This window comes from Agrobacterium pusense (assembly GCF_013285525.1).
GTDB lineage: Bacteria > Pseudomonadota > Alphaproteobacteria > Rhizobiales > Rhizobiaceae > Agrobacterium > Agrobacterium pusense.
Window position 1 is genome coordinate 1,281,477 of the sequence record NZ_CP053857.1, and the last position, 57,084, is coordinate 1,338,560.

The window sequence follows — 57,084 nt, forward strand, 5'->3', positions numbered from 1 at the left end:
CGCTTCCTGCGTTTCGATGCCGTGACGCGCCGCGTCCGGCTCGTAACGCTCGACATAGAGACGAAGTGTGGCACCTGCCGTACCGGTGCCGGAAAGGCGCAGCACGATGCGCGAACCGCCTTCGAACAGGATGCGGATACCCTGGTTCTTGCTGACGGACTGATCGACCGGATCGTGATAGGCAAAATCATCTGTCGCGGCGACCTTCAGATTGCCGTAGCTGGTGCCGGGAAGCGTCGCGAGCTTTTCGCGCAGGGTCGCCACCAGCGTGTTGGCGGCGTCCGAATCCACTTCCTCATAGTCGTGGCGGGAGTAATAATTGCGGCCATATTCGGCCCAGTGCTTGGTGACGATGTCCTTCACGCTTTCCTTGCGGGCGGCGACGATGTTCAGCCAGAAGAGCACGGCCCAGAGACCATCCTTCTCACGTACATGATTGGAGCCTGTGCCGAAGCTTTCTTCGCCGCAGATCGTCACCCTGCCGGCATCCATGAGGTTGCCGAAGAACTTCCAGCCGGTTGGAGTCTCGTACATGCCAAGGCCGAGCTTTTCGGCGACACGGTCAGCTGCCGCACTTGTCGGCATGGAACGAGCGATGCCGGAAATGCCTGCCGCGTAACCGGGCGCCAGTCTGGCATTGGCGGCGATGATCGCCAGGCTGTCTGATGGCGTGACGAACATGCCCTTGCCGACGACCATGTTGCGGTCGCCGTCGCCATCGGAAGCAGCGCCGAAATCGGGGCCTTCCGGGCTCATGACATCGTCATAAAGCTCCTTGGCGTGGACAAGGTTAGGGTCGGGGTGATGGCCGCCGAAGTCCGGCAGCGGTGTAGCATTGCGGACCGAGCCCTTTGGAGCGCCAAGCCGCTTTTCGATGATCTCAACGGCATAAGGGCCTGTGACGGCGCTCATGGAATCGACCACGACCTTGAAGCCGCCGGCGATGAGGGCACGGATGGCATCGAAATCGAACAGCTCTTCCATCAGGGCGGCATAATCGGCGACCGGATCGATCACCTCGACCGTCAGCTCATCCACCTTGAAGCTGCCCACCTTGTCGAGGTCGATATCGGCGGCGTCTGAAATTTTGTAGCTGTCAATGACCTTGGAACGGGCGTAGATCGCGTCGGTGATCTTTTCCGGGGCGGGACCGCCATTGCCGATATTGTATTTGATGCCGAAATCTTCGGTGGGGCCGCCGGGATTGTGGCTGGCGGAGAGCACGATACCGCCGAAGGCCTTGTATTTGCGGATGATGTTGGATGCGGCCGGCGTGGAGAGAATGCCGCCCTGACCGACCAGAACCTTGCCGAAGCCGGCGGCGGCGGCCATCTTGATTGCCTTCTGGATGACTTCGCGGTTGTAGTAACGGCCATCGCCGCCGATCACCAGCGTCTGGCCTTCAAAGCCCTCAAGTGCGTCGAAAATCGACTGGATGAAGTTCTCGGCGTAATTTTCCTGGGCGAAGACGGGCACCTTCTTGCGCAGGCCTGAAGTGCCCGGCTTCTGGTCCTGATAGGGCTTCGTCTGAACAGTCTTGATCATTGGTTCAATGGCCTTTCGAAATAAGCTGGCTGTAAAGCGCGGCGTAAAGGCCGGCGCTCTTTTCCCAGGAAACATCGGATTTCATCCCGAGTTTCTGCATTTGTGTCCATAGTTTCGGGTCGTGATAATAACGGATGGTCCGGCGGATCGCCTGTTTGAGACCATCAAGCGTGACGGGGGAAAATTGCACACCAGTCGCCGACTTGTTGGCGATGGCGGCATGGTTGGCGTCGATCACCGTGTCTGCAAGGCCGCCGGTGCGGGCGACGACCGGAACGCAGCCGTAACGCAACGCATAAAGCTGGGTGAGGCCGCAGGGTTCGAAGCGCGAGGGGATGATGATCGCATCGCAACCTGCCTGCATCAGATGCGACAGCGGCTCATTATAACCGATGGCGACACCGACGCGCCCATGGTGGCGGGACGCCGCCGCCAGTAGCGCGCCTTCCAGCGCCACATCGCCCGCGCCAAGCACCACCAGACGGCCGCCGAGGGAAACGATCTCGTCCACGGCTTCGGCCATGAGGTCGATGCCCTTCTGCCAGGTGAGGCGGGAGATGACACAAAACAGCGGGCTGTCATCGTCATCGATGCGAAAATGTTCGGCGACAGACTTCTTGTTCAGGGCCCGGTTTCTGAGATTGGCGGCGGAATAATTGTCATGGATCAGATGATCCGTTGCCGGGTTCCAGACGTCCGCGTCGATGCCGTTGACGATGCCGTGCAGCACATGGGCGCGGCTGCCGATAACGCCGTGCAGGCCCATGCCGAATTGCGGGGTGAGGATTTCCTCGGCATAGGAGGGACTGACGGTGCTGAGCGCCGTCGCCGTCTGCAGTCCGCCCTTGAGGAAACTCACATCGTTATAATATTCCACGCCCTCCATGCCGAAAGCATGGGCTGGTAGCCCAAGCTTGCTGAAGATGTTGGCGCCGAACTGCCCCTGGAAGGCAATGTTGTGAATGGTGAGCAGGCTCGGAATTTCAGGCGTTTCGGCATAACGCATGTAGACTGGCGCCATGGCAGCCTGCCAGTCATGAGCGTGCAGAAGATCCGGCCGCCAGTCGGGAAATTCGCCGGCTGCAATGCGGGCCGCCGCCAGCGAAAGCGCCGCAAAGCGCTTCCAGTTGTCGGGATAATCCTTGCCCGTCTGGTCCAGATAGGGCCCGCCGGAGCGCTCGTAATAAGCGGGCGAATCGAGGATGAGGAGATCCAGTCCCTCGTGCCGGCCTTCGAGCAGATCGGCCTTTTCGCCCAGCAGGTCGGTGAATTCGTAACATTTCACCGCGTTCGTCACGGCAGCTTTCACCGCCGGATACCCGGGTATCAGCGTGCGCGTCTTGACGCCATAGGCTTCGAGCGCGATGGGGAGCGCGCCGGCAACATCGGCGAGCCCTCCGGTCTTGATCAGGGGGTAGATTTCGGATGAAACCGAAAGGACATTCATCGGCGCTACAGGTCCAGCTTGTCGATCATCGATTGGGTGATAAGGCAGATGCCGTTTTCGGTACGGCGGAAACGTTTGGCATCCAGTTCTGGGTCTTCTCCTACAATCAGTCCTTCCGGAATGACCACGCCATGGTCGATGACGACATTGCTGAGCTGGGCATGACGCCCGATCTTCACACTCGGCAGTACTACGGCATTCTCAAGGCGGGAGTATGAATTGGCGCGCACGCCTGTGAACAGAAGGCTGCGGTTGAGCGACGCACCCGAAATGATGCAGTCACCGGAAACGACCGAAGACACGGCGGAACCACGGCGGTTCTCGTCGTCATGGACGAATTTTGCCGGCGGGGTGATTTCCGCATAGGTCCAGATCGGCCAGGATTTGTCGTATATATCGAGGTCAGGCACCACATCCGTCAGGTCGATATTGGCCTGCCAGTAGGCGTCGATGGTGCCGACGTCCCGCCAGTAGGGGCCATGCTCGAAATCCGAACGCACGCAGGAGTCTGCGAAGCGGTGGGCGACGGCTTTGCCGTGTTTCACGATATAGGGAATGATGTCCTTGCCGAAATCGCGGCTGGAAGTGGGGTCTGCGGCGTCGCGGCGCAGCGCTTCCATCAGAAATTTCGTGTGGAAGACGTAGATGCCCATGGAGGCGAGCGCAAAACCCTCATTGCCGGGAATGCCGGGCGGATCGGCGGGCTTTTCAATGAAATCGATGATCTCGTCTTTTTCATTCACATGCATGACGCCGAAGCCCGTTGCTTCCATACGCGGCACTTCAAGGCAGCCGATCGTCACATCCGCACCGGAATCGACATGCTGCTGGAGCATGTATTCGTAGTCCATTTTATAGATATGGTCGCCGGCGAGGATGACCATATATTCCGGCCCATAGGGCTCGATAATGTCGATGTTCTGGTAAACCGCGTCTGCCGTACCTTCATACCATTGCGTTTCGGAAACGCGCTGGGAGGCGGGCAGGATGTCGAAGCTCTCATTACGTTCAGGGCGGAAGAAGTCCCATCCACGCTGCAGGTGCCGAATGAGGGAATGCGCCTTGTATTGCGTGGCGACGCCGATGCGGCGAATGCCGGAATTAAGCGCGTTGGAGAGCGCAAAATCGATGATGCGCGCCTTGCCGCCAAAATAAACGGCGGGTTTTGCCCGGCGATCCGTCAGTTCCTTCAGGCGGCTGCCTCTGCCGCCCGCGAGGACATAGGCCATTGCATCACGCGCCAAAGGCTGAACTCTTTTTTCCGACATGGTGTCCTCCCTCTCTGTCTGTCAGTTTTCCGGCTCGAGCATAATCGTGGCGAGCGGCGGCAGGACGAGCATCGCCCCGATATCGCCGCCGGCATCGACCGCCTGAACGCGTCCGCCATTTCCCTTGCCGCTGCCGCCATAAATTTCGGCATCGGTGTTGAGAATCTCCCTCCACCGCCCCGCCTGGGGCAGCGGCACATAATAGTTTTCCCGATAGACCGGGGTGAGGTTGCAGATGACCGCGACCGGCTTTTCGCCGGGCGCCGTGCGCAGCCAGGCGAAGACGGAATTCTCGTGATCATCGACCACAAGCCAGCGGAAGCCGTCGGGTTCGCAGTCCCGGGCATGCAGGGCGGCTTTGGATCGGTAGGTGAGGTTGAGATCACGCACGAGGCGGCGCATGCCCTCATGCATCGGATATTGGCGCAGGTTCCAGTCGAGCGCGCCCTTTTCGCTCCATTCGCTCCACTGCGCAAATTCCTGACCCATGAACAGCAGCTTCTTGCCGGGATAACCCCACATGAAGCCGTAATAGGAGCGGAGATTGGCGAATTTCTGCCAGTCATCGCCGGACATTTTGGCGATCAGCGACCCCTTGCCATGCACGACCTCGTCGTGGGACAGCGGCAGCACGAAATTTTCGGTGAAGGCGTAAAGCAGGCCGAAGGTCAGTTCCTGATGATGGAACTTGCGATGCACAGGCTCCCGCGAGAAATAACTCAGCGTGTCGTGCATGAAGCCCATATTCCACTTGAAACCGAAACCGAGACCGCCCTCATGAACGGGCTGCGACACTTTCGGCCAGGAGGTGGATTCCTCGGCAATCGTCATGACGCCCGGATGGGTGCCATAAACGAGGGAATTCATCTTCTGCAGGAAGCGCACGGATTCGAGATTTTCGCGCCCGCCATATTCGTTCGGGATCCACTCACCTTCCTTGCGGGAATAATCGAGATAGAGCATCGAGGCGACTGCATCGACGCGCAGGCCGTCGAGATGGAATTTTTCAGCCCAGTAAAGCGCGTTGTTGATGAGGTAGGACATGACCTCGACGCGGCCGAAATTATAGATCGCCGTGTTCCAGTCGGGATGGAAACCCTGACGCGGATCGGCGTGCTCATAGAGCGCCGTGCCATCGAACCAGCGAAGTCCATGTTCGTCGGTGGGAAAATGGGCGGGAACCCAGTCCAGCAAAACGCCGATGCCAACCTTGTGGGCGCCATTGACGAAGCGGGCAAACCCTTCGGGATCGCCAAAACGTGCGCTTGGGGCGTAGAGACCCGTCGTCTGGTAACCCCAGGAAGGGTCATAGGGATGTTCCGTAATCGGCAGGAACTCGATATGGGTGAAGCCCATATCCGTACAATAGGGAATGAGCTGGGCGGCGAGCTCGTCCCAACTTAGGAAGGTGCCGTCCTCACGACGCTGCCAGGAGCCGGCATGGACCTCATAGATGCTGATCGGCTGGCGACGCTGGTCCACCTGCGCCCAATGCTCCCTATGGGCCTGATCTTCCCATTTTTGTGTCAGTTCAGACGTAGTGACGGAAGCGTTCTTCGGCCGCAACTCGGCGCGGCGGGCATAGGGGTCGGCCTTCAGCGGCAGCAGCTCGCCGTTTGCACCGAGAATCTCGAATTTGTAGGCGCAGCCGGCATAGACGTCGGGCGCGAAGATTTCCCAGATGCCCGTATCCTTGCGGAAACGCATCACATGCCGGCGGCCGTCCCAATTGTTGAAATCGCCAACGACGGAAACGCGCCGCGCATTCGGCGCCCAGACGGCGAAGTGAAAACCTTCAACGCCTTCGAGCTTCAGCGGGTGCGCGCCCATCTTGTCGAACAGCCGCAGATGCGATCCTTCCCGGACGAAATAATCATCCATGGGGCCGAGAACCGGGCCGAAGCTGTAGGGGTCTGTCACAGCCCACTCGGCATCATCGCGGCAGGCGCGGTAACGCACCGGCTGGCGTTTGGAAATATCGATCGGGCCTTCAAAAAAGCCGTCCGGGTCCAGCTGTTTCAATTCGCCCACGAAATTTCCGTCCAGCGTCAGGACGGAAACCTCCTCGGCACCCGGAATGAAACAGCGGGCAGAAAACCCTTCCGGCGTTTCGTGAACGCCGAGAAGGGCAAAGGGATTGGAATGCAAACCGCTCTTGATCGCCTCGATTTCAGCCTTCGTGATGTCGCCAGTCTTTTTCTCGTCGGCCGAATTGAGCGGTTTTTTCATCAGGCTCTCCAGATCTCGGTGGCATATTGGCGGATAGTCCTGTCGGACGAGAACCAGCCCATGCGCGCCGTATTGCGCACTGTTTTGGCGTACCAGCTATCCGGATTACTCCAGATCGCATCTACTTCTCGCTGCGCACCGGCATAGGCGTCGAAATCGGCGGCAACCATGAACCAGTCGCTGTTGTAAATACCGTCGATCAGGCCGGCGAATCGTGAGCGGTCATCCGGCGAGAAGACGCCTGATGCTATGGACGAAAGGGCCTGCGACAGTTCCGACGATCCTTCGATGATCGCGCGGGGATTGTGACCCTCTGCACGGGCTCTGGCCACCTCATCGGCCGTCATGCCAAAAATGACGATGTTTTCTTCACCGACATGATCGCGCATTTCAACGTTGGCGCCATCGAGCGTGCCGATGGTGAGTGCGCCGTTGAGGGCGAATTTCATGTTGCCGGTGCCGGAGGCTTCCATGCCAGCCGTCGAGATCTGTTCGGAGAGATCGGCGGCGGGTACCATGATTTCCGCGAGCGAGACGTTATAGTTCGGAACAAATACCACTTTCAGAAGCCCGCGCACGGCCGGATCGTTGTTGATGACCCGGGCAATATCGTTGGCAAGCTTAATGATCAGCTTCGCGTTGTGGTAACTCGGCGCCGCTTTGCCTGCAAAGAACTTAACGCGCGGAACCCAATCCAGTTCCGGGTGAGAACGAATCTGGTCGTAAAGCGCGACGGTTTCCACGAGGTTCAGAAGCTGGCGCTTATATTCATGGATACGTTTGATCTGGATGTCGAACATGGCCGACGGATCGACGCGAATGCCCATGCGCTGCGCCACCGTATTGGCAAGGCGCACCTTGTTCAGACGCTTCACCTCGGCGAATTTCTCGCGGAACGCGGCATCGTCGGCGAAACGGTCGAGCGCTGTCAGCTTTTCCGCATCATCGAGGAAATCGTCGCCGATCGTTTCGCGAAGCAGGCTGGTGAGGCCGGGATTGCACTGCATCAGCCAGCGGCGCGGTGTGATGCCGTTGGTCTTGTTGTTGATACGGTCAGGATAGAGGCCGTGGAGATCGGCAAAGACCGTCTCCTTCATCAGCTCGGTATGGAGGGCAGAAACGCCGTTGATCGAATGAGAGCCGATGAAAGCGAGATTGCCCATGCGCACGCGGCGCTCGCCGCCTTCATCGATGAGCGAGATGGAGCGGATCTGCTGATCCGCCATCTTCTTTTCCTTGCGGGCAAAGAGCAGCGTATTTGCGTTGATGGCGTAGACGATCTGCATGTGCCGGGGCAGAAGACGTTCGAGCAGCGGCACGGGCCAGCTTTCCAGCGCCTCCGGCAGCAGCGTGTGATTGGTGTAGGAGAAGGTACCCTGGGTGATCTTCCAGGCCTCATCAAATTCCAGCCCGTGCACATCGCATAGAAGACGCATCATCTCCGCAATGGATATGGCCGGATGTGTATCGTTTAGCTGGATCGAGACCTTTTCCGGCAGCGAAGTAAAATCCGGATATTGCTGCAGATGGCGGCGCAGAATGTCCTGCAAGGAGGCGGAGGAGAAGAAGAATTCCTGCCGCAGGCGCAGTTCCTGACCGGCAGGCGTCGCGTCAGCAGGATAAAGAACCCGCGTCAGGCTCTCCGCCTTGTTGCTTTCACGCAGCGCGCCGATGTGGTCGCCAGCGTTGAAGGCAGCCAGCAGAATGGGATCGATCGGCTGTGCCGACCAGAGGCGGAGCGTATTGACGCGCGTGCCGCGCCAGCCGACGACCGGCGTGTCATAGGCCATGGCGATGACGCGTTCGGCCGGTTTCCAGACGAAACGCTGCGGATCTTCATAACCGCCGATTGTCTCCACCGATCCGCCGAAGCCGATTTCATAGGAGCTTTCGCGGCGTTCGAATTCCCAGGGGTTACCGTGGGCAAGCCATGTTTCCGGCAGTTCCACCTGCCAGCCATCTGCCATCTGCTGGCGGAAGAGGCCGTGCACGTAACGGATGCCGTAACCATAGGCGGGGATATCAACGGTCGCCATGGATTCCATGAAACAGGCGGCGAGACGGCCAAGGCCGCCATTGCCGAGCGCGGCATCCGGCTCCAGCCCGGCGATGACGTCAAGATCGACGCCGAGGGAGGACAGCGCGTCGCGGATTTCATGCATCAGGCCGATATTGGAGATGGCGTCGCGCATCAGGCGGCCGATCAGGAATTCGAGCGACAGGTAATAAACGCGCTTGGAATTGTTGGCATAGGCCTTGCGGGTGGATTCCATCCACTTGTCGATGATGCGGTCGCGTACGACGAGAATGGTTGCGGTCAGCCAGTCATGCGGCTTGGCAACCTTGACGTCCTTGCCGATACGGTAGGTGAGGCGTTCGATGATTTCCGACGCCATGATTTCCGGGTTGGAACTGCGCGGCGCGGGACGGGGGAGATCGGCGGCGTTGAGATTATTGATCATTGGTCGGTCAGCACCTTGGTGGGAGGAGAGGGTCTGATGAGGTCGATCCGTGTTGCCTTTGCTGATGCCAGTTTATGCATCGATATGGAGGTGTGGCAACAGCAATTTTTTCGGAAAGTTGAACGGCTTAGGGTGATGAAAAATAAGAATTTTTACTCTGCGTTCCGAGGATCGCCGAAGGGATTGCCGGCCCATTATGGGTCGGTCCTGAACGGGTTTGCACGGTCGTCGCGATGGCGGGCAACGTGCAAGAAAGGGAGAGGCTGCAACACTTCTAAATGGTTCACCGGTCCTGAAATCTGTTTCGCTCTAATATTCCGTTTTGCGCGTCGAGCCGAAAATCGTGCTTATTCCGATCCGACGCCGTGGACCACACACTAGCCTTCGCGGCTGCAAAAATTCAATGAAAATAAACGAGGCATCGCGGCAGCCGCACCGGTCGACGGAAGCGACGCCGCGAAACCGGGAAAATGCGGCCAGCAAAGCCGGGATTACGGAAGGAAAAAAGCCTGTGTCGTCATTTTTCCGGCGCGGATCGTCACGCTGGTATTTGGTGGAACGGCGCACCAGGGAGCACAATCGAAGGAAAAGGGTTCCGAACTCAACGCAATGCCTTCGTCCAGACCGCGCCAGTAAAGTGTCGGCGGCTTGTCATCGCTTGACCAGCGGAAGGCGTGAACGCAATCACCATCCATCAGAACGGCGCTGAATCTCAATGCGGAAGAGACACTTGCCGCCATCATCTTTTCCTGGCAAAGCCGCAGCGCGGTAGAGATGGCATTGACCGGGTCCACCTGAAGGCCATGGCCGGCGGCAATCAAGAAGATCGCTTCGCTATCGCCCGTGCCGCGTCGGGATGCATAGATGTCATCGGGGATAAGGGAATCGATATCGCGCCTGATCTGCTCATAGCCACCGATCTGGCCGTTATGCATGAAAAGGTATTTCCCATGCGCAAAGGGGTGGCAATTGGCGCGCGAGACTTCGCCCGACGTGGCGGATCGCACATGCGCCATGAACATGCCCGACCGAAGCTGGTGGCAAAGTGCCGCGAGGTTGGCGTCTGACCAGGCCGGCCGCGTGTCGCGAAAGACGCCGGGCGTTCCGCGTTCGCCATACCAGCCAAGGCCGCAACCATCACCATTGACGACGGTCTTGGCTTCCCTTGCTGCCATGGACTGGCTGACCAGCGAGGCTTCCGGCTCGATCAGCAGGCTGTCGAGCCAGACCGGTTTACCGGAATAGGCAAAGAGGCGGCACATTCATGCGGCTCTGTCGAAAGCCTTGTCTCCGAGCGCAAAGCCGACGGCGGCCTTCGCGTGAATGGCGGTCGAATCGTAACCCGGCAGCGGCAGGGCGTCGGGATCGATCAGCAGGGAAATTTCGGTGCAACCGAGAATGACGGAATCAACGCCGAGTGCGCGGGCCTTCTCGATGACCGCAAGATAGCGGTCACGCGAGCAGGACTTGATCTCGCCCTGGCACAATTCACCGAAGATGATGTCGTGGATCGCGGCCCTGTCTTCGGCATCCGGCACGACCACGTCGACGCCGTGGCGGCGCATCCGGTCGGTGTAGAAACCGTGTTCCATCGTGTAGCGGGTGGCGAGCAGCAGCGGCTTGCGGCGTCCATCCGTTTTCAGGGCGGCTGCGGTCTCGTCGATGATGTCAATCAGCGCCACGCCGGACATTTTCGCAACGGTGTCGGCAACGAGATGCATGGTATTGGTGCAGATCAGTACACAATCGGCGCCGGCATTGGCAAGGCGCGCGCCTGCTGCGCCCAGCAGCGCGCCGGCCTCATCCCAGCGGTCTGCCTTCTGAAGGGCGACGACCTCGGAAAAATCGAGCGAATGCATGACGATATCGGCCGAGACCAGACCGCCGCGGCTGTCGCGAACCGCCTCGTTGATCATGCGGTAATAGGTTGCGGTGGATTCCCAGCTCATGCCGCCGATCAGGCCGATCCGTTTCATAAGAGTTCCCTTTTCAACTTTGATTGAAAGTAAGAATGCCATCGTCGCAACGAAAACGGCATGCGTTTTTGCGCAGTTTTCGCGGCCTGGATGCAAACTCGGCGCGCTTTCTGTCCCGATGTCGCAAATTTCTTGCGCGCTTGCGTTAACCTGTGCATTGTTCACTGATGATTGATGACCGCGACCGCCGAATTCTTGCGATTCTCCAGGAAAATGCCGAAACCCCGCTCGCCGATATCGCAGAGGAAGTTTCCCTGTCGCTATCGGCCTGTTCGCGCCGCATCACGCGGCTACGAACGGAAGGTTATGTGACAGGCACCATGGCGCTGCTCGACCGGCGGAAGATCAATCTTCCGACCACGGTTTTCCTGCTGGTAAGAACGGGCCTTCATGCGGAGGATTGGCTGGACCGGTTCCATGCCGCAGTCAGCACCATCCCTGAAATCGTCGAGGTTCACCGGCTCACCGGCAATTTCGATTATATTCTGAAGCTCGTCCTGCCGAATGTCGAATATTACGACACGGTCTACAAACAGATTCTGCGCCGCGTGCAGCTTTACGACATGTCCGCCTATATCTCCATGGAGACGGTGAAACTGTCGTCTTCGCTGCCGACGACGCATATCTGAGGGCTATCGAACCTTGATCAGCGTGCTGCCTTGAAACGGACGCCAAAGCGGAAGCTTCGCGTCTCGCCCGGTTGCAGCGTAATTGCATCCGCGAGTTCCGCCTGGTTGAAGGCGTTGGTCGGCGTTTCCACGGGTTCGAGCGCGATGGAGCGCCGCCTGTCGCGTGCGAGCGTATCCCCGGTAAAGACATGCATGTGCCCACGCTCCTGCCAGACCGTCAGGCTTGAACCGTCATGCGGGTTTTCGAGCCTCGTCTCGTAAAGCCCGTTTGCGGAAGCAATCAGATCGGTGAAACAGGCATCGACCACATGCCCGGCCAGCGGGGTATGGAGAAAAAGGGTGTCGTTCCGTTTGACTAACCCGCCCTGTGGGTTTCGCAGGGGGATGAGATACTCGTTTGTTTCAATTACTGTTCGCGAAGGCAGAGTGAGGAGAAGGTCGTCGATAGACCTGGTGCCGGGCAGGCGGAAATAGGGATGCCAGCCGGCCGCGAAGGGCAGGGGCCGGTCGTCGCGGTTGATGCCGCGTATATCTATGGTAACGTCATGGCCGACGAAGCGATATTCCACTTCGATGGCGAGACGGTAAGGGTAACCGCTGAAATCCGCAGGCGATATTTCGGCACGGAAGATGAGAGTATGAGTGCCGTTTTCCTCCGATGACTGGGCGAGGACGAAGGGCAGGGCTCTGGCAAATCCGTGGAAGACGAGGGCTTCATGGGCAAGCACCGGCTCAATGCGGTGCGTCTGCCCGGCAAAACTAAACCGACCATCCAGGATGCGGTTGGAGAAGGGCGCGAGAATGCCGTTCCTCACGCCATTTTGGGACTGCATTTCGGCGGGCGTCGAATATCCGTCGACGAGATTTTCGCCTCCGCTGCCATCGGCAGAGACCGGCCGCCAGCTCAGAAGCGTCGCCCCTTGATAAGCGATTTCGGCAATGAAACCGGTTCCGGAAACGGTCAGACTGGCAATTCCCGTGCCTGTCGCGGAGGTGGTCATCGGGAAATTGTCCTTTGCATACATGCGTCTGCTGTCATCGGGGCCAATGCCGTGCCGATTCGCCTGATCATCTTCCCTGAAAGACAATTTCGCAATGGCTCGCAGGGACTGTATCAACAGGCTCCGGCCATCCCCTGTCTGCCGGTCAATCAGTCCGGAAAGCTTCGCTTTGCGCCGCTGAAAAACTCCATAAGCGCTGCCTGGTCCTCTCCACCGAGCCCTGCTGCCGTGAGCATCCGGTGCACCTCGGCGCAAACAGCCGTCAGCGGCATGGCCGTGTTGGTGCGTCGGGCGAGATCCTGCGCGCCGTTCAGGTCCTTCACCATATTGTCGATCCGGCCGGTGCGGCGGTAATCCCTTGCCACGTAACGCGGCATGTACTCCTGCAGGATGGCGCTGTCGGCGCGGCCACCCTTCAGTGCCTGCGGAATTTTTGCGGCATCGACGCCGGCGTCCAGCGCCAGTTGCGTCGCTTCCGCTACAGCAAGGAAGTTCAGACCGCACAGAACCTGGTTGATGAGTTTCGTGGTCTGCCCTGTGCCGCAGGGTCCCATATGGGTGTAATTGCTGGCCACATGTCGCAGCACGCGATGCGCATCGGCCACATCCTTTTCGCTGCCCCCCGCCATAAGCGTCAGTTGGCCGACAAGCGCCTTGGGCGCGCCGCCCGAAAGCGGGCTGTCCACCCAGCGCAGGCCCTTTTCGGCGGCATCGGCTGCCAGTTCCTTTGTGGCTTCCGGATCGATGGAAGACATGTCGATGATGAGCGTGCCGGGCTTGGCCTCCGCCGCGACGCCATCCTTGCCGAAGACGGCAATGCGAACGATTTTCGGCGAATTGAGGCTGAGAATGACCACATCGGAAATCGACGCTGCTTCCGCCGCTGTGCTCGCGCTCTGCGCGCCGAGGCTCGTCAGTGCCGCCACCTTTTCCGCATCCAGATCGAAAACCGTCAGCTGATTGCCGGTCTCTATGAGCCGTGTCCCGATCGCCCCGCCCATGGCGCCTGCGCCGATCAGTGCAACTTTGTTCTTCTCGGTCATGGTGGTCACGGCCTCCTCCCAAAGCGTCGTGGTGTCGTCGTTCAAGCCCGGATGGCGGTGCAGCCGGCCATCGGGGCCCGATGTGTCAAAGCGAGGCGGTAATGCCGCCGTCGACGTAGAGAATGTGGCCGTTCACGAAGGATGATGCATCGGACGACAGGAAAATGCAGGCGCCGACGAGCTCTTCGACCTTGCCCCAGCGACCGGCCGGCGTGCGCTTTTCAAGCCATGCCGAAAAGGTCTCGTCCGCAACAAGGGCGGCGTTGAGCGGGGTGTCGAAATAACCGGGCGCAATGGCGTTACACTGCAGTCCATATTTGGCCCAGTCCGTCGCCATGCCTTTTGTCAGGTTGCCAACGGCACCCTTGGTGGCGGTGTAGGGCGCGATGCCGGGGCGGGCAAGGGCGGTCTGCACGCTGGCAATGTTGATGATCTTGCCACGGCCGCGGCCGATCATGTGACGCGCGGCAGCCTGCCCGGCGTGAAACACCGAGGCGACGTTGGTTTGCAGCAGGCGCTCGAAGGCATCCGCCGGAAAATCCTCCAGCGGCGTTCGGTGTTGCATACCGGCATTGTTGACGAGGATATCGATGGGGCCGACCTCCGCTTCGAAACGGTCGATCGCCTCGCGCACCGCGCCGTGATCGGTAGCATCGAAGGCAAGCGTTCTGGCACCCTTGATGCCCGCTGCCGCCGCCTTCAGCTTCACCTCATCGCGCCCGTTCAGTACCACTTCCGCCCCTGCTTCCGCCAGCCCTTGAGCCAGCGCCAACCCGATGCCCTGGGACGAACCCGTGATCAGGGCGCGGCGGCCGGAAAGATCGAACAAATTAAGGCCCACTGTTTCCTCCAGTCTCTCGACATTGCGTTCTTGAAAGTATATGTTACCGATAACATTCATCCGTTTGAGGGCGGATGTCAAGGCTGATGCGCCCGCTTTCGGTACGTATCGGGCGGGTGGCGAACTGACAAGGTGCGTCGAGGCGCATCTTGCGGCAGCAATGGGATGAAGAATTTTATGCGCCATAATGGCGCGCGCTTGAACGGGAGTTGTCATGAAAGCGATTGTCGCCCACGGGGCAAAGGATGTGCGCATCGAAGACCGGCCGGAGGAAAAGCCGGGACCGGGTGAGGTGCGGCTCCGTCTGGCCAGGGGCGGAATCTGCGGCAGTGATCTGCACTATTACAATCATGGCGGTTTCGGCGCCGTGCGGTTGCGTGAACCGATGGTGCTGGGCCATGAGGTCTCCGCCGTCATTGAGGAACTGGGCGAAGGCGTCGATGGGCTGAAGATCGGCGGTTTGGTTGCGGTTTCGCCATCCCGCCCGTGCCGAACCTGCCGCTTCTGCCAGGAAGGCCTGCACAACCAGTGCCTGAACATGCGGTTTTATGGCAGCGCCATGCCTTTCCCGCATATTCAGGGCGCCTTCCGCGAGGTCCTGGTGGCCGATGCCCTGCAATGCGTGCCGGCCGATGGCCTGAGCGCCGGTGAGGCCGCCATGGCGGAACCGCTGGCGGTAACGCTGCACGCCACCCGCCGCGCCGGTGATATGCTGGGAAAACGTGTGCTGGTCACGGGCTGCGGCCCGATCGGTATCCTCTCCATTCTGGCCGCGCGCCGCGCCGGTGCAGCTGAGATCGTCGCCACCGATCTTTCCGATTTCACGCTTGGCAAGGCGCGTGAGGCGGGTGCGGATCGCGTCATCAATAGCAAGGACGAGCCCGACGCGCTTGCCGCCTACGGTGCGAACAAGGGAACCTTCGATATTCTCTATGAATGCTCAGGCGCCGCCGTGGCGCTTGCCGGCGGCATCGCGGCGCTTCGCCCGCGCGGCATCATCGTCCAGCTTGGCCTTGGCGGCGATATGAGCTTGCCGATGATGGCGATCACCGCCAAGGAACTCGATCTGCGCGGTTCCTTCCGCTTCCATGAGGAATTCGCAACCGGCGTTGAATTGATGCAAAAGGGCCTGATCGATGTCAAACCTTTCATCACCCAGACCGTTGATCTCGCCGATGCCATCTCGGCCTTCGAATTCGCTTCCGACCGCAGCCGCGCCATGAAGGTTCAGATCGCTTTTTCGTAAGCAAGGTTTCTACGCGCGAATACGCCGACGTTTCGATTGGCGGCGGGTCATCCCGCCGCCCATTTCTTTGGGCTGATTCTTGGTCGTGGCGACTCGCGTAGATGTTATCGATATCATCGACTGCTTTGGGGACGTCATTCCGGCTCAAGACCGGAATGACGGAGGGAAAGTGACGGACGCCAGCAAACGCTCCAGCCTGTCATACCCCTCAACACGACTGCCGCATATTTTGCCCGGACTGCACCCACGACCGTCCATACAAGCATCGTCTCTGCCCATTTGCACATTTTGACGCAGGTCAAAAAGGTGATTTGCCGCCAGTCGTTTTTTGCGTTATCGAAATTTCAGAAATTACTGAAAATTCAGAAAGAAGAGAAATGTCTTCCAATCTCTCCCCGCTCGTTCAGTCCTTCGTGCTGCATTTCGGTGAGATGGGCAGCCGCTGGGGCATCAACCGCACTGTCGGCCAAGTCTATGCTCTGCTTTACATATCGCCACAGCCGCTCTGCGCGGACGATATTGTGGAGGCGCTCGGCATTTCGCGGTCCAACGTGTCGATGAGCCTCAAGGAACTGCAAGCCTGGAACCTGGCAATCCTCAAGCACTTCCCCGGAGACAGGCGTGATTTTTTTACGACGCCTGAGGATGTCTGGCACATCCTGCGAACGCTTGCTGAGGAGCGCAAGAAACGCGAAATCGATCCGACCCTCAGCGTGCTTCGGGAAATCCTGATGGAAACGCCGGAAAACGAAGATGAGCGTCATGCGCAGAGGCGTATCGATGAGATGAAGACGCTGATCGAGCAGCTGACGGGTTGGTATGACGATGTGAAAAGGCTGGAGACGGAACGGCTGGCTTCTCTTCTGGCGCTCGGCTCCAAAGTCACCAAGCTTCTGGAGGCCAAGGACAAGATCGTTTCCCTTGGTCGGCCCCGCGTCGCGAAAAAGGACGGCTGAGGCGATCATGACCATGTCAGCCCAGACCCCTCCCTTGGCCGACAGCCGCGATGACGGCTGTTCCGCGCCGGTTGCACTGTCGCTCGGTACGCGGCGGGTCTTTTCCATTCCTGGCCGCAAGCCCCGCGCCGATAAAGCGCCCACCCCGCAAAAAATGCACGCACCGGCGGCGGCAAGATCGGCTTCCCTGCTGCATGTTCTCGTTTCGCTGTTCTGGTTGCCACAGGCGGGTCTGCTTGCCTTTTCCGTCGGAAAAATTGCTGATGGTGCGCCAATGATGGCGCTCATGCCGCCGGCTGCCGCCATTTTTCTTCTCGGTATCCTCAAGGCCCTTCTGGAAAAAACCGCAGCGCGCATGTCGTTCCGTATGGCGCGGGCGGCTCTTTCGCAGCGGCGGCTGGAAGCGCTCCACGCCCTCGCCAGGGTCTCCCCGCTCGACCTCTCGCGAACGGCTTCCGGTGAGGTGGCAGCTGTCGTCGTCGAAACGTCGGAAGCACTGGTGCCCTATCTTTCCCGTTTTCAGCCGGCAAGGATGAAGGCAACGATCGTTCCCGTGGCATATGCCCTCGTCATCCTTCCTTTCAGCTGGATCGCGGCGCTGGTGCTTTTGCTTGCCATGCCGACCATTCCGCTGTTCATGGCTTTGATTGGCTGGCAGGCCAAGGCCGCCAGTGAAAAGCAGCTTGTTGAGGCCGGCAATATGAACGCTTTCCTGCTCGACCGGCTGCGCGGGTTGGAAACGATTCGCGCGCTGGAAGCGGTCGATCTAACGGCCACACGCCTGAGCGCCGATGCGCAAAATCTCAAGAAGAGAACGATGGCGGTGCTCAGGATCGCCTTTCTCTCATCGGCAGTGCTTGAGCTTTTCGCGGCGCTCGGCGTCGCCATGACGGCCGTTTACATCGGTTTCCATCTGCTCGGCTTTCTCGATTTCGGCGCGTGGGGTCAGAAACTGACGCTTGCCGAAGGTCTTTTCATCTTGCTTCTCGCGCCGGCATTTTTCGAGCCTCTGCGGGAATTGTCCGCCGTCTGGCACGACCGGGCGGCCGGCGAGGCTGCGCTCGGCGCGCTCGACAATCTGGCGAAGGGTGGGTCGGCTATTGCAGGCACGGGCAAGGACGCGCCGGACGTGACAGTTGCGACGCCGGCAACCGTGGATATGCATGACCTGACCTTCGCCTATCCCGGTGCATCGCCCGTGCTTCGAAATTTCGATTTCAATGTCCGGGCGGGTGAAACAGTGGCACTTCTCGGACCCTCCGGTTGCGGCAAATCCACGGTGCTCTCCCTTATTGCCGGGCTCGCCAAGGCACAGGGCGGCACGATAAAAATCGGCGGCACCGTACTCGACGATGAGACGGCGGACATACTGCGCAAATCCATCGGCTGGATTGGCCAGAAGCCGTTTTTCACAGCCGGCTCGCTTGAGGCGAACATTCGCTTCGGCCGGGCCGGCGTCACGCGGAGCATGGTTGACATGGCGCTTGAAAGCACCGGCCTCGATCAATTGTCGTCTTCCCGCGGGCATCTGCCGGTGGGAGATGGCGGCCATGGCATTTCCGGCGGTGAAGCGGTGCGGCTCGCCATTGCCCGTGCCTTCGCCGACCCCGCCGCACGGCTCATTCTGGCCGATGAGCCGACAGCGCATCTCGACCGCGAGACGGCCGAACTCGTTACGGAAAACCTGCTGCAACTGGCAAAGGGAAGGACGTTGATCGTCGCGACCCATGATCCGGTGCTGGCCGCGCGCATGGACAGGGTCGTGGATATGGCGGCGGTGAGATCGGGAGATCCCTCATGATGTCGCGCTTCGCCATATTGAAACCCGTTATCGCCCTCTTCTGGTCGGCACGGAGCGGCATGTTGCTGGCCGGTGCGGTTCTGGCGGCGACCACAGTGCTGGCAGGCATCGGTCTGCTTGGCATATCCGGCTGGTTTATCACGGCCACCGCCATTGCCGGCCTGCTTCCGGCGACAGCTTATGCTTTCGACGTTTTTGCACCTTCAGCCGCCATTCGCCTTCTTGCGCTGGCCCGCACCGCCGCGCGGTATGGTGAGCGCATGACGACCCACGAGGCCACGCTTTCCATCCTCGCGGCACTTCGGGAAAAGCTGTTTCGCGGTTTTGCCGCGCCGCAGGCGGCGAAAAATCTCCAGGCAAGGCCGGCGCGCCTTTTGAACCGGCTGACAGCGGATATCGATGCGCTGGATTCACTCTACCTGCGTGTGCTGCTTCCCGCGGCCGTCGCGGCCCTTGCGGCGATCGCAACGGGCATCGGGCTTGCTTTCATTGATCCGCTTGCCGGTCTTCTGGCTGCATTGTTTCTTGTCGCTTCCGGCCTCGGTATTGCGGTGCGCGCAGCTTTGCGGGCGGAGAAATTCTCGCGCCGCAGGGCGGTCGGTCTGGAGGCGCTACGCGCTCGCGCGGCGGATCTTGTCGGCGGGCAGGCGGAACTGCTCGTGGCCGGCCGGCTTGCCTCGCAGGTCGAGGCGGTGAAACGGGCCGATGATTATCTGCTCGATTGCGATGAAGCTTTGAACCGCATTGAGACGAATGCCGGGTTTTCCTTCGGCGTTGCAACGGCGGTACTTTTGAGCGCGATGCTTCTCGGCGTGGCCTGGCTGGCGGAGCAGGAAAAGCTCGGTGCGCCCGCCGCGGCGCTTGGCCTGCTGGTCTGTCTAGCGGCGCTGGAGCCGTTCACGGCGCTGCGCCGTGGTGCGATGGAACTGGGACGAACGCTTTTTTCCGCACGCCGCATTGCACCACGGCTCGCGCCTGCAGCTGCGTTGCACTGTCCGCCCCTGCCGGCTGGCGGCATTGCGGCCAAGCTTCAGGGCGTGCGCCTCGAACGTGAAGGCAACGTAGTGCTGACGGGTATCGAGCTTGAGATCTGCGCCGGAGAAAGGCTTGCGATCGTCGGTCCAAGCGGCGCGGGCAAGACAAGCCTCATCCAGCTGCTGGCGGGCGAATTGCAGCCGTCGGCAGGCACGGTCAGCGCGCTGCAGTCCAGCCCTATGACACAGAGAAGCCAGCTCTTCCGCGACAGCATCGCCGACAATCTAAGGCTGGCAAATCCTGCCGCGACCGAGAGCCAGTTGTGGGAGGTCCTCACGGCGGCGGGCCTCGCCGAACATGTCAAGGCCATGCCGGGCCGACTGGAGGCGAGGCTTGGCGAAGCGGGACAGGGGCTTTCCGGCGGCCAGTCGCGCCGGCTTGCGCTGGCCCGCTTCCTGCTCACCGACAAGCCCCTCTGGCTTCTCGACGAGGTGACGGAAGGGCTGGACGGCGAGACCGCCCGCGACGTGCTTGCCCGCCTGTTTGCCTCGGCAGAGGGCAGGACCGTCGTGGTCATCACCCATAATCGCCGCGAGGCGGAATTCGCAGACCGCATCGTCGTGCTGAAAGAGGGGTGTCAATTTGATGAATGTCAAAGCGGCACTCCGGAATACGGCGTAGTGCTGAACACATTGCGCCCGGACTGAGATTTTTTTGAGAGCCGGCGTCGTCTTACAAATGGAAGGCCGGCCTTCCGGAAAAGGTGGATAAGACCATGGAACTCGACATAGTGGCGCTGTCGCGCCTGCAATTTGCGGTGACGGCTCTCTATCACTTTCTGTTCGTTCCCCTGACGATCGGACTGTCGGTGGTGATCGCCATCATGGAAACGGTCTATGTCATGACCGGCCGCACAATCTGGCGGCAGATGACGAAATTCTGGGGCACCCTGTTCGGTATCAATTTCGTGCTGGGCGTCTCCACGGGCATCGTCATGGAATTCCAGTTCGGTATGAACTGGAGTTACTACAGCCATTATGTCGGCGATATCTTCGGTGCGCCGTTGGCGATCGAGGGCATGATGGCCTTCTTCCTGGAAGCCACCTTCGTCGGTCTGTTCTTTTTCGGCTGGGATAAACTGTCGAAGCTCGGCCATCTCGTCGCGACATGGTGTGTGGCGCTCGGCTCCAATTTCTCAGCGCTTTGGATATTGATCGCCAATGGCTGGATGCAGAACCCCACGGGCTCCGCCTTCAATCCCCAGACCATGCGCATGGAAGTAACTGACTTCTTTGAAGTCCTGTTCAACCCGGTGGCGCAGGCGAAGTTCGTTCACACGGTTTCCGCCGGTTATGTCACGGCATCCATCTTCGTGCTCGGCGTTTCCGCCTGGTATGTGCTGAAAGGCCGCCATGTCGATCTTGCCAAACGCTCGATGACGGTTGCTGCCTCATTCGGCCTGGCGTCCGCGCTGTCCGTCGTCGTGCTGGGTGATGAAAGCGGTTATCTTTCGACCGAACACCAGAAGATGAAGCTCGCCTCCATCGAAGCCATGTGGGAGACGGAGCCTGCGCCGGCCCCGTTCACCGCCATCGGCTTTCCGGACCAGGAATCGCGCGAGACACATTTTGCCGTGAAGATCCCGTGGGTCATGGGCCTCATCGGCACACGCTCGCTCGATACGGAAATTCCTGGCATCAACGATCTCGTGGAGCAGGCCAAAACCCGCATCCGCGACGGCATCAAGGCCTATGATGCCCTGATGCAGATTCGCGCCACCGGCAAGGGCGCCGAATTGCCGGAAGAGGTGCGCGGCACCTTCGCGGAACTCGGCCATGAACTCGGTTACGCCCTGCTGCTGAAACGCTACGTGGACGATCCTCGTCAGGCGAGCGAAGAGCAGATCGCCAAGGCGGCGGCGGATACCATCCCGCATGTGCCGACGCTCTTCTGGTCGTTCCGCATCATGGTTGGTCTCGGCATGTTCTTCATCCTTCTGACCGCGACCTTCTTCTATCTTTCGGCCCGCCGCCGGCTGGATCATTACCCGTTGCTGCTGAAGGTGGCGGTATTCGCCATTCCGCTGCCCTGGATCGCGGCGGAAATGGGCTGGGTCGTGGCCGAGTTCGGCCGCCAGCCATGGATCATCGAGGGCGTGTTGCCGACCGCAGCCGCGGTCTCCAGTCTCAGCGCGTCCACGGTCCTCATCACGCTCCTGTGCTTCATCGCCATCTACACGGTGCTGTTCATCGTCGAGATGGGCCTGATGTTGAAAGCGATCCGCAAGGGCCCCGATCCGGACCATCAGCCGGAAGCGCCGCTCGTTCCTGAAAAACTCGTCGCTGCGGAGTAAACGATCATGATATTGCACCAACTCATCGACTACGAAATCCTCCGCATCATCTGGTGGCTGCTGCTTGGCGTGGTGCTGATCGGTTTTGCCGTGACCGGCGGTTTCGATCTCGGCACCGGCGCGCTGTTGCCCTTCGTGGCGAAAACGGATGTGGAGCGGCGTGTCGTCATCAATTCCATCGGCCCGGTCTGGGAGGGTAATCAGGTCTGGCTCATCCTTGGTGGCGGAGCGATCTTCGCGGCCTGGCCGCCGCTTTATGCGGTGTCATTCTCGGGGTTCTATCTGGCGATGTTCGCCACCCTGTTTGCACTGATCCTGCGGCCGGTCGGTTTCAAATATCGGTCCAAGCGCGAGAGCACCGCATGGCGCACCGGCTGGGACTGGGCGCTCTTCATCGGCGGCTTCGTTCCTTCGCTTATCTTCGGCGTAGCGATCGGCAACGTACTGCAGGGTGTTCCCTTTCACCTCAATGACGATCTCAGGATTTTCTATGACGGGACGACGCTGTTTGAACTTCTGAACCCCTACGCCATTCTCTGCGGGCTTGTATCCGTCGCCATGCTGGTCATGCATGGCGCCGCATGGCTGGTACTGAAAACGGATGGTCCGGTGGCGGCCCGCGCCCGCAGTTTCGGCTCCGTCGCCGCACTTGCCACCACCGTTCTCTTCGCGCTTGGCGGCGTTCTTCTGTGGCTTGGTATCGATGGTTATCGCTTCACCTCGGAAGTCGTGACCGATGGACCGTCCAATCCCTTGTCAAAGACGGTGGAGATTGCAACCGGGGTCTGGTTTTCCAATTATGCAGCGCATCCATGGATGATGCTGGCGCCGGCCCTCGGCCTTGTTTTTCCGCTCGTCGCATTGCTGTTGTTGACGCTGCGCCGGGAGGTGATGGCGCTGCTTGCCAGTTCGCTCGCAATCTTCGGCATCATCTCGACAGTGGGCCTCACGATGTTTCCTTTTATCCTTCCGTCTTCGGTCGATCCGAAATCGAGCCTGACGGTGTGGGACGCGTCTTCCAGCCATATGACGCTGTTCATCATGCTGGTCGTCGCCCTCATCTTCATCCCGATCATCGTCGCTTACACCTCGTGGGTCTATCGGGTGCTGTGGGGCAAGGTGGATGAAAAGGCGATCCGCGATGACAGCGGTCATGCTTATTGATCAAGAAAGAAGGAGATCGAACATGTGGTACTTCGCCTGGCTGCTCGGCCTGCCTCTCGCCGCCATCTTCGCCGTCATGAATGCGATGTGGTATGAGTTGATGGAAGAAAACGCGAAAAAGGCCGAAGCCAAGCTGGATAGATAGCGGCTTGATGTGCGCGACACGAAAGGGGCGGCATCCAAACCGGATGCCGCCCTTTTTTAATGCCGGTGCCTGCTAGGCGCTGCTTCAGTGGATAGCAATACCGCGCTTGTCCGCTTCTTCCTTGATAATGTCTTCGACGATGGTTCGCTTCAGACCCGGATCTCCCAAAAGGTAATCGTCGGCGATTTCGAAGATCGACTTCGGGTTCTCCGTTCCCTGCAGGGTGTCGAGATCGCGACCGATCTGCTCCCTCAAGCTGGAATAGTCGTCCATGGCGGCCTCCGTTTATCGGTTCAGTCCAGAAGTTCGGCCGGAACCTTGCCGCCGTTTTCGGAAAGTTTCTTGATGACGGCCTTGTGCAGCCAGATGTTCATGGTGGCCGAATCCGAGGTATCGCCGGTGTAACCGAGTTCGCTGGCGAGTTCCTTTCGGGCGGTCAGGCTGCTGTCGAGGTCGAGGGCCTTCAGAAGGTCGACGATGGAGTGCTTCCAGTCCAGCTTCTGGCCGTTTTTCTTGACCGCCGCATCCAGGATGGACGCTACATCGACGTTGCCGGTAGAAGCCGGTGCCGCCGTTGTCGGTGCAGGTGACGCCGGTGCGGCAGGGGCTGCTGCAGTTGTGCTGGCAGTGCCCGTCGGCGTGCCGGCCGGAGCCGAAGTCTGTGGGGCGGCTTCTGCCTTGCCGAAAATCGCGTTCTTGATCTTGTCGAAAAAGCTCATTCTGTCCTCCCCTTAGCGGCGAAATGCACGTCCGACGGCAATAAGAATGCAGGCGCCGATGAAACCGGCAATGAGATAACCAATCCAGCCGCCGAGCGAAACGCCCACCAATCCCAGAAGGAAATTGGCGACGATGGCACCGACGATGCCAAGGATAATGTTCATGAAAACACCCATATTGCTTTTCATGAACTGTTCGGCGAGCCAACCAGCTACGCCGCCAATGATGATTGCTGCAATCCAGCCAACTTGTGCGTCTTCCATAACAGGCCTTTCCTTTCTAAGAGAGGTCAAAAGGCATATGGACCCGCTTTGTGCGCACGTCCCCCCGCCTTGAATCGACCCCAGGCGGGATAATAACGATGGCGCGGAAAATTTGTTCCGTGCAGCGTGCAGGCTTCAATTTTTGCTCTCGAAATCCAGTCCGATATCCAGAACCGGCGCGCTGTGGGTCAGCCAGCCGATGGAGACGAGGTCGACGCCCGTGGCGGCGATGGCTGCAGCCGTCTGTGGAGTGATGCGCCCGGACGCTTCGGTAATGGCACGACCGGCGACGATTTTCACCGCTTCGCGCAGCTGTTCAGGCGTCATATTGTCGAGAAGAACCGCATCGACACCTTCATCCATCGCCTCGCGCAACTGTGAAAGCGTGTCCACCTCGACTTCTATCTTGACGAGATGGCCGACACCCTTTTTTGCACGGCGGATAGCGTCACGCACGCTGCCCGCCACGGCGATGTGGTTGTCCTTGATGAGAACAGCGTCATAGAGTGCAAAACGGTGGTTCATGCCGCCGCCGGCGCGCACGGCGTATTTTTCCAGTGCCCGGAGGCCTGGTGTGGTCTTGCGGGTGCAGGCGACCGAGGCATTGGTCCCTGCGATGGCCGCGACGATCTTAGCCGTGACGGAGGCGATGCCCGACAGGTGGCCGAGGAAATTCAAAGCCGTGCGCTCTGCCGTCAAAAGCCCGCGGGAAGGCCCCCTGATCGTTGCGACGGTGTCGCCCGGTGCGACGGAAGCTCCATCCTGCACGTTCCGCTCTATCGTGATGGCCGGGTCCACGAGCTGGAAGGCCAGTTCCGCAGCATCAAGCCCGGCGACGACACCCTCTTCGCGTGCCGCCACGACGACGACCGACCGGTGATCGGCGGGAATGACGGCGGTAGAAGTGACGTCGCCAGCAAGGCCCAGGTCTTCCAGAAGGGCGTTACGGACCAGCGGTTCGATGATGAGGCGGGGCAGGGGGGCAAGGGTCATGTCAGGCGGTCCGTGCGAAGCTGGAAGAGGAGGGGCTGGTCGAGGAAAGGGCATGGGCAAGGTCAATCACCTCTGCCATGCTCAGGCGACGCCTCGTCGCCGTCGCATCCTTCCCAGGAAAATCATCGCGGAAATGCGCTCCGCGCGATTCCGTCCGCAAGGCGGCAAAAACGGCGATCGCCAGACCCACGAGGGCGGGATCGGATGCCGGGTCCTTTCCCTCCACGAGCGGCAGTAAATCCCGGATCGCCTCGGTTAGACCCGTCGCATGTCTGACGATACCGAGATGTCGGGATATGATGGCGCGGACGGTGGCGGGATCGGCGGCAGGATGGTCCACCGTGCGGGTTGCAGAAGCGGTGGTACTCGGCCGTGCGAACGAGGGCTGGGTGGCGATATCCTGTGCCGCACGCATTCCCATTGCGGCAGCTTCCAGCAGGGAATTGCTGGCCAGCCGGTTGGCGCCGTGAAGCCCCGTGCAGGCGGCCTCGCCGGCGACCCACAGGCCCGGCACCGAACTTCGGCCTCTGCCGTCCGTGGCAATGCCGCCCATATGATAGTGCACGGCAGGGCGGACGGGGACCAGTTCACGGGCCGGATCTATTCCAGCCTCCCGGCAGAGCAGGTCGATTGCAGGAAACCGGGCGGAAAAGCCGGAGCCAAGGGCCTTGCGGGCGTCAAGAAACACCCTGCCGCCGCGCAGGATTTCACGATCTATCGCGCGTGCGACGACGTCGCGGGAGGCGAGTTCCGCGCCGGGAACAGGGGCCATGAACCTTTCACCGCTTTCGTTGAGGAGAAGTGCGCCTTCGCCCCGCACCGCCTCGCTGACCAGCGCCAGCGGCCGCCGCGCTGAAGAAAGCGCCGTCGGATGGAACTGTACGAATTCCATGTCGGCAAGGATTGCGCCGGCGCGGGCGGCCAGCATGATGCCCTGTCCGAAATTGCCGGAAGGATTGGTCGTGGCCTCGTAGAGGCCGCCGAGGCCGCCGGTGGCGAGAACCACCCGCGTTGCCGGCAGAACGAAGCCGCCTTTCGGTCCGGCGCAGGCGAGGCCAGCGATCGCGCCGTCCTGTGTCAGCAGCCGGCGCACTTCGGTGCCTTCAAGAACCGTGATCGACGGTGTGCGCAGAACGGCGGCGGCGAGAGCCCTGACGATGGCCGCGCCCGAACCGTCGCCCTCGGCGTGCAGGATGCGCCTTCGGCTGTGGGCGGCCTCCAGCCCGAAGATGGGCCTGCCATCGGCGTCCCGGTCGAAGCGCACCCCGGCCTGCTCCAGCGCCTCGATGACAGCAGGGGCGGCGGAAACGATATCGGCGGCCATTTCCGCATCGCAGAGACCGTCTCCAGCGGCGAGCGTATCGGCAAGATGCAGCGCGACGCTGTCATCGGGACCGAGGCTTGCGGCAATGCCGCCCTGTGCCCAGGCGCTGGACGTTTCGCCGCCAAGCGCACCACGTGTCAGAAGCAGCACGGGCTGCGGCGCAAGTGTCAGCGCCGCCATCAGGCCGGCAATGCCGCTGCCGACGATGGCCGTCCAGTCCTGCTGCGGCAAGCGCTCGCTCATACTTCCAGCATCCTTTCCACCGCGCGACGGGCGGCGGCGGCGATGGCCTGATCGACAGTCACTTCGTGGCGGTTTTCCTCAAGGGCTGTGCGAATATTGCCGAGCGTGATGCGTTTCATGTGCGGGCAGAGATTGCACGGGCGGATAAATTCGACGTCCGGGTGATGCACGGCGACATTGTCGCTCATCGAGCACTCCGTCAGAAGCACCACGCGGGCGGGGCGCTCACGACCGACATAGTCGGACATGACGGCGGTAGAGCCGGAAAAATCCGCGGCCTCGACAACCTCAGGCGGACATTCGGGATGCGCCAGTACGATCACGCCGGGATGGCTTTCCCGCAGCTCCCTGATGTCATCGGCGGTGAAAAGCTCGTGCACTTCGCAATGGCCGCGCCAGGCGATCAGTTCGACATTGGTTTCCATGGCCACGTTCTTCGCCAGATATTCATCCGGCAGCATCAAGACGCGCGGCACGCCGAGCGATTCCACCACCTGGCGGGCATTACCCGACGTGCAGCAGATATCGGACGCCGCCTTCACTGCGGCGGACGTGTTCACATAGGTCACAACAGGCACGCCGGGATAGGCCTTTCGCAGGAGGGCGATATCCTCCGGCGTGATGGAATCGGCAAGCGAACAGCCGGCAGCCATATCCGGAATGAGCACGGTCTTTTCCGGATTGAGCAGCTTCGCCGTCTCGGCCATGAAATGCACGCCGGCGAGAACGATGACATCCGCCTCCACCTCCATCGCCTTGCGGGCAAGGGCAAGGCTGTCGCCGACGATATCGGCGACACCGTGGAATATTTCAGGTGTCTGGTAATTATGGGCGAGGATGACGGCATTACGCTTGCGCTTCAACTCAAGGATCGCCTCCACATCGTCCTGGAAAGCCATCCATTCGGCCTTGGGAATGACGCGGGCGACGCGGTCGTAAAGGCTTGCGGCGGAAATCTGCTCGTTCACGATGCTCTCCCATTTATGCTCGTTTTGAGTATATCTAGAACGAAGAGATATTCTCATTATGAGCATATGTCAATTGCGGGAGAGCGGCAGTTTCGTTCCGGAAAGGGCGCGTTCATCGAGGACGGTCTGGCGGAAGCGGAAAAGCTTTGCCGGTCGTCCGCCGGTTTCCGTAGCCATGTCGCCGGTTTCTTCCACCAGTTGCTGCTGTTCGATCAGCCGGCGAAAATTCTGCTTGTGCAGCGTCAGCCCAGCCAACGCCTCGACGGCACGCTGCAATTGCAGCAGCGTGAAGGTATCGGCCATCAGTTCGAATACCACCGGCCGGTATTTGATTTTGGCCCTCAACCGGGCAATTCCGGTGGCGAGGATGCGGCGGTGATCGGCGAACATCGGCCTTCCGAAATTGATCCGGGGTTCGGCCTGCGCTTCCTCAACCAGCCCCGCCTCATACAGCAGCTCATAGCGCTGAAGGGTGAGTTCCTCGTTCCAGCCGCCGCCGTCGAGGCCGAAGGTAAAATCGGCCCGCAAGTGGCGCTGGTTTTTACAAGATGGGTCGGAATCCGCCCATGCCCGCAGCTTCTCGATGATGCTGGCGAGAACCGCGGGGCGTCCTTGGCGATGGTCTTCCCACGGGAAATAATCGTACCACCCGTGCCAGAAAGGACGTTTGCCGTCCGTGGCCTCCTGTTCGCGGACAAGTCCCAGATAGCCGATGGAGATGGTTCTGCCGCCCGGAATATCGTTGTTTCGGTCGCGATCGGCGAAGGTGTAGAGCTGCTCGAGATAACCGACGGGATGATGCGTCTGCTCGTGAATCCATTCCCGCAAGCCGCTTTGAAGCGTCCTGTGACCGAATTCGAAGGGTCCCGAAGGAAGCGCCGCCCCCGCCCGAACGGTCATCACGCGCGGTTCATCTCCAGTAATGGCGGTGACGACGGCAATGAGTTCGGCATGGGCAAGCCCGATGGTCACGGCGGCTCCTGTGATCTGTGGCGGCAAGGTCAACCTTCTTTGGCACAGGAAGATCGCTTCGCCAACATGTCGGCCGAAATGGCCTGGCGATAAGCGACCGGCCAAAAAAGATACTATATCAGACAAAAGAATGAATTCTTGTGGTTAGCCGTTCATCGTCCATTATGGTAGAGACCCGCCACAAGCATCTCAGACTGTTGAAGGCCGATGTTGAAGAACATATCTCTCGAAGAGACACTTGTGGGTTACTACACCTGGAATATCGGGCAAAATCTGGTTTATCTGGATGCCGTGGCCGCGCGCCTGCGGGAGGTTCGTCCGGAAAAGGCCGCCCGCGGTATCCCGGTAGAGGATTTCATTGCGCAAATCGAAAGCGGCTCCCGGGCGCGTGTGGCTGAAGCGGTCTATAATTCGCTGACGAACGGCGTGTTTTACGATCAGGAATATCGTATCCAGCTCACCTCTGGTGGTTTTCGCTGGCTGCGGACAACAGGACGGGTGATCCTCGACAGCGATCGGCTTCCGATTATGGCCATGGGCACGGTCAGGGATATCAGCGCAGGCAAGCTTCTATTGATGTGATGGGCGGCCGTGGCCTCTCGCAAGGGGACGTCAGGCCGATTTTATTTTGTTCATTGTTTTTGATGTTTCGGTGACATGGTCCGGCAGGTCGCAATTTTGCTGTTTCAGATCGCCCTGGTCATAGGCGTCGCCATAGCCGGCATGCGTATTGCCTCGCTCGTCAATGGCGAGACTGCCTCCGCCCCGGCAGGACTTGCGGCCAACACCGAACAGCTGTGGACCACCTCGCCCGTACGGGTTGACCCCATCCGGCAGGAATACGAGCGCGTTCCGACCCCGCCGGATCCCTTCCCGCTGAAGATGCATGCCGACCAGCGCCTTCGCGTTATCTCCAGCAGCCGCTTCACCTTCAAAAACGAGGAGTTCCGCCTCGCAGGCGTGGAGGAGGTGGAGAGAAACCGTGTCTGCACCACCCCGGACGGCCGCCGTTATGCCTGCGGCCTCAATGCCTTCAAAGCGCTGGAGAACCTTTTGCGCGGCAGATATATCGAATGTCGCGTGGTGGGGGAGAGCGGCGCGCTCCGTTCTCTGGAATGCCGTATCAACGGACAGGATGTGCGGGCGTTATTACGATAGATGGCCGCGTGAGGTGGGACTGAAGGTCGCAAGATCCAGATTTTGCTGAAGTGATGAATTTTGTCTTGGGAAATTTGGTGGAGCTAAGCGGGATCGAACCGCTGACCTCTTGCATGCCATGCAAGCGCTCTCCCAGCTGAGCTATAGCCCCATAAGGGTTCCGGCATTTCTTCCGGTTCCGGGAACCGAAGCGGTAGTTGTTCCGTTCGGTGGCGGCTTACTACTGCGGCTTTCCGACGAGTGCAAGCATAAAAAACGGCCCGGCGTCATTTTTTTGTCGTCGGGCCGAATTGTCGAATAAAATCAAGCTTCTTCGTCGTCGCCCGATACGCCGATGATACCGGACATGTCGTCGTCGTCATCTTCGTCGTCGGTTTCCAGGAAGGTGTCGTCGTCGTCGTCGATTTCGACGTCATCGTCGTCGCCGAGATCAGGGATATCGTCGCCGCTGTTGTCGCCGTCGGCATCTTCCAGCGACACGAGTTCGACTTCCGTGTTTTCGGTATCGACTTCCGCTACATCCTCTTCTTCAGCCTGCTCGAGCTTTGCCTGAGCTGTGCTTTCCTCGAAGAAGGAGAGCGGCCAGGACTTGCCGGTGTAAGGAGAAACGACCGGATCGCGGTTCAGATCGTAGAACTTCTTGCCGGTATCGGGGTCTGTGCGCTTGGTACCAAGTTCCGCTTTTGCCACTGTCTAAGCCTCAAATTGTCGAATGAGTTTCGGGGTGTACGCCGTAAAACCGGCATAGACGGTAAAATTTATAGCCGGTCCCCTTAATCGTTGCGCTCTTTCGTGTCAAAGACAAACTTCGGGTGCCTCCTGCCTTGGCGCAACCCCTGTGCGGGAATGCTGATATAAATCTTAAGGCGTGTCGCACTCTATTATATGAATAACAGATGCACAGGCGGAAAGCTTAATGACCTTCACGATCGCCATAGACGGGCCGGCTGCGGCGGGCAAGGGAACCCTGTCGCGAAAGATCGCGGAAGCCTACGGTTTTCATCATCTCGATACCGGGCTGACCTACAGGGCGACAGCGAAGGCGCTTCTGGACGCGGGCCTGCCGCTGGATGACGAGGCCGTGGCGGAGAAGGTCGCCCTGGAGGTCGATCTTGCGGGGCTCGACCGCTCCGTCCTGTCCCGGCACGATATTGGCGAAGCCGCGTCGAGGATTGCGGTGATGACACCGGTGAGGCGCGCGCTCGTGATGGCGCAGCAGCGTTTTGCCTTGAGGGAGCCGGGTACGGTTCTCGATGGCCGCGATATCGGCACGGTAGTATGCCCGGATGCGCCAGTGAAGCTATATGTCACCGCCTCTGCCGACGTGCGGGCGCGCCGGCGCTACGATGAGATTCTGGCCAATGGCGGCACCGCGGTCTATGATGCCATTTTCGCCGAGGTGAAAAAACGCGACGAGCGCGACATGGGCCGCGCCGACAGCCCGTTGAAACCCGCTGAAGACGCGCACTTGCTAGATACGTCGGAAATGAGTATAGAGGCGGCGTTTCAGGCCGCGCGCACTATCATCGACGCCGCTCTGAAGAGATAGGTTTTTCGCGGAACGGCTTCCTGTCGTCTGCGTTTAGTCAGGAATTGCCCGAAGACATGTCCTTGCGCCGGAAAGCCTTTTGAAAAGGCGGGCATGGGGTCGGGTATCAACAACACTAGCCCACCGGCGCTTTTGTATTCGCCATCGCGCGGATGCAATCAGGAGATTTCATGTCAGTATCTACCCCCACGCGCGAAGATTTCGCAGCGCTTCTCGAAGAATCCTTTGCCTCCAACGATCTTGCCGAAGGCTATGTTGCCAAGGGTATCGTAACGGCAATCGAGAAGGACGTTGCCATCGTCGACGTCGGCCTCAAGGTTGAAGGCCGCGTACCGTTGAAGGAATTCGGCGCGAAGTCCAAGGACGGCACGCTGAAGGTCGGCGACGAAGTCGAAGTTTACGTCGAGCGCATTGAAAACGCTCTCGGCGAAGCCGTTCTGTCGCGCGAGAAGGCTCGCCGCGAAGAAAGCTGGGTCAAGCTCGAAGCCAAGTTCGAAGCTGGCGAGCGCGTCGAAGGCGTCATCTTCAACCAGGTCAAGGGTGGTTTCACCGTCGATCTGGATGGCGCTGTTGCGTTCCTGCCGCGTTCGCAGGTCGACATTCGTCCGATCCGCGACGTTACCCCGCTGATGCACAACCCGCAGCCCTTCGAAATCCTCAAGATGGACAAGCGTCGCGGCAACATCGTTGTTTCGCGTCGTACGGTTCTCGAAGAGTCGCGTGCCGAGCAGCGTTCTGAAATCGTTCAGAACCTCGAAGAAGGCCAGGTTGTTGACGGCGTCGTCAAGAACATCACCGATTACGGTGCGTTCGTTGACCTCGGCGGCATCGACGGTCTGCTGCACGTCACCGACATGGCATGGCGCCGCGTCAACCATCCTTCGGAAATCCTCAACATTGGCCAGCAGGTCAAGGTTCAGATCATCCGCATCAACCAGGAAACCCACCGTATCTCGCTCGGCATGAAGCAGCTCGAGTCGGATCCGTGGGATGGCATCTCCGCCAAGTACCCGGTTGGCAAGAAGATCTCCGGTACGGTCACGAACATCACCGACTACGGTGCATTCGTTGAACTGGAGCCGGGCATCGAAGGCCTGATCCACATTTCCGAAATGTCCTGGACCAAGAAGAACGTACACCCCGGCAAGATCCTGTCCACGAGCCAGGAAGTTGACGTTGTCGTTCTCGAAGTCGATCCGTCCAAGCGCCGTATCTCGCTCGGTCTCAAGCAGACGCTTGAAAACCCGTGGCAGGCATTCGCTTACAGCCATCCGGCTGGTACCGAAGTCGAAGGCGAAGTCAAGAACAAGACCGAATTCGGCCTGTTCATTGGCCTCGAAGGCGATGTCGACGGCATGGTTCACCTGTCGGACCTCGACTGGAACCGTCCGGGCGAGCAGGTCATCGAAGAGTACAACAAGGGTGACGTCGTTAAGGCTGTCGTTCTCGACGTTGACGTTGAGAAGGAACGCATCTCGCTCGGCATCAAGCAGCTCGGCAAGGACGCTGTCGGCGAAGCCGCTTCTTCCGGCGACCTGCGCAAGAACGCAGTCGTTTCCGCTGAAGTCACCGCGGTCAACGATGGCGGTATCGAAGTGAAGCTCGTCAACCACGAAGACCTCACCTCGTTCATCCGTCGCGCTGATCTTTCCCGTGACCGTGACGAGCAGCGCCCTGAGCGCTTCTCCGTTGGCCAGGTTGTCGACGCCCGCGTCGTCAACTTCTCGAAGAAGGACCGCAAGGTCATGCTTTCGATCAAGGCTCTGGAAATCGCTGAAGAGAAGGAAGCCGTCGCACAGTTCGGTTCGTCCGACTCGGGCGCTTCGCTCGGCGACATCCTCGGCGCGGCTCTGAAGAACCGCGGCGAATAATCGTCCAGATCGTTGAAATGAAGAACCCGCCGGAATTTTCCGGCGGGTTTTTTCTTGGGCGATCCGCCGGCAGGCAATTTGGCGTTCAGAGGACGCCGCTCATCTTGAGGTAATAATTCTCCGCACTGTCGTCGGCGGCCGTCGCCGTCGGACGTTCCTGCGTGTCGATCCCGTCATTGGCGGCAACGCGCTCTTCCAGGCCGTCGTCATCGCCGGAATTTTCAGACTCCGCTCCGCTTTCGCTTTCCGCCTCATCGTCGGAAAAAGGCCCGCCGCCCCGGGGTGGCGCTTCTGATTCGTAATCATCATCGGCAGGGGGATAAGCGACGAGCGGCAGCGGCGTACCGTCTTTTGCCAGAGCGGCGGCGATCAGCGATTGCGAAGCGGATTGCTCCATCATCGCCATTCTCGCTTCCGGGTCCAGCGGGAGTCGCGAAGAGTAGGGAGCTTCAGGCCGATGAGCCACCGTTTCCGCTTCTTCCCCTGTTAGGTGGGCAGCGGACGTCATCAGCCCCGACTTTTCGGTTGGCTGATCCTCCGGCGATGGCGGCTCGATGCCCTGCGGCATGGCGGGGGGCTGCTGCGTCGTGCTTGCTCTCGCCGGCAGTTTGCCGGCCGTGGCGGCCAGCACAAGACTGGCCACGTTCTCTGCATCAGTTGCAGTCGGGCCGAAGATTGATGGTGAGGCGGTGCGGACGTCTTTCTGCTCGGTCTTCATCATCTCCCGAGGCGGAAGGGCAGGGCGTGTTTCGCCGGTTTGCGCGCGAGGCGAATTGCCTGGACGGGTCTCTGCCGGCGCTTCTTTTGTCATGCTGCCCGTCTGGGGCGGAAGCGGACGCGTCGTGTTTTCCGTCCTGCCTTCCGGTTTTGCCGACTGGTCTGGCAGGTCAGGCGCATTTGCGGGCGCGGCGGAATGCCGGACGGCTCCTTCCGGTTGCGCGGTCAGCGCCGTGACCGTTGCCTTCATTGCTGCACCGCTGAGAGCGAGTGGGCCAGTGAGCAGCGGCAACAGACGGCCGGTTGTCGTGGAGCCCTGCAATTGCGCTGCCGCGGGCGGATTGGAACGGAACTCCGCATTGGGGTTCGCGGCGGTCGGCTGCTGCCCGGGCTGGGCGGGCGCCGGACTGGCGGAATTATTCTGCTGATAGGAGGAGACCACCGCCCTCGCAGCCAGATCGGCCCCCCTGTAACGCGAAAGCTCGATCAGCAGCGCAAGCCGCGCCGCATCCGGTCCCGTCGGCTGTTTCAGGATTTCCGCGAGCATCGAAAGGCTGAGACCCTGCAGTGCTTTGCCAATCTGCTGTTCCAGCGCAAGACGCTGCGCGGGCGGCAGGGCGCGTAAGGCTTCCGTCAGACGCCCGACATAGGTTTCGACGGCTTCGCCGTCCCGTCGCGGCAGGTTCATCAGCTTGCCGAGTGTTTCCGCCAAGACTGCGGTGCTCCGGGCCAGCTGGAACTCGCCGGCGAGGGAGGCCACTGCAGCCCGTGAAAAAAGGCTGGCGCTCTGTTCGGGAAGGGCAGCGCTTGGTTGCGGCTGCACGACGCCTTTCGGCTGCGCGCGCTGTGCCGGCGCGAGCGAGGCTCCATAGGTGGCATCGGCTGCGGAAACTTTGGATACAGGCGGTAACATGCTGCGCTCCGTTTCTATCGGTGGCCGGCGCCGGCTGCGAAAGCGCCAATCCCCATTGGCTCTGTGATCCGCATCTGCCTCGAATGTTGAAAATCGCCACGCCGCTGGCATACAGGTGTCATCTCGCCCGCTCATGCGGGAGCGCCATGTGCACCATAGGCTCGAAGGCCCGCTCTTTTCAGCGCACACAGAATCATCAAGCCGAATCCTCGCCTGCAGATATTAAGATTTGGCTAACCAAGTGATTGCGACCGGCCGGACCGGCTCAGGGCGAAACGCCGATGAACATGCGATAAAGCCCGTTATCGTCCGAATTGACGGAGGAGATACGATCGGGTTCGCTCACCGTGACTTCCAGCGCCTCCGGCGGCATGGCATCCAGCCAGCTCGCTTTCGGAAAGCTCCGCTCCGGCTGGATTTCTGCGGGCGCGATAGTCGCTTCTTCGCCAGCCAGTGAAATGATGGCGGCATCCTCCGGCGCGAGGGGCGGAGCCGCCATGGAGAGAAGGGCCTGGGCCGCGTTCGGTTCGGCATCGTGAATGGCGCCGCCTGATACGCCTGAGATATCGACCATGTCTGAACTCACATCATGTTTCGCTCACGTGACAGTTCAAGACGGCAATCATGCCGCCTTTTTCTTCAGCAATGCATAGAGGCCGTTTTCATCGACCGAAATCGGCAAGATGTCGGTTCCGGCAGCTTCGACAGCTGCCTGTGCATCAAGCAGCTTTTCTGCCTCGTTTTCCGCATCGGCCGGCGTGGTGGCCGCATCCGCTCCCTCAGGCTCGTTATCGCCTTCAGCAGGTGGGTCCTCTTCCGCCGGCGTTGCCGCGAGCACGGAAATCAGGGCGATTTCTGATGAGATGTCGGCGGGGACCTGGCCGGCTGCGCCATCCGTCTTCTCATCGGCGGAGGCGTCAATGTGCTCCTTCACGACGTCCTGAAGTTCCTGCACGTCCTCAAGCTTGCCCTGTGCGTCACGGGTCTGGATATCTTCTTCCCGTTCGGCTGCCACTTCCGCATCGTTGATTTCTCCAATGCGCTTTTCGCCACGTTCGGCCTGCAATTCTTCCTTGGACTTGGGATCCGCCACGTCTTCCAGACGCTGGATGACCTTCAGGGTCTCCCTTGTCATGAAGAGAGTGCCTTGCGCCTTGTCATTGAGCGCATCTTTTACCGCTCGCGCCTGATCTCCGTAAGGATTGGCGATGGCGGCGATCATCGCGCTGGCTGAGATGCCGAGCTCCTCGAGACCGGTCGATTCCTCCAGTTCACTGACGTTCCTGGGCAAGGTCGCCCGCGCGGCCATGATGGCCTCCGACATCTGCGCGCCAAAATCCTCCTCCGTTCCGGTGAGGCCGGCACGCTCGGCGATGCGGGCGGCAAGGGCCGCCATGGGATCGGTTTTGGCGTTGACGCCGTTGCTCAGTACATCGACGACCTGCAACTGCGAAACACCGAAGGAGTTGAGGGAAATTGTGGTGGCTTTTCCCTGCGCATCGGTTTTTTCGAAACCCTGGGTCAGGGTCAGCGCATCCTGAAGCCTTTGTGCGAAGGAAAAATTGGATTCGTCCACGTCCTGCGTGATGCCGAGGGCGGCGGAAAAGCGGGAAACAAGCGAGGCGAAGGCATCCGGGTCCGGCTTCATGGCACCGAAGAGATAAGCGCTTATCTTCTCATTGGCGACGCGCTGGCTTTCATCCGGCTGCGGGTTCGTTCTGACCGCATCATCCTTCTTGGTGCCGTTGGCCTTTTCCTGCTCCTCGCGCTGGCGTTCCTCGATGGTTTCGACCATCGAGCGCATGAGGTCGCTCACTGCAATGCCCGCTGTCTGTTGTAGCGGAGTAATCATCTGGAAAGTCCCCGGCCGCCCAAAGTTACGGCCGAGAATAGGCAAGTCTGGTAAATCAGTGTTTAAACGAAGGCGAAAACGCTCAGCTATGGGCGAAAATGTCGGTTTCGTCCCAGCCGAGCAGGTCTAGCTTCGCACGGGTCGGTAAAAACGCGAAACAGGCATCGGCATGATCAAGGCGGCCGTCGCGGATGAGACGCGCCGTCAGCTTGTCGCGCAGCGCATGCAGATAAAGAACGTCGGAAGCGGCATATTCGAGCTGCGCCGGGGAAAGCGTTTGCGCTGCCCAGTCCGAAGATTGCTGCGCCTTGGAAATATCGACCTCCAGCATTTCCTTGAGGTTGTCCTTCAGCCCGTGCCGGTCCGTATAGGTGCGGGTCAGCCGTGAGGCGATCTTGGTGCAGAAGACAGGCGTGGTCGTCACACCGAACGTATGGAAAAGCACGGCGATATCGAAACGGCCATAGTGAAAGATCTTCTGGTGGGCAGGATCGGCAAGCATGCGCACGAGGTTCGGCGCTTCTTTCTGCCCAGCGGCGATGCGGATGATGTCTGCCGTGCCGTCGCCCGGCGAAAGCTGGACGACGCAGAGGCGGTCGCGACGCGGCACCAGCCCCAGCGTTTCCGTATCGATGGCGATGGCGCCGGTATAGCGCGCGGCATCTTCCGCGGAAATATCGCCTTCGTGATAACGGATGGGTGCTGCCATGTCCTGCTCCAGAAATTCCAGTCTACTGCTCCGGCTATAACGGAAAGACTAGCGGGACGATACCGTTTTATCGGTCGGTCCGCCGCGCCACGCCGCACGCCCTTGGCACTTGCCTTTGCGAAAGTCCCCGGGTTAGGGTCGGAAATCTTTTCCTGACAAATCGCATGAATTCCCGATGACAAAGAAAATCTATCTCGCCGGACCGGAAGTGTTCCTCCCGAATGCGCGCGAAATGCTCGACCTCAAGGCAGCACTGGCGCGGGAGGCCGGCTTCATCCCGCTTTCGCCGGGCGATCTGCAGATCCCGCCGGCGGATACCAGGATCGGTCATGGCTGCAACATCAATGAAGTCGACGAACGGATGATGCTTGAAGCGGATGCTGTGATTGCCAATCTCACACCGTTTCGCGGCATCGCCGCCGACACGGGAACGAGCTACGAGCTGGGCTTCATGTGCGCGCTGGGCAAGCCGGTGTTCGCCTACACCAATGTCGCGGCCAATCACTTCAGCCGCATCAAGGCGCATTACGGCAATGTTGTCACCGTGGATGAAACGGGCCGGTATCGCGGACCGGACGGGTTGTCGATCGAGAATTTCGACATGGTCGACAATCTCATGCTGCACGGCGGGATTTTGCGGCGGGGCGGCAACGTTATTGTCGGCGACGTTTCCGATGAGGACTTATATACGGATCTCGCCGCCTACCGGCGTTGCCTTGCAGCGGCGGCGGAAAAACTACTGATACCGATTGACCCTGAAAAAACGAATAGAGTGGAGGCATCATCATGAGCGGAACCATCCTCATCACCGGCGCGACGTCGGGCTTCGGACAGGCTACGGCCCGACGCTTCATCAGGGAAGGCTGGAAGGTCATCGGCACGGGCCGTCGGGCGGAACGACTGGAGGCACTGGCGGACGAACTCGGATCGGCTTTCTACGGCGCCGCCTTCGACATCACCGATGAGGACGCGGCCGAAAAAGCGCTTGCCGCCTTGCCGGAGGGCTTCCGAGATATCGATGTCCTCGTCAACAATGCCGGTCTTGCACTGGGCACGGCCCCCGCGCCGCAGGTGCCGCTAAAGGACTGGCAGACCATGGTGAACACCAACATCACCGGTCTGCTGAACATCACCCACCATCTTCTGCCGACACTGATCGACCGTAAAGGTATCGTCGTCAACCTTTCGTCTGTTGCCGCGCATTATCCCTATACGGGCGGCAATGTATACGGCGGCACCAAAGCCTTCCTGCGGCAGTTTTCGCTCGGTCTGCGCTCCGATCTGCACGGCAAGGGCGTCAGGGTAACCTCGATCGAACCGGGCATGTGCGAAACGGAATTTACGCTGGTGCGCACCGGGGGCAATCAGGAAGCTTCGGACAATCTCTACAAGGGCGTCAATCCGATCACGGCCGATGATATCGCCAACACCATCTATTGGGTCGCCTCGCAGCCCAAACATATCAACATCAACAGTCTTGAACTCATGCCAGTCAACCAGTCCTTCGCCGGTTTTCAGGTCTACCGGGAGAGCTGATTCCCCGCGGTAGGGTAGGTTGTGCCGAAAAACCGGGCAGTCATTCCGGAGCTATGCAGAAATGCAATGCTGCATTGCGAGACTTGCTCTGTTAAAAATCACAGATACCGCTATATTCAAATCATCGAGCGACGCACTCCTCCTCCCAGCGTCGCTCGATGTGGATCGGTGGTACTCCTCCTCCCAATCGCCGATCAAGTTTGAAGCCTGCCGCACCTCCTCCCGCGGCAGGCTTTTTCCTTTTCTGGGCTCTTTTTTGTGGTGGATTGGCGTCCGTTTCCCGGCTGCACGCGATGCGTGGACAAGGGGCTGGTTTCTCCCTTGGATTTCCGGGGGATTTTCGATTTCCGCGTCAAGGCAACGACTGCTGAAATCAGGCTCGCATCGATCACGATTTCGTTATGTCTAGATAAATATGCACAGTTTTGTGGCGGTGCGTCCTCCCGCCCCATTGCTTAGCCTTCCCCCTGTGGTTAAGCATGGGCAAAAGAACGCTTGGGAGGTGCCGGCACGCCAGTGTCCGTGCGCCCGAAGGCGGCGGGGAGAGAATGGCAGACTTTCAAGAGGCGCTGAAGCAGTTTCAGCCGATCGCGGTTTCATCGATCGCTGAAGACGAGCTCAGGTTGCGGTTGCGTGGCCTGCAGGCGCGAATGACCCAGCAGAACATCAAGGCGGTCTGGCTCGACGCTTCGTCGTCGCTGACTTATTATACCGGTCTGTCGCTTGGCCTTTCCGAGCGTATTCACGGTGCTCTGGTGCCGGCCGAGGGCGAGCCGATCTATATAAGCCCGACCTTCGAGGAACCGAAACTCCAGACCCTGATCCGTATCCCCGGCGCAGTCGCCACCTGGGAAGAGGATGAAAGCCCGTTCGACCTGATGGCAAGGCGTATCGGTGCGCTGGCCTGTGCCGGCCACTTCGTCGCCATCGATCCTGCCACGCCCTTTGTTTTTGCATCCGCGCTCATGCAGCGTCTGGAAGGCCGCATCATTTCCGCTCAGCCCTTGATCGTCGCCCAGCGGCAGGTCAAGTCTGCAGCGGAGATCGCCCTCATTCAGACCGCGATGGACGCGAGCTATAATGTGCAGAAGGCCGTGTTCGAAGGCCTGCGTCTTGGCATCTCCACCACGGAAGTCGCGGATTTCGTCAATGCCGCCCATATTGCCCTTGGCATGAAGCCGCTTTTTGTGGCGGTGCAGTTCGGCGAGGCGACCGCCTATCCGCATGGCGTGCCCCATGCGCAGACGCTGAACCAGGGCGACATGGTGCTGGTCGACCTCGGTGGTATTCTTCATGGCTATCGTTCCGATATCACCCGTACCTATGTCTTTGGCAAGCCAACGGAACGGCAGCGTTTTCTCTGGAATGCCGAACGTGACGCACAGGCCGCGGCCTTCGCTGCCGCCCGCGTTGGCGCCGCCTGTTTCGAGGTGGACAAGGCCGCCCGGGACAGTCTGAAGGCGGCCGGATTTGGTCCGGATTATCAGCTTCCCGGTCTGCCGCACCGCACGGGTCACGGGCTTGGGCTGGATATTCACGAAGAACCCTATATCGTTGCAGGAAATGCCACGGCGCTTGAGCCCGGCATGTGTTTTTCCGTCGAGCCGATGCTGTGCGTTTATGGGGAATGCGGCGTTCGTCTCGAAGATATCGCTTACATGACGGAGGCAGGGCCGCGCTGGTTCTGCCCACCGGAAACGAACCTCGACCGGTTGTTTCAGCCGGTCGCCGGGTAATTGGTCGGGAGGCAAAGACCGAACGGCGAGACGGGCATCCCTGTGCCGCCGCTGACCAGAAGAGGTAGGCCCCTGGAGGGGGCCGCAGGAACTTAGAAAAAGAGGGAAAGGACCATCAGATGAAAATGCTGACCCGCAGTTTGCTTATCGCTTCTGCACTTGCGATGACTTCCGCCATGCCAGCCATGGCGAAGACCTTCGTTTACTGCTCCGAGGCATCGCCGGAAGGCTTTGATCCGTCGCCTTACACCGCCGGCGGCACCTTCGACGCTTCCGCGCATCCGGTCTACAACCGTCTGACGGAGTTCAAGAAGGGCACGACAGAAGTAGAGCCGGGCCTTGCGGAAAAGTGGGACGTTTCCAAGGATGGTCTCGAGTACACTTTCCACCTGCGCAAGGGCGTCAAGTGGCACTCCAACGACAAGTTCACGCCGAGCCGCGAATTCAACGCTGACGACGTGATCTTCAGCTACAACCGCCAGGGCGACGCGAAGAACCCGTGGAACCAGTATATCGCAGGCATCACCTATGAATATTACAACTCCATGGAAATGCCGTCCCTGATCAAGGAAATCGTCAAGGTCGACGATTACACGGTCAAGTTCGTGCTGACCCGCCCGGAAGCGCCGTTCCTCGCCAACATCGCCATGCCTTTCGCCTCCATCGTGTCGAAGGAATATGCCGATACGCTTGAGAAGGCCGGCACCAAGGAAGACTTCAACAATCTGCCGATCGGCACCGGTCCGTTCAAGTTCGTCGCCTATCAGAAGGACGCGGTCATCCGCTTCCAGAAGAACGCCGACTACTGGGGTGAAGCCCCGAAGATCGACGACCTGATCTTCGCGATCACGCCTGACGCCGCGGTTCGCCTGCAGAAGCTGAAGGCTGGCGAATGCCACCTGATGCCATACCCTGCTCCGGCTGATCTCGCGACCATCCGCGCCGACAAGAACCTCAAGCTCGATGAACAGCCGGGCCTGAACGTCGCTTACTTCGCCTACAACACGACCGTTGCACCTTTCGACAAGCCGGAAGTCCGCAAGGCGCTGAACATGGCGATGAACAAGCAGGCGATCATCGACGCCGTGTTCCAGGGTGCAGGCCAGGTTGCCAAGAACCCGATCCCGCCGACAATGTGGTCCTACAACGACAGCATCAAGGACGATGCTTACGATCCGGAAGCTGCCAAGAAGGCTCTCGAAGCCGCTGGCGTCAAGGATCTGTCGATGAAGATCTGGGCGATGCCGGTGCAGCGTCCTTACATGCCGAACGCCCGTCGTACCGCCGAGCTGATCCAGTCGGATTTTGCGAAGGTCGGCGTCAAGGCCGAGATCGTCTCCTTCGAGTGGGGTGAATATCTCAAGAAGTCCACCGAAACGAAGCGCGACGGCGCCGTCATCCTCGGCTGGACCGGCGACAACGGCGACCCGGACAACTTCCTTAGCGTTCTCCTGTCCTGCGCCGCAACCGGTGAAGGCGGTGCGAACCGTGCACAGTGGTGCAACAAGGAGTTCTCGGACCTCTTGGCCAAGGCAAAGCAGACCACCGACGTTGCCGAGCGCACCAAGCTTTATGAGCAGGCACAGGTGATCTTCAAGGAACAGGCTCCGTGGGCGACGCTTGCGCACTCCACGCAGTTCGTTCCCATGTCTGCCAAGGTTTCCGGCTTCACCATGAGCCCGCTTGGCGACTTCACCTTCGAAAACGTCGACATCGCGGAGTAATCCCCGAACAACCGGACGCGCGGAAGAACCCTGTTCTTCCGCGCGTCTTTTCAGGAAAAAGCCATGATCCGGTTCATTCTCGGCAAACTTCTCTATCTCGTTCCGACCTTCCTCGGGATCACCATCGTTGCCTTCGCCTTCGTGCGCGTCCTGCCGGGCGATCCCGTGCTGCTGATGGCGGGCGAGCGTGGCATTTCGCCCGAACGGCATGCGCAGCTTGCCGAACAGCTCGGCTTTGCCCAGCCCGTGTGGCAGCAATATCTTCATTTCCTGGGACGGCTGCTTCAGGGCGATCTCGGTAATTCGCTGGTCACCAAGAAGCCGGTTCTCACCGAGTTCCTGTCGCTCTTTCCCGCGACGGTCGAGCTTGGTCTCGTCGCCATCATCATCGCAACGCTCATCGGCGTGCCGGTCGGTGTCATCGCCGCCATCAGACGTGGTTCCTGGTTCGACCAGATTTCCATGACGACGGCTCTGGTCGGTTTTTCCATGCCGATCTTCTGGTGGGGGCTGCTGCTCATCATCATGTTCTCCGGTATCCTGCAATGGACGCCGGTTTCGGGCCGCATCTCGCTGATGTATTTCTTCCCCTCCGTCACCGGTTTCATGCTGATCGACAGCCTGATTTCGGGACAGAAGGGCGCCTTCGCCTCGGCCTTTTCGCATCTCATCCTGCCCTCGGTGGTGCTTGCCACCATTCCGCTTGCCGTCATTGCGCGCCAGACGCGCTCGGCCATGCTGGAGGTTCTGGGCGAGGATTATGTGCGCACGGCCCGCGCCAAGGGCATGTCGCCTTCCCGTGTCGTCGGCATTCATGCGCTGCGCAACGCCATGATCCCCGTCATCACCACCATCGGTCTGCAGATCGGCGTGCTGATGGCTGGCGCCATCCTGACCGAAACCATCTTTTCCTGGCCGGGTATCGGCAAGTGGATGATCGATTCCATCTCGCGTCGCGACTATCCGGTCGTGCAGAGCGGCCTGCTGTTGATCGCGGGTCTGGTGATGATCGTCAACCTGCTCGTCGACCTGACCTACGGCCTCATCAATCCAAGGATCCGTCACAAATGAGCGATGTGACCACTGCTCCGGTCGTCAGGCTTTCTGACGCCGCCATCCGCCGCCGGATGATCGCCGATTTCTGGTTCTATTTCCGTCAGAACCGTGGTGCCGTCATCGGCCTTGCCGTGTTTATTCTCCTCGTGCTGGTCGCGGTTTTTGCGCCGCTGATCGCACCGCATGATCCAACCCAGCAATATCGCGATGCGCTGCTGGTGCCGCCGGTCTGGCAGGAAGGCGGCCGTGCCGGCTTCTTCTTCGGCACCGACGCCGTCGGGCGTGACATGTTGTCCCGTCTGATCTACGGCGCGCAATATTCGCTGTTCATCGGTATCGTTGTCGTTTCCATCGCGCTCGTTGGCGGCATTGTCATCGGTCTCATTGCCGGCTTCTTCGGCGGCTGGGTCGATACCGTCATCATGCGTGTGATGGACGTCATCCTGGCGTTTCCGTCGTTGCTGCTCGCGCTGGTGCTGGTCGCGATCCTTGGGCCGGGGCTCACCAACGCGATGATCGCCATTGCCATCGTCTATCAGCCGCATTTTGCGCGTCTGACGCGTGCGGCGGTGATGAGCGAGCTTCGGCGTGAATATGTAACGGCCGCGCGCGTGGCCGGTGCCGGCAATCTCCGGCTGATGTTCAAGACCATCCTGCCGAACTGCCTTGCACCACTGATCGTACAGGCAACGCTTTCGTTCTCGTCTGCGGTTCTCGATGCGGCCGCACTCGGCTTCCTCGGCATGGGCGCTCAGCCGCCTGCCTCCGAATGGGGCACGATGCTGGCGGAAGCGCGTGAGTTCATTCTGCGCGCCTGGTGGGTTGTTACCCTTCCCGGCCTGACGATCCTGATCTCGGTGCTTGCCATCAACCTGATGGGTGACGGGCTGCGTGATGCGCTCGATCCCAAACTGAAGCGGAGCTGAGATATGAGCCTGCTGAAAATCAAGAACCTGACGGTGAAATTCGCCACCGCCACCGGTGCCTTCACCGCCGTCGACGGCATTGATGTGTCCGTGGACAAACACGAAGTGCTGGCCATCGTCGGTGAATCCGGTTCGGGCAAATCGGTATCGATGCTCGCCGTCATGGGCCTGCTGCCCGATACGGCGACGATTACCGCCGATGAGATGGTCTTTGACGGCATCAATCTGCTGGCCATGTCGCCGCAGGAGCGCCGCAAGCTGATCGGTCGCGAGATCACCATGATCTTCCAGGAGCCGGTCGCCTCGCTTAATCCGTCCTTCACGGTCGGTTTCCAGATCGAGGAAGTGCTTCGCCTCAATCTCGGCATGAGCGGCGCTGCCGCACGCGCCCGCGCGCTGGAGCTATTCCGTGCTGTCGGTATTCCCGATCCGGAATCCAAGCTCAAGGCCTATCCGCACCAGATGTCGGGCGGGCAGTGCCAGCGCGTGATGATCGCCATTGCGATTGCCTCCAAGCCGCGTCTCCTGATCGCCGACGAGCCGACGACTGCGCTCGACGTGACGATACAGAAGCAGATTCTCGACCTGCTGATGAAGCTGCAGGAAGAATATGGCATGGCGCTGATCCTCATCACCCACGATATGGGCGTGGTTGCCGAGACCGCCGATCGTGTCGTCGTGCAATATAAGGGCCGCAAGATGGAGGAGGCGGATGTGCTGAGCCTCTTCGAAGCCCCGCAGCATCCCTACACCAAGGCATTGCTTTCGGCCCTGCCGGAAAATGCCACCGGCGACCGTCTGCCCACCGTCTCCGATTTCTTCGGCAAGGAGGGCGTTCAATGAGTATCGTGGTTGAAGGCAAGGGCATTACCCGCGACTATCACGTCCCCGGCGGCCTGTTCGGCGGTGCGAGGATGGTGCAGGCCCTAAAGGGCATCGATTTCGCCGTCGAGCGCGGCAAGACGCTCGCTATTGTCGGTGAATCCGGCTCGGGCAAGTCGACGCTGGCTCGCATCATTGCCCTCATCGATCCGGCTTCCGGCGGTGAATTGAAGATCGATGGCCAGCCGGTCGATATCGCCAGGCGCCGTCCCGGCACGGAAATGCGCTCCAAGGTGCAGATGGTGTTCCAGAACCCCTATGGCAGCCTCAATCCGCGCCAGAAGGTGGGTGACGTGCTGATGGAACCACTCATCATCAACACGAAGATTCCTGCTTCCGAGCGCCGCGAGCGGGCTGAAGCCATGCTCGTCAAGGTCGGCCTTGGTCCTGAGCATTTCAACCGTTATCCGCACATGTTCTCCGGCGGCCAGCGCCAGCGCATCGCCATTGCGCGTGCACTGATGCTGAACCCGGCGCTGCTGGTGCTGGACGAGCCGGTCTCGGCACTCGATCTTTCGGTGCAGGCACAGGTCTTGAACCTGCTGCGCGATCTGCAGGAGGAATTCGAACTGACCTATGTCTTCGTCAGCCACGATCTTTCCGTGGTGCGTTACATTGCTGATGACGTGATGGTCATCTCCAAGGGCGAGGCGGTGGAGCAGGGCACGCGCGAGGAACTTTTCGCCGATCCGAAGCACCCCTATACCCGTCAGCTCTTCGCCGCGACCCCGATCACGGACGTCGATGCCATTCGCGCCCGCGTGGAGCGCCGCAAGGCGGCGAGACAGGCGGCGACAGCCTGACGGTTGACGAAAGAGGTTGGGAGCAGGCCGGATTTCCGGCCTGTTCTTTTTTCAGGACTTCAGGAAACGCCTAATTGTCGCCAGGGCGCCCTGCTCGCGAATGTTGCGATAGGCGGCTTTCAGGGCGAGGACAAAGGTTTCGTTGGCGGGCAGGTCGCTGCCAAAGGTGCGTTCGAAACTGAGGAAGCGGTCGACCACCGCATCCGGAGCCATCGCCAGTTGATCCGGCGAATCCCACTCTCTGAAGGCGGGGTCGAGAATGGTGATCGGCTGCCCCTTTTCATCCTCCTCTGCGCAGGACCTGATCCACAGCGCGACGGCAAAAATGACCGCTCCGCACTCAGCCTTTTCCGCCAGCAATTCTCGTAGTGGTGAAAGTATCCGCAGCGGCACTTTCTGCGACGCATCGGAGGCGATCTGCATGGTCTTGTGCTGCAATGAAGGATTGGCGAAACGCTGCCGCAGGCCGGCTGCGAATTCAGAACCATCGACGACAGGGTCCAGCGTCCGTCCAACCTCACGCCAATAGACGTCGATGAAGTCGCGCACGGTCTTTTCAGCCCAGGCATCGGCCACCGTCGCAAGGCCGGCAATCTGGCCGATGGCGGCGATAGCGCTGTGGGAGCCGTTCAGCATCCTCAGCTTCATATGCTCGTAAGGTTCGACATCATCGACGAATTCCACGCCCGATTTCTCAAGAGCCGGCCTGCCATGGGGAAAACGGTCTTCGATGACGAAACGGAAATAAGGTTCCGCGACGACCGGCCATGCATCGCTGAGGCCGAGTGCGGCCGAAATCGCATCCCGGTCCGCATCCGTGGTGGCGGGAACGATACGGTCCACCATCGAGCAGGGGCAGGCAATATTGGCTTCGATGAAGGAGGCCAGTTCCTGATCCGCAAGGCTCGCGAATTCCAGCAGCAGCTTTCGCAGCATGTGGCCGTTGGCGGGCAGGTTGTCGCAGGACAGCAGCGTCAGCGGCAGGGAGCCTTCGGCACGTCTGCGCCGGGTCGCTGCAAGGATGAAGCCGAAGATCGAGCGCGGCCGCTCCGGGTTTTCGAGATCGTGGACGATATCGGGATGGTCGCGCAGCAGGCTGCGGGAGGCGAGATTGGTCAGGTAACCCTTCTCCGTCACGGTCAGAGTCACGATGAGAACGCGCGGGTCGGCCATCCGCTCCACCAGTCGCTCCGGGTTTTCCGGGGCGACGACGGTCTCAAGAATCGAGCCGACGATGCGCAGGCGCTCGCTTTGGCCATCGCGAAGGCAGAAGGTGTAGAGATTATCCTGCGGTTCGATGGCGTCGCGGGTGTCCGGGCTGCGCAGCGATGCGGCGACGATGCCCCATCCTGTTTCGCCGCGATTGAGGCAATCGTCGATGAAAACCGCCTGATGCGCCCGGTGAAAGGCGCCGACGCCGAGATGCACGATGCCGGGCGCGATTTTCTCGCGCTCATAGGCAGGGGTCGTGACCGTGTGCGGCAGGCGGGGCAGGGTTCTAGCGGAAAGCCGGTCCATCATCAGCACAAAATCCCCCTGTGGAATGAGATGGTTTCGGCTCGCGCTGATGGAATTGCGACCCCGGGGTTTTCGTCCATGCAGTCCTCCACTTGTCTTTTAAATGATCAGGCGCCGGCCTCTTTGAGCAATCGGACCTGACGCAGCGTGTTTTGGCGGCTGCGCTCCAGGTGCCGCCACAGCGCATCGATGATCTGGGCCTTGCTGCCGGCGGCGATGGCATCGGCAATATTCTGGTGCTCCTCGACCGAGCGGACGTAATCACCGAGGATCGAGACGAAGACCGTGTGGGTCTGGTCTAGAATGCGCTCATGCGAACCGGAAATGACCGGAATGCGTGCCGCTGCGACCAGGGTCGCGTGGAAACTGCGGTCGTAGAAAAGCGCTTTCGACAATTCATCCAGCGTCGAGCCTTTGGCGAAGGCGCGGTGTTTGCCGAGGCTTTCCAGCAGTGCCGCGTGCAGCGTTTCGTCCAGCTGGCCAGCAGCGAAGGCCACTTCCACCGCACCTTTTTCAAGCAGCATCCTGGCCGCGTATAGTTCCTCCACATCCTCGACCGTGAAGTCGCGCACCACCATCCCGCGCCGGGACGAATTGACCACCAGCCCATCCGCCTCGAGTTTCAGGCAGGCTTCCTTGACCGGCGTCGGGCTGATGCCGAGATCGGCGGCGAGTTCATTTGGCAGCAGACGTTCGCCGCCGCGCAATTTGCCGCTGACGATGCGTGCGCGCAGTTCCCTGTGCGCCTGTTCGGCGAGCGTGACTTTGACGAGTGTGTTCATGCCCACATCATCGCCCAGCTTTGCGAAGCAGGCAATGAGCGAATATTAAAAATAAAAAATTTTTTATTTTACAAAATCCGTTTTTCCGTTAGCTCTATCTGCCATCGGAAGCCGGCTGCCGGAGGAGGGCGGTCCGGCAATCCCCTGACGGTTTGACTCCTGCAACCATTGGACGCGGGAGATGACGCGATTTCACCCGCCCAGCCGGCAAAGCGTGTCTCAGAAAGGGACTTCCGCCTTTCCTCCCCAGAAGCGTTCAAGCATCGAGGAATGACCGATCATGAAAATTACCGCCGTCGAACCCTTCATCCTGCACCTGCCGCTGACATCGGACTCCATTTCCGATTCCACCCACAGCATCACCCATTGGGGTGTTGTCGGCGCAAAGATCACCACCTGTGACGGCCTCGAGGGCTATGGTTTCACCGGTACCCATGCGCATCTGGCGTCGGACAGGCTGATCACATCCTGCATCAGCGATTGTTACGCGCCCTTGCTCGTCGGCGAGGATGCGTCGGAGCATTCACGGCTTTGGATGAAGCTCGCCCGTTATCCCTCGCTCCAATGGGTCGGCAGGGCCGGCATCACCCATCTGGCGTTAGCTGCGATCGATGTGGCTCTCTGGGACCTGAAAGCGAAAAAGGCAGGCGTGCCGCTGTGGCACTATCTCGGCGGCGCACGCACGGAGGCAGTGGAAGCTTATAATACCGATATCGGCTGGCTTTCCTTCTCGCTGGACGATTTGCTTGCAGGCAGCTCAAGGGCGGTGGAGGAAGACGGTTTCACCCGGCTGAAGATCAAGGTCGGGCATGACGACCCGAATATCGATATCGCCCGGCTTGCTGCCGCCCGCAAACGCGTCGGCTCATCCATCCGCATCGCCATCGATGGCAACGGCAAATGGGATTTGCCCACATGCCAGCGCTTCTGTGCGGCAGCGAGGGATCTGGACATCTACTGGTTCGAGGAGCCGCTGTGGTATGACGATGTGACAAGCCATGCCCGACTGGCGCGCAATACCACTATCCCGATTGCGCTCGGCGAGCAGCTTTATACGGTGGATGCGTTCCGTTCCTTCATCGATGCCGGCGCCGTCGCTTATGTCCAGCCGGATGTAACACGGCTTGGCGGCGTCACCGAATATATCCAAGTTGCCGATCTGGCACTCGCCCATCGCCTGCCTGTCGTGCCGCATGCCGGCGAGATGAGCCAGGTGCATGTGCATCTGAGCTACTGGCATCCGGCGTCGACAATTCTCGAATATATTCCGTGGATCAAGGATCATTTCGAAGAACCGATCCAGGTGCGGGATGGTGTCTACAAACGGCCTGAGCAGCCGGGTGCGAGCACCACGCCGCTGGCGGAGAGCTTCGCGCGTTACGGCAAGGCGCTGAACTAGAGCAGCGGTATACAGCCCGGATTTTAACGGAGGGAAGCACGTCCTCCGTCATGCCGGACTAGATCCGGCATACAGCCACGGCGCGTCTACGCCGTGACAAGACTCTTTCGCGATCAAAGACTTGATCGCGCTGGACCCCGGATCAAATCCGGGGTGACGGCGTGTGGGTGATACGATTTTTCCAGATTTAGCGCCAGCCAAGTGCCGGCGCTACCTGCTTCAGGATGGTTTCGATCACATGGGCGTTGTAATCGACGCCCAACTGGTTCGGCACGGTCAGCAGCAGCGTGTCAGCTTCGGCGATGGCTTCGTCGGCCTTCAGCTGTTCGATCAGCTTTTCCGGTTCGGCGGCATAGCTGCGTCCGAAGATCGCACGCGTCTTATCGTCGATATAGCCGATCTTGTCGTCGCCTTCGTTACCGTAACCGAAATAGGCGCGGTCGCGATCATTGACGAGGGCGAAGATGCTGCGGCTGACGGAGACGCGTGGCTCACGGGCATGTCCGGCCTCCTTCCAGGCTTCCCGGAACGTGCGGATCTGCTGTGCCTGCTGGACGTGGAAAGGCTCACCGGTTTCGTCCGTCTTCAGCGTGGAGCTTTGCAGGTTCATGCCAAGCTTTGCCGCCCACACTGCCGTTGCATTGGAGCTCGAGCCCCACCAGATGCGCTCGCGCAAGCCTTCGGAATGCGGCTCCAGCCGCAGAAGACCCGGCGGGTTGGGGAACATCGGCCGCGGGTTCGGCTCGGCAAAGCCTTCGCCCTTCAAAAGCTCGAGGAAGACCTCGGTGTGCTGACGCGCCATATCTTCTTCGCTCTGGCCCTCGGCCGGGCGATAACCGAAATAACGCCAGCCATCGATGACCTGCTCCGGCGAGCCGCGGCTGATGCCGAGCTGCAGGCGTCCACCGGCGATGAGGTCGGCCGAACCGGCGTCCTCCACCATGTAGAACGGGTTTTCGTAACGCATATCGATGACGCCGGTGCCGATCTCTATCTTTTTCGTGCGGGCGCCGACGGCGGCCAGAAGCGGGAAGGGCGAGGCCAGCTGACGGGCGAAATGGTGCACACGGAAATAGGCGCCGTCAGCCCCCAGTTCTTCTGCGGCCACGGCGAGGTCTATCGACTGCAGCAGCGTATCGGCCGCCGAGCGGGTCTGCGACTGGGGGGAGGGCGTCCAGTGGCCGAAGGATAGGAATCCGATCTTTTTCATAATGACCTTCCAGATTTGGAGGATGTCCGCTAGTGCAGCGGCATCGTTGTTGTCCCTCATATAAGCAACGGCGCAGATCCTCCAACCTGCGAGACGAAGACAGGGTGTCGCCGAAATGTGAACGATCGCGACTTCAGACCATGAGGCCGCGCTTGAGAATAAAGAGCTTTTCGTGGGCGCGTGCGGTGGTGAGGATGAAATCCATCAAGGAGCGCACCCGTGGCACATTGGCAAAGTCCTGATGGCTGGTGAGCCAGTAACCTCGCCGCAGCTCGACCTCACCCGGAAGCACCATCTGCAAATCCGGAAAGCGCGCGGCGATGAAATTCGGCAGGATGCAAAGCCCTCGGCCACCAAGCGTGGCGGTCAGTTGCGCAAAAATGCTCGAAGACTGGAAATTTGGCCGCAGGCCTGGAAGCACATCGCGCATGTAATCGAGGCCGGGTGAAAAGATCAGATCCTGCACGTAGCCGATGAAGAAGTGGTCGAGCAGGTCTTCCCGCTTCGTGATTTTCGGCTGTCCGGCGAGATAGGACCGTGAGGCGTAAATATGCAGAGTGTAATCGATGATCTGTTCATTGATATAGGGACCGGCCTTCGGCGGATCGAGCGTGACAGCCACATCCGCCTCCTTTCGGGAAAGCGCCATGATCTGCTGGATCGTCACCATTTCCACCATGATGTGGGGATGGGTGGCGGCGAAGTCCTTCAGCCTCTCGACGAAGAAAAAATTGGAAAAACCTTCGGGAGCGCTCAGGCGCACAACGCCGCGCAGCAGGCTGCCGCTTTCGGAAATATCCGATTGCAGCCGTTCAGCCTCTGCCTCTATCCGCTCGACGGTATCGACCAGTCGCCGCCCCACCGTCGTCAGCTCATAACCGCGCGGGTTCCGCTCGAAGAGCTTGGTTTTAAGCGAAAATTCCAGCCGGTCGATATGGCGGGAGACGGTGGCGTGGCTGGTGCGCAGGCTTCTGGCGGCGGATGAGAGCTGTCCGGTGCGGGCCACGGCCAGGAAATATTGAAGGTCGTCCCAGGTGAAAGGGGTCGCCATAATTGTCTCCCATCAAGAGTTCTGTTCAAAAATGAACAGTTCCTGTTCGCAATTTGATGATGACACGCTCTTGTGTCAACGGCCGAATTCGAGAAGTCTACGCTCAGGATGCACCGCTTTGAGGAGGGCGGTGCGGCCATTCATGTGCAGGGTTTCGGTTCACCGCTGCACAGACAATCTGAGGCTCGCAATCATCTCTGGGAGGAGAAGTCATGCGCAAGAGTATCGTTTTATCCACGGCCATGGCACTGGCCGCCGGCACCGCCGCTTATGCCGCCGAGATTTCGGACGGCAAGGTCAAGATCGGTATCCTGAACGACCAGTCCGGCGTTTACGCCAACTTCGGCGGCAAATACTCCTATGAAGCCGCGAAGATGGCGGTTGAGGATTTTGGCGGCAAGGTGCTTGGCGCGCCCGTGGAAGTGGTAACGGCTGACCACCAGAACAAGGCGGATGTCGCCTCCAACATTGCCCGCCAATGGTACGACACCGAACAGGTCGATTCGATCATGGAACTGACCTCGTCGTCTGTCGGCCTTGCCGTGCAGGCACTCTCGAAGGACAAAAAGAAGATCACCGTCAACACCGGTGCTGCCACCACCGAGCTGACCGGCAAGCAGTGCAGCCCCTATGGTTTTCATTGGGCCTATGACACCTATTCGCTGGCTGTCGGCACCGGTGGCGCACTCGTCAAGCAGGGCGGCGACAGCTGGTTCTTCCTGACCGCCGACTATGCCTTCGGTTATTCGCTGGAAGAAAATACGTCCAATTTCGTCAAGGCTAACGGCGGCAAGGTGCTTGGCTCCGTCCGCCATCCGCTCGCAACCACCGACTATTCGTCCTTCCTGCTGCAGGCGCAGTCTTCGGGCGCGAAGGTTATCGGTCTTGCCAATGCCGGTCTCGACACCTCCAACGCCATCAAACAGGCTGCGGAATTCGGTATCGTTGCAGGTGGCCAGCGCCTTGCAGCGCTTCTCTTCACGCTTGCAGAAGTCCATGGCCTCGGCCTTGAGGCAGCTCAAGGGCTGACACTGACGGAAGGTTTTTATTGGGACCGCGACGATGAATCGCGCAAGTTTGGTGAGCGCTTCAAGGAACGCACCGGGGCCATGCCGAACATGGTTCACACCGGCACCTATTCCGCTGTCTTGCATTATCTGAAGGCGATCGAGAAGGCCGGCACCGACGATGCAGACGCCGTCGCCAAGGCCATGAAGGAAATGCCTGTCAACGACGTCTTCGCCAAGGACGGCCATGTGGCCGCCAATGGTCGGATGATCCACGACATGTACCTCATGGAAGTGAAGAAGCCTGACGAAAGCAAGCAGCCCTGGGATTATTACAAGGTTCTCGCCACCATCCCCGGCAAGGAAGCCTTCATGGACCCCGCAAAGAGCGGTTGCCCGCTGGTGACGCAATAAAAGACTGACGCAATAAAGGGGAAAGTTTCATGACGATCGCTCCCGCCCCCGCCGGGCAGGCAGAACCTCGCGTCGTTCTTTCGGCGCGTGGTCTCACCAAGACCTTCGGCGCATTCGCAGCCGTGAAAAACGTCGATCTCGACGTGCATCACGCCCGCGTCCATGCGCTGATCGGCCCAAACGGCGCCGGCAAGACAACGGTTTTCAACCTGTTGACCAAGTTTCTCCAGCCGACAGGCGGGGCGATCACCTTCATGGGAACGGATATAACAAAGACGCCACCGGACAAGGTGGCGCGTCTCGGCCTCGTCAGGTCTTTCCAGATATCGGCGGTGTTTCCGCATCTGACAGTTCTGGAAAACGTGCGGGTGGCATTGCAGCGGCCCAACAGCCTTGCAACGCAGTTCTGGTTGCCGCTCTCTTCGTTGGACAGGCTGAATGCCCGCGCCGAGGAGCTGATCTCCATGGTGGGCCTCACGCGGGAAAAACACGCGCTTGCGGCCGATCTGTCTTACGGCCGCAAGCGGGTTCTCGAAATCGCGACTACGCTGGCGCTTGATCCCAAAGTTCTGCTGCTGGACGAGCCGATGGCGGGCATGGGTGGAGAAGATGTCTCGCATGTGGCCGAGCTTATTCGTGAGGTGGCAAAGACCCGCGCGGTGTTGATGGTCGAACATAATCTGAAGGTCGTGGCCGACATCTGCCATCACGTTACTGTTCTGCAGCGTGGAGAAATTCTGGCTGAGGGCGATTATGCCACGGTTTCTGCCGATCCGCGCGTGCGCACGGCCTATATGGGCACGGAGGAGGCTTGATATGGCGGCGATGCTCGAAGTCTCCAACCTGAAATCCTGGTATGGCGAAAGCCAGGCGTTGCACGGCGTCGATCTGACGGTCGGCGAGGGCGAAACCATCACCATTCTCGGCCGCAATGGCGTGGGCAAGACCACGACGTTGCGAACCATCATGGGCATCATCCGCAACCGCAAGGGCGTCATCAAGCTCGGCGGCAAGGATCTTATGCCGGTGCCGCTGCATCGTACGGCGAAATACGGCCTCGGTTTCGTGCCGGAGGAGCGCGGCATCTTCGCGACCCTGAGTGTTGAGGAAAACCTGAAGCTGCCGCCCGTCGTCGCGTCCGGCGGCATGACGCTCGATGAAATCTACGAGCTGTTTCCCAATCTTTACGAACGCCGCACCAGCCCCGGCACGAAGCTCTCCGGTGGCGAGCAGCAGATGCTGGCCATGGCGCGCATCCTGCGCACCGGCGTCAAGGTGCTGCTGCTGGATGAGCCGACCGAAGGGCTTGCCCCCGTCATCGTACAGCGCATTGGAGAGGTTTTGCAGAAGCTGAAGAGCCGCGGCATGACCGTGGTTCTGGTGGAGCAGAATTTCCGGTTTGCGAGCCGTATCGCCGATCGCTTCTACCTCATGGACCACGGCCAGATGGTCGGGGATTTTCCGGTGGGGGAGCTTTCCGCCCGCATGGGGGAGCTTAACAAGGTGCTGGGGGTTTAACCATGACGATGATCTTCGGCGTTCCAATTCAGGCGCTCCTCGGGCAATTGCTGGTCGGCCTTATCAACGGCTCATTCTATGCGCTGCTGTCACTTGGGCTTGCTGTCATCTTCGGGCTGCTGCGCGTCATCAATTTTGCCCATGGCGCGCAATATATGCTCGGCGCTTTCGTCGCCTTTCTCGGCCTGCAATATTTCGGCATCAATTTCTGGGTGGCGCTCATCGTCACGCCGCTCGTCGTCGCGCTGTTCGGGGCGATCATCGAACGTTTCCTTCTGTCGCGGCTTTATGATCTCGATCCACTCTATGGTCTGCTCTTCACCTTCGGCCTGGCGCTGGTGGTGGAAGGCACGTTCCGGTGGCTTTACGGCGCGGCGGGCCAACCCTATTCGGTGCCGCGCGAACTCGCAGGCGGCACCAATCTCGGCTTCATGTTCCTGCCGAACTACCGCGCCTTCGTCGTCGTGATCTCGCTGATCGTGTGCATCGCCACCTGGGCCTTGATCGAAAAGACGCGTCTCGGCTCCTATCTGCGCGCCGCGACGGAAAACCCGACCCTTGTGCAGGCTTTCGGCATCAATGTGCCTGTTCTGTTGACGCTCACCTACGCGCTCGGCGCCGGCCTTGCGGGTTTCACCGGCGTTCTCGCCGCCCCCATCTATCAGGTCTCGCCGCTGATGGGCACAAACCTCATCATCGTCGTCTTTGCGGTGGTGGTCGTTGGCGGCATGGGCTCGATCATGGGCGCCATCGTCACCGGCTACATGCTCGGTATCGCCGAGGGCCTCACCAAGGTGTTCTACCCTGAGGCCTCCAATATCGTCATCTTCGTCATCATGGCCTTTGTGCTGCTCATCCGCCCCGCCGGACTCTTCGGAAAGGACGCCTGATATGTCCAAAGCCACCCATAGCCCGACAGCCGGCGCAATGCCGCGGACGGAAGTATCGACGACGGCAGCAACCATCAAGACGGTGCTCATTCTGGCCGGGCTTGCCATTCTCATCGCCGCGCCGATGTTCGTTTATCCGATCTTCCTGATGAAGCTTCTCTGCTTTGCGCTCTTTGCCTGCGCCTTCAATCTGCTGATCGGTTATACCGGGCTGCTTTCCTTCGGCCATGCGGCGTTCTTTGGCGGCGCCGCCTATTTCACCGCCTATTCCGTGAAGGAATGGGGTGTCACACCGGAAATTGGTCTGGTCATCGGCATGGCCGGTGCCGCTCTCCTCGGCCTTGTCATCGGCTTTTTCGCCATTCGCCGACAGGGCATCTATTTCGCCATGATCACACTCGCCTTGTCGCAGATGTTCTATTTCTTCTGCCTGCAAGCGCCGTTCACTCATGGAGAGGACGGCCTGCAGGGCGTGCCGCGCGGCCATCTCTTCGGTATTCTCGATCTCAATGGTCCGCTCAATATCTATTACACGGTGCTTGCCGCCTTCGTGTTGGCGCTGCTGGTCATCTGGCGTTTCGTCAATTCGCCGTTCGGCATGATCCTGAAGTCGATCCGTGAAAACGAGCAACGCGCCATTTCGCTCGGTTATAGCGTGCAGCGCTACAAGCTCGGCGCCTTCGTCATGTCGGCGGCGCTCGCCGGGCTTGCTGGCGGGCTGAAGGCGCTGGTGTTCCAATTCGCGACGCTGACCGACGTGACATGGCAGATGTCCGGTGAAGTGATCCTGATGACGCTGCTCGGCGGCATCGGCACCATGATCGGCCCGATTTTCGGCGCGGGCCTTGTCGTGACCCTGCAGAACTATCTCGCGACCTCGGACTTCCCGGTCACCATCATCACCGGCCTCGTCTTCATGGCCTGCGTTCTGGTGTTCCGTCGCGGTCTGATCGGTGAATTTTATGCTTCCCGGCTGGGGCGGAAACTCGGTTTTCAGCACCGCAGCTAGCCAATTTTGAAAACACCTGAAAAGCCTCCCCGCGTTCGGGACGACGCGGCAAGGATGGCGTGTGGAGAAGAGAATGGGCGAATATGACTATATCGTCATCGGAGCGGGGAGCGCCGGATGCGTTCTCGCCAACCGCCTTTCGAAAGACCCGAACAACCGCGTGCTGCTTCTGGAAGCGGGCGGCAACGACAACTACCACTGGATCCATATTCCGGTCGGTTATCTCTATTGCATCAACAATCCACGCACGGACTGGTGTTTCAAGACGGCGGAAGAGCCTGGCCTGAATG

53 protein-coding genes and 1 tRNA gene (2 of these 54 running past the window's edge) are annotated in these 57,084 nt (G+C 60.0%); 27 read left to right on the forward strand and 27 right to left on the reverse strand.

The features are described 5' to 3' along the window. The 7 genes from HQN82_RS19505 to HQN82_RS19535 all read right to left on the reverse strand — a co-directional run. On the reverse strand, positions 1-1,545 hold the 5' portion of the coding sequence (locus HQN82_RS19505; RefSeq protein ID WP_173615653.1) for an alpha-D-glucose phosphate-specific phosphoglucomutase. It extends 84 nt beyond the left edge of the window; the window shows 1,545 of its 1,629 coding nt (coding positions 1-1,545); it begins with the start codon at positions 1,543-1,545; its stop codon lies off the left edge, out of view. A 4-nt stretch (positions 1,546-1,549) separates the two neighbouring features. Then, positions 1,550-2,992, reverse strand: a complete 1,443-nt coding sequence (gene glgA, locus HQN82_RS19510) for a glycogen synthase GlgA (RefSeq protein ID WP_173615654.1) — start codon at positions 2,990-2,992, stop codon at positions 1,550-1,552. Positions 2,993-2,997: 5 nt separating this feature from the next. Next, positions 2,998-4,260, reverse strand: coding sequence for a glucose-1-phosphate adenylyltransferase (glgC, locus tag HQN82_RS19515; RefSeq protein ID WP_004437759.1), 1,263 nt, complete (start codon positions 4,258-4,260; stop codon positions 2,998-3,000). Between the two features lie 21 nt (positions 4,261-4,281). Then, on the reverse strand, positions 4,282-6,489 hold the full coding sequence (gene glgB / locus HQN82_RS19520; protein WP_004437762.1) for a 1,4-alpha-glucan branching protein GlgB: 2,208 nt from the start codon (positions 6,487-6,489) through the stop codon (positions 4,282-4,284). Next, on the reverse strand, positions 6,489-8,951 hold the full coding sequence (locus HQN82_RS19525) for a glycogen/starch/alpha-glucan phosphorylase (protein ID WP_004437765.1): 2,463 nt from the start codon (positions 8,949-8,951) through the stop codon (positions 6,489-6,491). Before HQN82_RS19525 ends, glgB begins: the two co-directional genes overlap by 1 nt. Before the next feature lie 491 nt (positions 8,952-9,442). Then, positions 9,443-10,213, reverse strand: coding sequence for a class II glutamine amidotransferase (locus HQN82_RS19530; RefSeq protein ID WP_173615655.1), 771 nt, complete (start codon positions 10,211-10,213; stop codon positions 9,443-9,445). After that, positions 10,214-10,927 carry an aspartate/glutamate racemase family protein gene (locus HQN82_RS19535; protein ID WP_006698095.1) on the reverse strand — a complete coding sequence of 238 codons (714 nt, stop codon included), beginning with the start codon at positions 10,925-10,927 and terminating at the stop codon, positions 10,214-10,216. Between the two features lie 167 nt (positions 10,928-11,094). Between HQN82_RS19535 and HQN82_RS19540 the strand changes: the two genes are divergently transcribed. Beyond that, positions 11,095-11,556, forward strand: coding sequence for an Lrp/AsnC family transcriptional regulator (locus tag HQN82_RS19540; RefSeq protein WP_003508584.1), 462 nt, complete (start codon positions 11,095-11,097; stop codon positions 11,554-11,556). Between the two features lie 17 nt (positions 11,557-11,573). On the opposite strand, the gene HQN82_RS19545 is transcribed toward HQN82_RS19540, so the two are convergent. From HQN82_RS19545 to HQN82_RS19555, 3 genes are all read right to left on the reverse strand, one after another. Beyond that, positions 11,574-12,557, reverse strand: coding sequence for an aldose 1-epimerase (locus HQN82_RS19545; RefSeq protein ID WP_173615656.1), 984 nt, complete (start codon positions 12,555-12,557; stop codon positions 11,574-11,576). 149 nt (positions 12,558-12,706) lie between these two features. Next, the gene (locus tag HQN82_RS19550; RefSeq protein WP_173616017.1) at positions 12,707-13,600 is read right to left on the reverse strand and encodes an NAD(P)-dependent oxidoreductase; all 894 of its coding nucleotides are present in this window, start codon (positions 13,598-13,600) and stop codon (positions 12,707-12,709) included. Positions 13,601-13,685: 85 nt separating this feature from the next. Next, the gene (locus tag HQN82_RS19555) at positions 13,686-14,441 is read right to left on the reverse strand and encodes an SDR family oxidoreductase (protein WP_107340561.1); all 756 of its coding nucleotides are present in this window, start codon (positions 14,439-14,441) and stop codon (positions 13,686-13,688) included. A gap of 214 nt (positions 14,442-14,655) precedes the next feature. Here HQN82_RS19555 and HQN82_RS19560 point away from each other — a divergent pair, with 214 nt between their 5' ends. From HQN82_RS19560 to cydX, 7 genes are all read left to right on the forward strand, one after another. Further along, positions 14,656-15,687, forward strand: a complete 1,032-nt coding sequence (locus HQN82_RS19560; protein ID WP_022563448.1) for an L-idonate 5-dehydrogenase — start codon at positions 14,656-14,658, stop codon at positions 15,685-15,687. Between the two features lie 377 nt (positions 15,688-16,064). Further along, positions 16,065-16,643, forward strand: a complete 579-nt coding sequence (locus HQN82_RS19565; RefSeq protein WP_004437788.1) for a GbsR/MarR family transcriptional regulator — start codon at positions 16,065-16,067, stop codon at positions 16,641-16,643. Positions 16,644-16,656: 13 nt separating this feature from the next. After that, a complete protein-coding gene (gene cydD, locus HQN82_RS19570) occupies positions 16,657-18,444 on the forward strand; it encodes a thiol reductant ABC exporter subunit CydD (protein ID WP_420913939.1) in 1,788 nt (595 codons plus the stop codon). After that, positions 18,441-20,126: an amino acid ABC transporter ATP-binding/permease protein gene (locus tag HQN82_RS19575; RefSeq protein ID WP_173615657.1), complete on the forward strand. Its 1,686-nt coding sequence runs from the start codon at positions 18,441-18,443 to the stop codon at positions 20,124-20,126. The genes cydD and HQN82_RS19575 overlap by 4 nt, the downstream gene beginning before the upstream one ends. A gap of 68 nt (positions 20,127-20,194) precedes the next feature. Further along, the gene (locus HQN82_RS19580; protein ID WP_006698090.1) at positions 20,195-21,772 is read left to right on the forward strand and encodes a cytochrome ubiquinol oxidase subunit I; all 1,578 of its coding nucleotides are present in this window, start codon (positions 20,195-20,197) and stop codon (positions 21,770-21,772) included. A 6-nt stretch (positions 21,773-21,778) separates the two neighbouring features. After that, on the forward strand, positions 21,779-22,936 hold the full coding sequence (cydB, locus tag HQN82_RS19585) for a cytochrome d ubiquinol oxidase subunit II (RefSeq protein ID WP_004437800.1): 1,158 nt from the start codon (positions 21,779-21,781) through the stop codon (positions 22,934-22,936). A gap of 22 nt (positions 22,937-22,958) precedes the next feature. Further along, on the forward strand, positions 22,959-23,081 hold the full coding sequence (gene cydX / locus HQN82_RS19590; protein WP_006698088.1) for a cytochrome bd-I oxidase subunit CydX: 123 nt from the start codon (positions 22,959-22,961) through the stop codon (positions 23,079-23,081). Between the two features lie 84 nt (positions 23,082-23,165). On the opposite strand, the gene HQN82_RS19595 is transcribed toward cydX, so the two are convergent. The 7 genes from HQN82_RS19595 to HQN82_RS19625 form a co-directional block, all read right to left on the reverse strand. After that, on the reverse strand, positions 23,166-23,354 hold the full coding sequence (locus HQN82_RS19595; protein WP_004437805.1) for a hypothetical protein: 189 nt from the start codon (positions 23,352-23,354) through the stop codon (positions 23,166-23,168). 20 nt (positions 23,355-23,374) lie between these two features. Then, the gene (locus HQN82_RS19600; protein ID WP_004437809.1) at positions 23,375-23,800 is read right to left on the reverse strand and encodes a DUF3597 domain-containing protein; all 426 of its coding nucleotides are present in this window, start codon (positions 23,798-23,800) and stop codon (positions 23,375-23,377) included. 12 nt (positions 23,801-23,812) lie between these two features. After that, positions 23,813-24,064: a GlsB/YeaQ/YmgE family stress response membrane protein gene (locus HQN82_RS19605; protein ID WP_004437812.1), complete on the reverse strand. Its 252-nt coding sequence runs from the start codon at positions 24,062-24,064 to the stop codon at positions 23,813-23,815. A 135-nt stretch (positions 24,065-24,199) separates the two neighbouring features. Then, complete coding sequence (gene nadC, locus HQN82_RS19610; RefSeq protein WP_173615658.1) at positions 24,200-25,057, reverse strand: carboxylating nicotinate-nucleotide diphosphorylase; 858 nt, start codon at positions 25,055-25,057, stop codon at positions 24,200-24,202. A 1-nt stretch (position 25,058) separates the two neighbouring features. Continuing rightward, positions 25,059-26,624 carry an L-aspartate oxidase gene (locus tag HQN82_RS19615; RefSeq protein ID WP_173615659.1) on the reverse strand — a complete coding sequence of 522 codons (1,566 nt, stop codon included), beginning with the start codon at positions 26,622-26,624 and terminating at the stop codon, positions 25,059-25,061. Then, entirely contained in the window at positions 26,621-27,592 is a 972-nt protein-coding gene (gene nadA, locus HQN82_RS19620; RefSeq protein WP_173615660.1) for a quinolinate synthase NadA, read from the reverse strand. Before nadA ends, HQN82_RS19615 begins: the two co-directional genes overlap by 4 nt. A 69-nt stretch (positions 27,593-27,661) precedes the next feature. Continuing rightward, positions 27,662-28,564 carry an NUDIX hydrolase gene (locus HQN82_RS19625; RefSeq protein WP_173616019.1) on the reverse strand — a complete coding sequence of 301 codons (903 nt, stop codon included), beginning with the start codon at positions 28,562-28,564 and terminating at the stop codon, positions 27,662-27,664. A 207-nt stretch (positions 28,565-28,771) separates the two neighbouring features. On the opposite strand from HQN82_RS19625, the gene HQN82_RS19630 reads away from it, so the two are divergent. Both HQN82_RS19630 and HQN82_RS19635 read left to right on the forward strand, forming a co-directional pair. Then, a complete protein-coding gene (locus HQN82_RS19630; RefSeq protein ID WP_006698082.1) occupies positions 28,772-29,146 on the forward strand; it encodes a PAS domain-containing protein in 375 nt (124 codons plus the stop codon). Positions 29,147-29,221: 75 nt separating this feature from the next. Beyond that, the gene (locus HQN82_RS19635; RefSeq protein WP_173615661.1) at positions 29,222-29,722 is read left to right on the forward strand and encodes a thermonuclease family protein; all 501 of its coding nucleotides are present in this window, start codon (positions 29,222-29,224) and stop codon (positions 29,720-29,722) included. 75 nt (positions 29,723-29,797) lie between these two features. Here HQN82_RS19635 and HQN82_RS19640 read toward each other — a convergent pair. Together HQN82_RS19640 and HQN82_RS19645 are read right to left on the reverse strand one after the other, a co-directional pair. Then, positions 29,798-29,873, reverse strand: a tRNA-Ala gene (locus HQN82_RS19640). 152 nt (positions 29,874-30,025) lie between these two features. Beyond that, on the reverse strand, positions 30,026-30,412 hold the full coding sequence (locus tag HQN82_RS19645; RefSeq protein ID WP_004437826.1) for a TIGR02300 family protein: 387 nt from the start codon (positions 30,410-30,412) through the stop codon (positions 30,026-30,028). Positions 30,413-30,638: 226 nt separating this feature from the next. Here HQN82_RS19645 and cmk point away from each other — a divergent pair, with 226 nt between their 5' ends. Together cmk and rpsA are read left to right on the forward strand one after the other, a co-directional pair. Continuing rightward, complete coding sequence (gene cmk / locus HQN82_RS19650; RefSeq protein ID WP_173615662.1) at positions 30,639-31,271, forward strand: (d)CMP kinase; 633 nt, start codon at positions 30,639-30,641, stop codon at positions 31,269-31,271. A gap of 170 nt (positions 31,272-31,441) precedes the next feature. After that, positions 31,442-33,142, forward strand: coding sequence for a 30S ribosomal protein S1 (gene rpsA / locus HQN82_RS19655; protein WP_004437832.1), 1,701 nt, complete (start codon positions 31,442-31,444; stop codon positions 33,140-33,142). 85 nt (positions 33,143-33,227) lie between these two features. Here rpsA and HQN82_RS19660 read toward each other — a convergent pair whose 3' ends face one another. From HQN82_RS19660 to HQN82_RS19675, 4 genes are all read right to left on the reverse strand, one after another. Then, complete coding sequence (locus HQN82_RS19660) at positions 33,228-34,772, reverse strand: hypothetical protein (protein WP_173615663.1); 1,545 nt, start codon at positions 34,770-34,772, stop codon at positions 33,228-33,230. Between the two features lie 265 nt (positions 34,773-35,037). Then, the gene (locus HQN82_RS19665) at positions 35,038-35,346 is read right to left on the reverse strand and encodes a hypothetical protein (protein ID WP_037090631.1); all 309 of its coding nucleotides are present in this window, start codon (positions 35,344-35,346) and stop codon (positions 35,038-35,040) included. Positions 35,347-35,394: 48 nt separating this feature from the next. Continuing rightward, positions 35,395-36,624, reverse strand: coding sequence for a hypothetical protein (locus HQN82_RS19670; protein ID WP_173615664.1), 1,230 nt, complete (start codon positions 36,622-36,624; stop codon positions 35,395-35,397). Positions 36,625-36,706: 82 nt separating this feature from the next. Further along, positions 36,707-37,333, reverse strand: a complete 627-nt coding sequence (locus tag HQN82_RS19675) for a ribonuclease D (RefSeq protein WP_006698074.1) — start codon at positions 37,331-37,333, stop codon at positions 36,707-36,709. Positions 37,334-37,508: 175 nt separating this feature from the next. On the opposite strand from HQN82_RS19675, the gene HQN82_RS19680 reads away from it, so the two are divergent. The 8 genes from HQN82_RS19680 (at position 37,509) to HQN82_RS19715 (ending at position 45,996) form a co-directional block, all read left to right on the forward strand. Continuing rightward, on the forward strand, positions 37,509-38,123 hold the full coding sequence (locus HQN82_RS19680; protein ID WP_173615665.1) for a nucleoside 2-deoxyribosyltransferase: 615 nt from the start codon (positions 37,509-37,511) through the stop codon (positions 38,121-38,123). Beyond that, positions 38,120-38,869, forward strand: coding sequence for an SDR family oxidoreductase (locus HQN82_RS19685; protein WP_004437847.1), 750 nt, complete (start codon positions 38,120-38,122; stop codon positions 38,867-38,869). The genes HQN82_RS19680 and HQN82_RS19685 overlap by 4 nt, the downstream gene beginning before the upstream one ends. Before the next feature lie 548 nt (positions 38,870-39,417). Beyond that, complete coding sequence (locus tag HQN82_RS19690) at positions 39,418-40,605, forward strand: M24 family metallopeptidase (protein ID WP_173615666.1); 1,188 nt, start codon at positions 39,418-39,420, stop codon at positions 40,603-40,605. A gap of 119 nt (positions 40,606-40,724) precedes the next feature. Further along, complete coding sequence (locus HQN82_RS19695; RefSeq protein ID WP_004437852.1) at positions 40,725-42,329, forward strand: ABC transporter substrate-binding protein; 1,605 nt, start codon at positions 40,725-40,727, stop codon at positions 42,327-42,329. A gap of 63 nt (positions 42,330-42,392) precedes the next feature. Further along, the gene (locus HQN82_RS19700; protein WP_004437854.1) at positions 42,393-43,400 is read left to right on the forward strand and encodes an ABC transporter permease subunit; all 1,008 of its coding nucleotides are present in this window, start codon (positions 42,393-42,395) and stop codon (positions 43,398-43,400) included. Then, positions 43,397-44,311: an ABC transporter permease subunit gene (locus HQN82_RS19705; RefSeq protein ID WP_044459446.1), complete on the forward strand. Its 915-nt coding sequence runs from the start codon at positions 43,397-43,399 to the stop codon at positions 44,309-44,311. Before HQN82_RS19700 ends, HQN82_RS19705 begins: the two co-directional genes overlap by 4 nt. Before the next feature lie 3 nt (positions 44,312-44,314). Further along, positions 44,315-45,154 carry an ABC transporter ATP-binding protein gene (locus HQN82_RS19710; protein ID WP_173615667.1) on the forward strand — a complete coding sequence of 280 codons (840 nt, stop codon included), beginning with the start codon at positions 44,315-44,317 and terminating at the stop codon, positions 45,152-45,154. Next, on the forward strand, positions 45,151-45,996 hold the full coding sequence (locus tag HQN82_RS19715) for an ATP-binding cassette domain-containing protein (protein WP_004437861.1): 846 nt from the start codon (positions 45,151-45,153) through the stop codon (positions 45,994-45,996). The genes HQN82_RS19710 and HQN82_RS19715 overlap by 4 nt, the downstream gene beginning before the upstream one ends. Before the next feature lie 51 nt (positions 45,997-46,047). Here the strand turns inward: HQN82_RS19715 and HQN82_RS19720 are convergent, their stop codons facing one another. Both HQN82_RS19720 and HQN82_RS19725 read right to left on the reverse strand, forming a co-directional pair. Next, entirely contained in the window at positions 46,048-47,517 is a 1,470-nt protein-coding gene (locus tag HQN82_RS19720) for a mannitol dehydrogenase family protein (protein WP_173616020.1), read from the reverse strand. A 104-nt stretch (positions 47,518-47,621) separates the two neighbouring features. Beyond that, a complete protein-coding gene (locus tag HQN82_RS19725; RefSeq protein WP_173615668.1) occupies positions 47,622-48,296 on the reverse strand; it encodes a GntR family transcriptional regulator in 675 nt (224 codons plus the stop codon). Between the two features lie 280 nt (positions 48,297-48,576). On the opposite strand from HQN82_RS19725, the gene HQN82_RS19730 reads away from it, so the two are divergent. Continuing rightward, positions 48,577-49,695: a mandelate racemase/muconate lactonizing enzyme family protein gene (locus HQN82_RS19730; RefSeq protein WP_037090642.1), complete on the forward strand. Its 1,119-nt coding sequence runs from the start codon at positions 48,577-48,579 to the stop codon at positions 49,693-49,695. 187 nt (positions 49,696-49,882) lie between these two features. Here the strand turns inward: HQN82_RS19730 and HQN82_RS19735 are convergent, their stop codons facing one another. After that, positions 49,883-50,905: an LLM class flavin-dependent oxidoreductase gene (locus HQN82_RS19735; protein ID WP_044459600.1), complete on the reverse strand. Its 1,023-nt coding sequence runs from the start codon at positions 50,903-50,905 to the stop codon at positions 49,883-49,885. A gap of 133 nt (positions 50,906-51,038) precedes the next feature. Continuing rightward, a complete protein-coding gene (locus HQN82_RS19740; RefSeq protein WP_006698065.1) occupies positions 51,039-51,956 on the reverse strand; it encodes a LysR family transcriptional regulator in 918 nt (305 codons plus the stop codon). Positions 51,957-52,168: 212 nt separating this feature from the next. Between HQN82_RS19740 and HQN82_RS19745 the strand changes: the two genes are divergently transcribed. From HQN82_RS19745 to HQN82_RS19770, 6 genes are all read left to right on the forward strand, one after another. Beyond that, positions 52,169-53,377, forward strand: a complete 1,209-nt coding sequence (locus tag HQN82_RS19745) for an ABC transporter substrate-binding protein (RefSeq protein WP_006698064.1) — start codon at positions 52,169-52,171, stop codon at positions 53,375-53,377. 29 nt (positions 53,378-53,406) lie between these two features. Next, on the forward strand, positions 53,407-54,192 hold the full coding sequence (locus HQN82_RS19750) for an ABC transporter ATP-binding protein (RefSeq protein WP_004437874.1): 786 nt from the start codon (positions 53,407-53,409) through the stop codon (positions 54,190-54,192). A 1-nt stretch (position 54,193) separates the two neighbouring features. After that, entirely contained in the window at positions 54,194-54,895 is a 702-nt protein-coding gene (locus HQN82_RS19755) for an ABC transporter ATP-binding protein (RefSeq protein ID WP_004437876.1), read from the forward strand. 2 nt (positions 54,896-54,897) lie between these two features. After that, positions 54,898-55,785, forward strand: a complete 888-nt coding sequence (locus HQN82_RS19760; RefSeq protein ID WP_004437878.1) for a branched-chain amino acid ABC transporter permease — start codon at positions 54,898-54,900, stop codon at positions 55,783-55,785. Position 55,786: 1 nt separating this feature from the next. Then, positions 55,787-56,794 (forward strand): branched-chain amino acid ABC transporter permease, encoded by a 1,008-nt coding sequence (locus tag HQN82_RS19765; RefSeq protein WP_006698062.1) that lies wholly within the window; start codon positions 55,787-55,789, stop codon positions 56,792-56,794. Between the two features lie 73 nt (positions 56,795-56,867). Further along, on the forward strand, positions 56,868-57,084 hold the 5' end (the start) of the coding sequence (locus HQN82_RS19770) for a GMC family oxidoreductase (protein ID WP_006698061.1). 1,379 nt of this gene lie beyond the right edge of the window; 217 of the gene's 1,596 nt are visible here — the first part of the coding sequence; the start codon lies at positions 56,868-56,870; its stop codon lies beyond the right edge, outside the window.

Coding starts and splice junctions, on each gene's coding strand:
- glgA (WP_173615654.1), bottom strand. CDS start 2,992: ATGAATGTCCTTTCGGTTTCATCCGAAATCTACCCCCTGATCAAGACC.
- glgC (WP_004437759.1), bottom strand. CDS start 4,260: ATGTCGGAAAAAAGAGTTCAGCCTTTGGCGCGTGATGCAATGGCCTAT.
- glgB (WP_004437762.1), bottom strand. CDS start 6,489: ATGAAAAAACCGCTCAATTCGGCCGACGAGAAAAAGACTGGCGACATC.
- HQN82_RS19525 (WP_004437765.1), bottom strand. CDS start 8,951: ATGATCAATAATCTCAACGCCGCCGATCTCCCCCGTCCCGCGCCGCGC.
- HQN82_RS19530 (WP_173615655.1), bottom strand. CDS start 10,213: ATGTGCCGCCTCTTTGCCTATTCCGGTAAACCGGTCTGGCTCGACAGC.
- HQN82_RS19535 (WP_006698095.1), bottom strand. CDS start 10,927: ATGAAACGGATCGGCCTGATCGGCGGCATGAGCTGGGAATCCACCGCA.
- HQN82_RS19540 (WP_003508584.1), top strand. CDS start 11,095: ATGATTGATGACCGCGACCGCCGAATTCTTGCGATTCTCCAGGAAAAT.
- HQN82_RS19545 (WP_173615656.1), bottom strand. CDS start 12,557: ATGACCACCTCCGCGACAGGCACGGGAATTGCCAGTCTGACCGTTTCC.
- HQN82_RS19550 (WP_173616017.1), bottom strand. CDS start 13,600: ATGACCGAGAAGAACAAAGTTGCACTGATCGGCGCAGGCGCCATGGGC.
- HQN82_RS19560 (WP_022563448.1), top strand. CDS start 14,656: ATGAAAGCGATTGTCGCCCACGGGGCAAAGGATGTGCGCATCGAAGAC.
- HQN82_RS19565 (WP_004437788.1), top strand. CDS start 16,065: ATGTCTTCCAATCTCTCCCCGCTCGTTCAGTCCTTCGTGCTGCATTTC.
- cydD (WP_420913939.1), top strand. CDS start 16,657: ATGTCAGCCCAGACCCCTCCCTTGGCCGACAGCCGCGATGACGGCTGT.
- HQN82_RS19575 (WP_173615657.1), top strand. CDS start 18,441: ATGATGTCGCGCTTCGCCATATTGAAACCCGTTATCGCCCTCTTCTGG.
- HQN82_RS19580 (WP_006698090.1), top strand. CDS start 20,195: ATGGAACTCGACATAGTGGCGCTGTCGCGCCTGCAATTTGCGGTGACG.
- cydB (WP_004437800.1), top strand. CDS start 21,779: ATGATATTGCACCAACTCATCGACTACGAAATCCTCCGCATCATCTGG.
- cydX (WP_006698088.1), top strand. CDS start 22,959: ATGTGGTACTTCGCCTGGCTGCTCGGCCTGCCTCTCGCCGCCATCTTC.
- HQN82_RS19595 (WP_004437805.1), bottom strand. CDS start 23,354: ATGGACGACTATTCCAGCTTGAGGGAGCAGATCGGTCGCGATCTCGAC.
- HQN82_RS19600 (WP_004437809.1), bottom strand. CDS start 23,800: ATGAGCTTTTTCGACAAGATCAAGAACGCGATTTTCGGCAAGGCAGAA.
- HQN82_RS19605 (WP_004437812.1), bottom strand. CDS start 24,064: ATGGAAGACGCACAAGTTGGCTGGATTGCAGCAATCATCATTGGCGGC.
- nadC (WP_173615658.1), bottom strand. CDS start 25,057: ATGACCCTTGCCCCCCTGCCCCGCCTCATCATCGAACCGCTGGTCCGT.
- HQN82_RS19615 (WP_173615659.1), bottom strand. CDS start 26,624: ATGAGCGAGCGCTTGCCGCAGCAGGACTGGACGGCCATCGTCGGCAGC.
- HQN82_RS19630 (WP_006698082.1), top strand. CDS start 28,772: ATGTTGAAGAACATATCTCTCGAAGAGACACTTGTGGGTTACTACACC.
- HQN82_RS19635 (WP_173615661.1), top strand. CDS start 29,222: ATGGTCCGGCAGGTCGCAATTTTGCTGTTTCAGATCGCCCTGGTCATA.
- cmk (WP_173615662.1), top strand. CDS start 30,639: ATGACCTTCACGATCGCCATAGACGGGCCGGCTGCGGCGGGCAAGGGA.
- rpsA (WP_004437832.1), top strand. CDS start 31,442: ATGTCAGTATCTACCCCCACGCGCGAAGATTTCGCAGCGCTTCTCGAA.
- HQN82_RS19660 (WP_173615663.1), bottom strand. CDS start 34,772: ATGTTACCGCCTGTATCCAAAGTTTCCGCAGCCGATGCCACCTATGGA.
- HQN82_RS19665 (WP_037090631.1), bottom strand. CDS start 35,346: ATGGTCGATATCTCAGGCGTATCAGGCGGCGCCATTCACGATGCCGAA.
- HQN82_RS19670 (WP_173615664.1), bottom strand. CDS start 36,624: ATGATTACTCCGCTACAACAGACAGCGGGCATTGCAGTGAGCGACCTC.
- HQN82_RS19675 (WP_006698074.1), bottom strand. CDS start 37,333: ATGGCAGCACCCATCCGTTATCACGAAGGCGATATTTCCGCGGAAGAT.
- HQN82_RS19680 (WP_173615665.1), top strand. CDS start 37,509: ATGACAAAGAAAATCTATCTCGCCGGACCGGAAGTGTTCCTCCCGAAT.
- HQN82_RS19685 (WP_004437847.1), top strand. CDS start 38,120: ATGAGCGGAACCATCCTCATCACCGGCGCGACGTCGGGCTTCGGACAG.
- HQN82_RS19690 (WP_173615666.1), top strand. CDS start 39,418: ATGGCAGACTTTCAAGAGGCGCTGAAGCAGTTTCAGCCGATCGCGGTT.
- HQN82_RS19695 (WP_004437852.1), top strand. CDS start 40,725: ATGAAAATGCTGACCCGCAGTTTGCTTATCGCTTCTGCACTTGCGATG.
- HQN82_RS19700 (WP_004437854.1), top strand. CDS start 42,393: ATGATCCGGTTCATTCTCGGCAAACTTCTCTATCTCGTTCCGACCTTC.
- HQN82_RS19705 (WP_044459446.1), top strand. CDS start 43,397: ATGAGCGATGTGACCACTGCTCCGGTCGTCAGGCTTTCTGACGCCGCC.
- HQN82_RS19710 (WP_173615667.1), top strand. CDS start 44,315: ATGAGCCTGCTGAAAATCAAGAACCTGACGGTGAAATTCGCCACCGCC.
- HQN82_RS19715 (WP_004437861.1), top strand. CDS start 45,151: ATGAGTATCGTGGTTGAAGGCAAGGGCATTACCCGCGACTATCACGTC.
- HQN82_RS19720 (WP_173616020.1), bottom strand. CDS start 47,517: ATGATGGACCGGCTTTCCGCTAGAACCCTGCCCCGCCTGCCGCACACG.
- HQN82_RS19725 (WP_173615668.1), bottom strand. CDS start 48,296: ATGAACACACTCGTCAAAGTCACGCTCGCCGAACAGGCGCACAGGGAA.
- HQN82_RS19730 (WP_037090642.1), top strand. CDS start 48,577: ATGAAAATTACCGCCGTCGAACCCTTCATCCTGCACCTGCCGCTGACA.
- HQN82_RS19735 (WP_044459600.1), bottom strand. CDS start 50,905: ATGAAAAAGATCGGATTCCTATCCTTCGGCCACTGGACGCCCTCCCCC.
- HQN82_RS19740 (WP_006698065.1), bottom strand. CDS start 51,956: ATGGCGACCCCTTTCACCTGGGACGACCTTCAATATTTCCTGGCCGTG.
- HQN82_RS19745 (WP_006698064.1), top strand. CDS start 52,169: ATGCGCAAGAGTATCGTTTTATCCACGGCCATGGCACTGGCCGCCGGC.
- HQN82_RS19750 (WP_004437874.1), top strand. CDS start 53,407: ATGACGATCGCTCCCGCCCCCGCCGGGCAGGCAGAACCTCGCGTCGTT.
- HQN82_RS19755 (WP_004437876.1), top strand. CDS start 54,194: ATGGCGGCGATGCTCGAAGTCTCCAACCTGAAATCCTGGTATGGCGAA.
- HQN82_RS19760 (WP_004437878.1), top strand. CDS start 54,898: ATGACGATGATCTTCGGCGTTCCAATTCAGGCGCTCCTCGGGCAATTG.
- HQN82_RS19765 (WP_006698062.1), top strand. CDS start 55,787: ATGTCCAAAGCCACCCATAGCCCGACAGCCGGCGCAATGCCGCGGACG.